Source organism: Marinobacter sp., assembly GCF_965229985.1.
In the GTDB taxonomy this organism is placed as follows: domain Bacteria; phylum Pseudomonadota; class Gammaproteobacteria; order Pseudomonadales; family Oleiphilaceae; genus Marinobacter.
The window spans coordinates 853146-910816 of record NZ_OZ245935.1; the positions used below are offsets into that span (position 1 = coordinate 853146).

Genomic DNA, 57671 nt, shown 5'->3' on the forward strand with positions numbered 1-57671 from the left:
CTTAACAATTCCTCTCACAGCCGTAACGAGAGGTTTCTTGACCCTTTGAAAAGCGGTCCCATAGAATCGTTTCAACTTTGTGAACGTAAACTGTTAAATATGCCGGGCTTTCCGATTCTGAGTCCGGCCTCAACCTGAAACCGGATGTCTATATGTCGGTCAGTCGATTGTCGTTGATGTTTTTCGCCGGAGCCCTCGCGAGCGGCTGCAGTAGCCTGATCAACCAGAGTGAAGAAAACCCGCTGAACACTCAGGAAGTCACCGTTGCCGCTGGCGACGAGGGACTGAAAAAAGCCGTCGAGACCGGAAAAGACGGCGATGCTGCCCGCAATGAGCCACTGGACGAGGCTATTGCGCCTGAGCTGAAGGATGCCGCCAGGGATGCCCGCGAGAAACTCGACAATCCGGTTCAGAAAACCGCTGAAACAGAGGCAGTCGAGCAAGATCTTTGGGGTCGACTGCGCTCGGGATTTGTACTGGACCATGACATCGACAATGAACGCGTCCGGGACCAGCTGAACTGGTATGCCCGTCATCCCGGATACATCGACCGGGTGGTTGAGCGTGGTAGCCGCTACCTCCACTACATAGTCAATGAGACCGAAAAGCGAGGACTGCCGGCCGAGTATGCCCTGCTCCCAATTGTTGAGAGTGCATTTGATCCCTTCGCCTACTCCCATGGCAGGGCCGCAGGCCTCTGGCAGTTCATCCCCTCCACAGGAAAGTACTTCGGTCTGACCCAGAGCTGGTGGCACGATGAGCGTCGGGATGTTATTGCAGCCACCGACGCCGCCCTGACCTATCTTGATCGCCTCGCCAACCGTTTTGATGGCGACCACACCCTTGCTCTGGCCGCCTACAACAGCGGTGGCGGCACGGTCTCAAGCGCCATGCGCCGAAATCGCAACAGCAACAAACCGACCGACTTCTGGTCCTTGCAGCTGCCACGGGAAACGCGCCATTACGTTCCCAAGCTTATTGCACTGGCTAAAATCTTCGACAACCCAGGGGCCTATGGCATCGAACTGCCATCACTGAAAGACGAGCCCTACTTCGAGGTGGTTGAAACCGGCTCCCAGCTGGATCTTGCCCAGGCGGCGGAACTGGCCGGCGTGGATGTTGATGAGATCTACCTGCTTAACCCGTCTTATAACCGTTGGGCCACCTCACCGGACGGCCCCCACCGGTTGCTGGTTCCGGTTCAGAACGCCGAGAACTTCCGCACGGCACTGGCGCAAATTCCTGCCGATCAACGGGTTTCCTGGCGTAACTATGAGGTTAAATCCGGCGACAGCCTTAATTCAATTTCCCGGAAATTCTCCACGACACCGTCGGTACTCCAGCAGGTGAACAACCTGAACGGCGACCTGATACGGATCGGCCAGCGCCTGATGATTCCGTCCGCCTCCAAGGGTAGCGATGCCTACGCCCTGAGTGCCTCCCAGCGGCTTGAGCGCAAACAGGAGCGAAAGCGGGACGGAAACAAGGTTCGCTACACGGTTCGCAAAGGTGACACTTTCTGGGATATTGCCCGCGAGCACCGGGTTTCCGTTCGTGAAGTTGCCGCCTGGAATGGTATGGCACCCGGCGACCCGCTGATGCCTGGCAAGGAACTGGTTATCTGGTCCAAAACCAGTCAGCCCACGGTTATGGCCGCCAACAGTGGCCGTGGTGAGGCGATGGTTCGCAAGGTGGGCTACCGGGTGCGCAAGGGCGACTCTCTGGCCCGTATTGCCAGCCGGTTTTCCGTGAATGTGCGGGATATCGCAAGCTGGAACGATCTGAATACCGCCCGTTATCTGCAACCCGGGCAAAGTCTGGTACTCTACGTTGATATCCGAAACAGTCCCTGACGTGCGAGACTTATGACAAGAACACGGAAAGCCTCATCCCTTACGTCGTTTTTTTCAGCCCTGGCGTTCATTGCCACACCGCTTATTTCTCCGTTTTCTATCGCCGAAGAGGCAATGCCAGCACATGGCATTGCCATGCACGGCGAAACAAAATATCCGGCAGGTTTCAGTCACTTCGATTACGTTAATCCGGACGCCCCGAAAGGCGGCACGCTGAAGATGGCCGTCGTCGCCAACGGCTTCGATTCCTTCAATCCGTTTGATATCCGGGGTGTGGCTGCGGCAGGAATCAGCACCTACCTCTACGACACTTTGCTGGAATCCTCCGACGATGAGCCCTTCTCGGCCTATGGCCTGATTGCCGAATCCCTGGAAACCCCGGAAGACCGCAGCTACGTGGTATTCAACATCCGGGAGCAGGCGCGGTTCCACGATGGCGAAGCCATTACCGCCGAAGACGTGAAATTTTCTTTCGACACTCTCACCACCAGGGGACATCCCTTCTTCCGCAACTACTACGCGGACGTCAGTACCGTCACGGTGGAAGGCCCTCGTCGGATACGTTTTGATTTCAGCGATACCAGCAATCGGGAGCTGCCGCTGATCCTCGGTCAGATGCCGATACTGCCATCGCACTACTGGGCCGATCGTGAGTTTGGCAAAAACGGCCTGAATCCGCCGGTTGGCAGTGGCCCCTATCGGATAGGCGACTTCGAGGCTGGCCGATCCATCACCTATGAGCGGGTTGAGGATTATTGGGCCAAAGATCTGGGGGTCCGTACAGGCCGGTTCAATTTCAATCAGATTACCTACGACTACTACACCGATGACACCGTGGCTCTGGAAGCCTTCAAAGCCGGAAGTTTTGATTTCCGGCTGGAATCGTCCGCCAAGAACTGGGCCACCGCCTACACCGGTGAACGGTTCGAGAATGGCACTATTATCAAAGAGGCCATCGAGCACCACCGGCCCTCGGGCATGCAGGGCTTTGCCTTCAATACCCGGCGCAAGGTGTTTTCAGACCCGCTCGTGCGCGAAGCCCTGGCTTACGGTTTCGATTTCCAGTGGGCCAACAAGAACCTCTTTTTCGACCAATACACCCGTACTGACAGCTACTTCGAGAACAGCGACCTCGCTTCCTCGGGTCTCCCCACCGGCCGTGAACTGGAAATACTCGAACCTTACCGGGATCGGTTACCCGAAGATGTGTTTACCGAGGAGTACCAGCCACCCACAACCGAAGGTCAACAAGGGCTGCGCGAGAATCTGAGAACCGCCATGGAGCTGCTAAAGTCCGCTGGGTATGTCATCCGCGATGGCAAGATGGTACACGCCGAAACAGGCGAACCACTGGCGTTCGAAATCCTGCTGTTCCAGAAAAGCTTCGAGCGGGTGGTTCTACCCTTCAAGAACAATCTCGGCCGGCTCGGAATCGATGTTACCGTCCGCCTTGTAGACAGCAACCAGTATATCCAGCGGCTGCGGGAATTTGATTTCGATATGATCACTCAGGTGTTCGGCCAGTCGGATTCACCGGGTAACGAGCAGCGCGAATACTGGCATTCCTCCACCGTGGATGCCAAAGGCTCACGGAATTACATGGGCGTGAGCGATCCGGTGATTGATGACCTGGTGAGCATGGTGATTCAGGCGCCAGACCGTGAGGAGCTGGTGCATCGGGTTCATGCGCTGGATCGGGTTCTCCTGCACCATCATTATGTGATTCCCCATTGGCACCTGAGAAGCGACCGCGTTGCCTACTGGAACCATCTCCAACGTCCGGCCGAGACGCCCAAGAACGGTATCGACCTGGACAACTGGTGGGCGAAGCCCTGAGGAACACGCCGCTAAATGGGCATCTACATACTCAGGCGTCTGGCGCTGATCATTCCCACGCTGATCGGAATCATGCTGCTCAATTTTGTCATCGTGCAGGCCGCACCAGGCGGCCCCGTTGAGCAGCTTATTGCGGAAATGGAAGGCCACGGCGGCAGTGCTCTGGCCCGCGCCTCCGGCGGCGGCACCGGTGGTGAGGTAGCGGATTCCTCTGGCGATACGCGCGGCTCCCGCGGTATTCCAGATGAGCTCCTGAAGGAAATCGAAGTCATGTATGGCTTCGACAAACCGCCCCACGAACGCTTTTTCAAAATGCTTGGCGATTACGCCACCTTCAACTTCGGCGATTCCTTCTTCCGGGAAAAAAGCGTCATTGACCTGATTCTCGACAAGATGCCCGTATCCATTTCCCTGGGCCTCTGGTCGACACTCATCATTTACTTTATTTCCATCCCCCTGGGCATCCGAAAGGCCGTTACCGATGGCTCCAGATTTGATGTCTGGACCAGTTCCGCCATTGTGGTGGGCTATGCCATACCGGGCTTCCTGTTCGCCATACTGCTGATCGTGCTGTTTGCCGGCGGCAGTTATTTTGACTGGTTCCCGCTTCGGGGCCTGACGTCTTCGAATTTCGACGAACTCACCTGGTATCAGAAAATCGGTGACTACTTCTGGCACCTGGCGCTGCCGGTCACCGCGAATGTGATTGGAGGGTTTGCCACCCTGACCCTGCTCACCAAGAACTCATTCCTGGACGAGATCGGTAAACAATACGTGGTGACTGCCCGGGCCAAGGGGCTGGACCAGAAAGAAGTGCTGTACGGCCACGTGTTCCGGAATGCCATGCTGATTGTGATTGCCAGTCTTCCCGGTGTTCTGGTGGCCCTGTTCTTTACCGGCTCGCTCCTGATTGAAGTGATTTTCTCCCTGGACGGGCTTGGATTACTGGGCTTTGAAGCAGCCCTGAACCGGGACTATCCGGTAATCTTCGGCACGCTGTATATCTTCACCCTGATGGGACTCATCCTGAAGCTGATCAGCGACATCACCTATGTCCTGGTCGACCCGCGGATCGATTTTGAAAGCCGGGAGGGCGCGTGAGCTTCCGGTCCCTGACTCCGATCCAGCAGAGGCGACTCCGTAATTTCCGGAAAAACCGGCGGGGCTTCTGGTCCTTGTGGGTCTTCCTGGCGCTTTTCGGCCTGTCGCTGGTGGCAGAGCTGATCGCCAATGACTCTCCCCTGATTGTTTCCTACAAGGGGGATCTGTATTTCCCGGTGGTTCAGTCGGTGCCGGAAGAGACCTTCGGCGGGTTCCTGCCCACCGAGGCGGATTATCGGGACCCGTTCATCGCCGACGAGATAAGTGCCAACGGCTGGATGGTCTGGCCACCGATCCGCTTCAGCTACAACACCATCAATTACGATCTTGAAGTGCCCTCGCCGGCGCCCCCCAGTGCCGAGAACTGGCTGGGAACTGACGATCAGGGCCGGGATGTTGCCGCCCGAGTCATCTACGGTTTCCGTATTTCAGTGCTGTTTGGTCTGACCCTGACGATTGCCAGCTGCATTGTTGGTGTTATTGTTGGTGCCATCCAGGGGTTTTACGGCGGCAAGATTGACCTGCTGGGCCAGCGCTTTATCGAAATCTGGTCCGGTTTGCCGGTGCTCTACCTGCTGATCATTCTTTCCAGTATTGTCCAGCCCAACTTCTGGTGGCTGCTGGGCATCATGCTGCTGTTCAGCTGGATGGGACTGGTGGATGTGGTCCGTGCCGAATTCCTCAGGGCTCGCAACTTTGAGTATGTCAAAGCTGCCAGAGCGCTCGGCCTGGATAACCGCAAGATCATGTTTCGGCATATCCTGCCCAACGCCATGGTGGCCACGCTCACCTTCCTGCCGTTCATTCTTACGGGCGCAATCACTGGCCTCACATCCCTGGACTTCCTCGGCTTCGGTCTGCCCTCCGGCTCACCCTCCCTCGGTGAGCTGATTGCCCAGGGCAAGGCCAATCTGCATGCGCCCTGGCTGGGCATTTCTGCCTTTGTCTCGTTGTCGCTGATGCTCACCCTGCTGGTGTTTGTCGGCGAAGCCGTTCGCGATGCCTTTGATCCGAGGAAGAGCTGATATGAACCAACTGCTTCAGATCTCCGACCTCTCGATCTGTTTCGATCAGGGCCCCGCAGCGGTTGAGTCCCTGTCACTGGTCATTCGGGAAGGCGAAACCCTGGCTCTGGTGGGTGAAAGCGGTTCTGGGAAATCCATTTCCGCGCTTTCCATTCTTCGTCTTCTGGATCCCCGTCACGCCAGTTATCCCAGCGGGCAGATCCGCTACCGGGATGAGGACCTGCTGGCCGCCACCGAAAAACGTATGCGTCAGATTCGTGGGCGGGAAATCGGGATGATCTTCCAGGAACCGATGACATCCCTGAACCCCTTGCACACAGTAGAAAAGCAGATCGGCGAAACCCTGGAGCTGCACAAGGGAATGCGGGGGCCCCAGGCCAGGCAGCGGTGCCTGGAGCTCCTGCAACTGGTAGGTATACAGAACCCGGAAACCAAGCTGGGCGCTTATCCCCACCAATTGTCAGGTGGGCAAAAGCAACGGGTAATGATCGCCATGGCCCTGGCCAACGAACCAGATCTGTTGATTGCCGACGAACCCACAACCGCGCTGGATGTCACGGTTCAGAAACAGGTTCTGGAGCTGCTGCGGGATTTGCAGAAGAAGCTGGGCATGGCCATCCTGCTCATTACCCACGACCTGACCATCGTGCGACGCTACGCGGACCGGGTGGCGGTGATGGAGCATGGAAAACTCGTGGAAGAAGCCGATACCGGCACCCTGTTCGCAAGCCCGCAACACGCCTATACCCGAAAGCTGCTGGATGCTGAACCTCCGGAAGCACCCCTGGCCCTTGGGAAGCGGGCGGAGCCCTTGCTGGCCGTTGAACGCCTCGATGTACGCTTCCCGATCCGCAAGAGTCTACTGGGCAAGGTCAAGGAATCGTTTCATGCCGTGCAAAGTGCAGATTTCCAACTTAACCGTGGCGAAACGCTCGGTATCGTAGGTGAAAGCGGTAGCGGCAAGACCACTATAGGCCATGCCCTGCTTAAGCTTACCGCCAGCACAGGCAGCATACGCCTGGCCGGAGAAGAGCTGGCATTTCTGAACCAGAGGGAATTCCGGCCCTGGCGGCGGCGTGTCCAGATCGTCTTCCAGGACCCGTTCGGGAGCCTCAGCCCGAGAATGTCCATTGCCGAAATTGTCCGGGAGGGCCTGGAAATTCATGACGCGGATAACGCCGCAGAACATGATCAGAAAGTCATACGTGCGCTGACCGATGTCGGCCTGGATCCGGAGGCGCGGCACAGGTACCCCCATGAATTCTCTGGCGGCCAGCGCCAGCGCATCGCCATCGCCCGGGCGCTGGTGCTGCAGCCGGACCTGATCATACTGGACGAGCCCACCTCGGCCCTGGACCGAACGGTACAGAAACAGGTCATTGAACTGTTGAGAGATATCCAGACCCGTTATGGTCTAAGCTATATTTTTATCAGCCATGATCTGGCCGTTGTCCGCGCCCTGAGCCACAAACTGCTGGTGCTGCAGCATGGCCGGATTGTGGAGTATGGTGACGCGGCCGAGATCTTCCATACACCGCGCGCGGACTACACCCGTGAACTGCTGAACGCCGCGTTCTTTTACCAGAACACAACTACGACTATTTGAGCGTTACCCCTGCCAGAGCACTCAGGGATAATGCACCCAAATCAGGAACACAGGGAGAACGACCCATGGGAATCCTCAGTGGCAAAAAAGCACTGATCGTTGGCGTAGCCAGCAAACTGTCCATTGCTTACGGCATCGCCGAGGCATTCGCCCGCGAAGGCGCCGAACTGGCATTCACCTACCAGAACGAAAAACTCCAGCCACGGGTTGAGAAATTCGCCGAACAGTGGGGCAGCAAGCTGACCTTCCCCTGCGATGTGGCCAGCGACGAAGAAATCGAGAATGTCTTCAAGGAACTGGGCAAGCACTGGGACAACATCGACATTATTGTTCATGCCGTTGGCTATGCTCCGGGTCACGAACTGGACGGAAACTACGTGGACGTCACCACCCGTGAGGGCTTCCGCATTGCCCACGACATCAGCTCCTACAGCTTTGTGGCCCTGGCCAAGGGCGCTCGCAGCATGATGCACGAAGGCAGCTCACTGATTACCCTGAGCTACCTGGGCGCCGAGAAGGTTCTGCAGAACTACAACGTGATGGGCCTGGCCAAGGCCTCGCTGGAAGCCAACGTTCGCTACATGGCTGCCAGCCTGGGCCGTGATGGCATTCGCGTGAACGGCATTTCCGCCGGTCCGATCAAGACCCTGGCCGCCTCCGGCATCAAGAGCTTCCGTAAGATGCTGGCCGAAAACGCCAGGCGTGCACCGCTGCGCCGGAACGTGACCATTGATGAAGTGGGCAATGCCGCCGCGTTCCTGGGTTCCAACCTGTCCAGTGGCATTACCGGCGAGATCATGTACGTGGACGGCGGCTTCAACATCACCGGGATGGGCGAACTGGAAGAGTAAGTTTCCCTCACTCGGAAACGAAAGAGCCGGCTTTATGCCGGCTCTTTTTGTTAAACGGAGTGAAGTTTCATCAATCCTGGTCCATCGCCGACGCCACGGCTTCTACCCACTCAACGTAGGCGGTGTCGTCGGATTCGATGATTCGCGCCCCCACCAGAAAGCTCGACTCGTTGGGTCGGCACCAGACCACTTCTACCATTAGACTGAAAGGCTCCGCATGGTTGCCAAGTAAGACGCTCGCCGGCAGCAGAGCCCCCAGGGAAAGAGGCTCGTCAGCGGTCAGGCAAAGACCACTGGCGGATATATCGCGAATGCCGCAGACAAGCTCCCGCTCCTCGGCCCCGGCTTCTTCCGGCAATCCGGATTCAAGCTCGAGAATCGCCCGGGCTCGGGCAGTCAGGCGGTAATCGGCACGGTTATCCTGATCAACAGGCGGATCATTCCGGGTTCCAAAGCTGTAATCGTTATCTGCCATTGTTGTTTTCCTGCTTCGGCAATATCAGTTTCGGCCTACACGGATTCGGCCAACGACCCTGCTTAGGGTGTCATCAAATTCTGCAGAGGTTCCAAGAACCCGAATCCGGCCTTCCACAATCCCTTCAACCAGGGCGTCCTCGAGAAATTCGCGCCGGTTCAGGCCAAGACGGTCTACAAAAACCAGCTTTCTGGACGCATTGATGCGTACGGCCAGTTTCAGGCGGGCCGGTTCATCGGATGTTTCATCGGGTTCAACGACAATCCAGCCACCAAGCTTGATGGCGTCCACCTGCTTCTCGGCCAGCAGCGTTCTTTCCTTACGGATTCGCTCCTGTTCGGCCTGTTCATCGGCGATACGTTGCTCTTCAGCGGCTTGCCGCTGGCGCTCAAGCTCGGCTTCACGCTCGGCTTCCTCAGCCCTGCGCCTTTCTTCGGCGGCTTCTTTTTCCCGCCGCAGTTCCTCGGCGCGCAGCCTGGCAGCTTCCGCTGCCTGTTCCCTCTGCCGACGTTGTTTCTCACAGACGCGGGCAAGCAGTTCGACGGTTTCTGCCAATACCCTTCCAAAAGGTGTGAGCTTCGGCAATGGCCGGATCTGCTCCTTTTCCAGGGCGGCCTGGAATTCACCCCAGGTCTGCAGCCCCAACTTTACGCCGGCGCCGTTGGTCCAGAGGATTTCTGCCGATTCAGGTAAAAACGCATAGAAATAACGCCGCTGCTCTCCGGTGCCCTCGCCCTCGACAAACCACTGCCCCTCATAAGGTTCAAAGGCTTCTGCGGCGGGCACTTCGAAGGTCAGCCAGTTGCTGTCCCATTGGAAACTCCCCGCCGCCGGCAAAGCCTCCACAAGGTCCGGTGCCTCCCCTCGCAGCCTGGAAACCATGACGGATTCGATCCCCGACAGGGACTGCGCAGGCAGGGATTCGTCAAAAACACGTTTCCAGACGTCCAGGATACGATCGCCGATCTGTTCGCCCACGTGATAGAGCCGGTTACGGTCCTTGTCGGAAAGTGACGGATCACCAATCCAGACCAGCCACTCAAGCAACTTGCTGCCATGCCGAAAATTCTCGCCCTCGAGACCGGAATCCCAGATCGACTGTTTCAGCAAACCCTGCCAGTGATCAAGGATAAACCGGACAATCGGAAGCGGTAACTTGCGCCCCTGGAGAGCACGACCAATCAATGCCCGGGAAGACTGTTCTGCCTTACGCTGTTTGGCAGCACCCTGCTCTGTTTCGAGTAGCCGTTGGCGAAGTTTTCCAACCTGGGCGTTCCTCTTCTCAGCGTCTTCCTGCCAGCGATAACAGAATTCGCTCACAGGTTCCGTCTTGCCGGATTCGAAACTGGCAGAAACGGCTATTACCAGCGAATCAAGCTGATCCAGCAGAACTTTGGAGGAGCGGCCTCCGGAATCGCTCCAGCCGCGCCACTCCTGCAGGCTGTCCAGCCACTCCAGGAGAGCCTTGCTGAAAGCCTTCTTGCCCTCCAGATTCATGCGCCAGGCGAGATAGAAACGCAGCCTTGCCACCCGACGGGCCAGGCTGGGATGCAGACCGCTTGTTTTCAGAAAGACGTCCATAATGCGGTCAGCCACATAGGCCGCGTTCACCTGCCGGGCCGACCACTCCAGATGAACGGAGCGGATAACATGGGTCACCCGCTCATCGCGCTGCTCGGACCAGCAGGAAACCAGCAGCGGACGCCAGTCGCTGACAGCGTCTGGTTCGAGCTTGCCCGCCGGGTATGGCAGGTCAGGAACACGTATGCCGGCCAGGACATCGTCTATCTTGCCTGAAACCGTTGCAACGGAAGGCACATCCTTCAGTCTCTGCCTGTTTTGCGACATCCGTTCCCCATACCTAAGAAGCGTTGAAAAGGCCCTGTAAATGACGCAGTATAACCAACTCGCCGGGGTTTACCGCAACCGCACACCGGCGCTATTCGCGTTAATCTGCAACCCTGTTGGCATATTCTATGGTCCACCAGGGCTGCAACGATCAGAATCGGGGAAGCAGAACAACATGTCGGGCAACAAACTAGAGAATCTGAATGTGGCGAGCCAGGAAGCACTGATCACTCCTGAAGCGCTGAAGAAGGAGATGCCGCTCTCCGACAAGGCCGCAGAAACCGTCTCAAAGGGCCGCCAGGCCATCTATGACATCATGGATGGTAAGGACCACCGCCTGTTTGTCGTGGTGGGCCCCTGCTCCATTCACGATGTTGAGGCCGCCAGGGATTACGCCGCGCGCCTGAAGAAGCTTGCCGATGAAGTCAGCGATACCCTGCTGATCGTTATGCGGGTCTATTTTGAGAAACCTCGCACAACCGTTGGCTGGAAAGGTCTGATCAACGATCCGCACCTGAACGACACCTTTGATATTGAGCAGGGCCTTCACATCGGACGTCGACTGCTGTTGGATATCAACGAACTGGGCCTGCCCGCAGCCACCGAAGCGCTCGATCCGATTTCCCCTCAGTACCTGCAGGACACCATTGCATGGTCCGCCATCGGCGCCCGTACCACCGAGTCACAAACTCACCGGGAAATGAGCAGCGGCCTGTCTATGGCGATCGGTTTCAAGAACGGCACCGACGGCAGCCTGGACGTTGCGGTGAACGCCATGAAATCCGTGTCTCACCCCCACAGCTTCCTGGGCATCGACCAGCAGGGACAGGTGGCGATTATCCGCACCAAGGGCAATAACTACGGCCACGTTGTTCTTCGTGGCGGCGGTGGCAAACCCAACTACGATTCCGTGAGCGTCGCCCTGTGCGAACAGGCGCTGGATAAAGCAGGCTTGCGCAAGTCGATGATGATTGACTGCAGCCATGCCAACTCCAGCAAGGACCCGGCCATTCAGCCGCTGGTCATGCAGGATGTGACCCACCAGATCCTGGAAGGCAACACGTCGATCCAGAGCCTGATGGTTGAGAGCAACATCAACTGGGGCAACCAGTCCATTCCCGAGAATCTGGCAGATCTCAAGTACGGCGTATCGGTGACGGATGCCTGTATCGACTGGCCAACTACGGAAAAAGCCATTCGGGATATGCGCAACAAGCTGAAGGATGTCTTGCCCAAGCGCAAGATCGGCTGATCGAAGCATGATATAAAACGGGGAGCCTCAGCTCCCCGTTGTCATAACCCCACCTATCCAGTCCAGCCTTTCTCTGAGCGCCACCACGTGGCCGATAATAACCAGCGTTGGCGGCTGGACCGCTTCCGCCTCTACTCTCTCAACGATGTTGCAGAGATTCCCTGTAACCACACGCTGATCCCTCGTTGTCCCCTTCGAGACCAACGCCACAGGCATATCCTGGGACATACCATGGGCGACCAACTGCCGGCAGATGATCGGCAGGCCCACCAGCCCCATATAGAACACCAGGGTCTGGTTGTTCTGGACAAAGTCCTTCCAGGGTAGATCGCAGGTATCATTTTTCAGATGGCCAGTCACGAACCGCACAGACTGAGCGTAATCCCGATGAGTCAGAGGAATGCCGGCGTAGGCGGCACAGCCGGAGGCGGCAGTTATACCCGGCACAACCTGAAACCGGACGCCGGCATCGGCGAGGGTTTCAATCTCTTCGCCACCGCGACCGAAGATAAACGGATCACCACCCTTGAGACGAACCACCTTTCGCCCCTGTCTGGCCAGCTCCACCAGTCGCTGATTGATCTGATCCTGAGGCAAGGTGTGGTTGGCCCGCTGCTTGCCAACGTGAACCATCTCGGCGGTGTCCGGGATCATGGCCAGTATTTCCGGGGAAACCAGACGATCGTAGAGCACGACCTCGGCAGAGGTAATCAACCTCCAGGCCTTGAGTGTCAGCAGTTCAGGATCTCCCGGCCCGGCCCCGACGAGGGCAACCTCACCCGCGGATGTGTTCGGGTTCGAAGTAACCGGGTTAACCCTGTACCTTACTGGTGCAGGGGTTGCACCAACGCCCTTCCCTGGTGCGATGTCTGGCTTATCACTCATTGGATTCTGTCGACGCCTCCCATATACGGCTTGAGAACCTCCGGAACCACAATGCTGCCGTCAGCCTGCTGGTAATTCTCCATGACCGCTATCAATGCGCGACCAACGGCAAGACCCGATCCGTTCAGGGTGTGGACGGGCTCGGGCTTTCCGGTTTCCGGATTACGCCAACGGGCATGCATGCGGCGTGCCTGGAAATCACGGGTATTGGAGCAGGAAGAGATTTCACGGAACTTGTCCTGGCCCGGCAACCAGACTTCCAGGTCGTAGGTCTTGGCCGCCGAAAAGCCCATGTCGCCCCCACAGAGAGCAACAACACGGTAAGGCAGCTCCAGCAACTGAAGCACCTTTTCGGCATGGCCGGTCAGGGCTTCCAGCGCGGCGTCTGAATCCTCCGGACGAACCACCTGCACCAGCTCTACCTTGTCAAACTGGTGCTGACGGATCATGCCACGGGTATCCCGACCGTAAGAACCCGCTTCACTGCGGAAGCAAGGCGTATGGCACACCATCTGGAGCGGGAGCTCAGAGGCATCAAGGATCGAATCTGATACCAGGTTAGTGGCGGGTACTTCCGCAGTGGGAATCAGGTACAGTGGATGCTCGCCTTCGGTTTTGAACAGATCTTCCTCGAACTTGGGCAACTGGCCGGTTCCATAAAGGCTATCGGCATTCACCAGGTACGGTACGTAGGTTTCCAGGTAACCATGTTCGCGGGTATGCAGATCCAGCATGAACTGGGCCAGTGCTCGATGAAGCCGAGCCACAGGCCCTCGCATAACGGCAAATCGAGAGTGCGCCAGACGGGTAGCAGTCTCGAAGTCGAGGCCTTTGAGCCCCTCACCCAGGGCCACGTGGTCCCTGGGCTCGAAATCAAAGTTCCTTGGGGTGCCCCAGGTGCGAATCTCGACATTGTCGTCTTCGCTATCGCCTGCCGGAACATCTTCATCCGGTAGATTCGGGATACCGGCCAGGAAGGCGTTGAGTTCTTCCTGCAGGGTACGGAGCTCGTCCTCGGCTTCTGACTTCTGTTTTTTCAGGTCTTCCACCTCGTCCAGCAGCGGCTGGATATCCTCACCGGCAGCCTTGGCCTTACCGATGGACTTCGATCGCTTGTTTTGCTCGCTCTGCAGGGTTTCCGTGCTTACCTGAAGGGCACGACGGCGCTCCTCGAGCTGCTCGAAGGCGGCGGTATCGAATTTGAAATTCTTGATGGTCAGCCGACGGGCGATCTCTTCTGTCTGGGTGCGGACACGTTTGGGATCGAGCATGATTATCCTGAATCTTCCGGTTAGCGATGTTTTGAATGACTGGCCATTATACCTGCACTGGCGCTCGTGGCTACCGCAGCAAAAGACTCAGGTGTAGCGTTTGCGGGGGCTTTCAGCGTTGCGGGAATCCAGACGCTGGCGCTTTTCCGCCAGTTTGATTTCAAGCCCGCGGTTTACCGGCTCATAATACCGGCGCTGATGAATGGCCTCGGGCAGGTAGGACTCCCCGGCGGCGAAGGCTTCGGGTTCATCATGAGCGTACCGATAAGTATCCCCATGGCCCATACTTTTCATCAGCTTGGTGGGTGCATTACGCAGGTGTACCGGCACTTCATAGTCCGGGTCCTGGCGGATGTCGGCCATACACCGATTGAAGGCGTTATAAACAGCGTTGCTCTTGGGCGCCAGGGCCAGGTAGGTCACCGCCTGGGCCAGCGCCAGCTCGCCTTCTGGAGACCCCAGGCGTTCCTGAGCGTCCCAGGCTTCCATGCTTAGCTGCAGGGCCCGGGGATCGGCATTACCGATGTCCTCACTGGCGATCCGCACCAGACGGCGGGCAACGTAGAGCGGATCACAGCCGCCATCGAGCATTCGGCACAACCAATACAGCGAACCGTCCGGATCTGAACCACGAACGGATTTGTGCAGGGCCGATATCTGGTCGTAAAACACATCACCGCCCTTGTCGAAGCGGCGCAGACTGGTCTGCATGACCTGTTCAAGCTGATCGGCCGCGACACGGTCCACTCCGGATTCATCCGGCTCCGCAAGATCGGCCGCCACTTCCAGAATGTTCAGCGCACGGCGAGCATCACCACCAGACGCAGAGGCCATCAGGGTCAACACGTCGTCATCAACCCGCAGGCGCCCACCAAAGCCCTCGTCAGCTGTCAGCGCACGGCGTAACAGCTGGAGAATGTCCTCTTCCTCGAGGTTCTTGAGCACGTAGACCCGGGTCCGGGACAGCAAGGCGCTGTTCAGCTCAAAAGAAGGATTCTCGGTGGTAGCACCAACAAAGATGAAGGTACCGTCCTCAATATGCGGGAGAAACGCGTCCTGCTGACTTTTGTTGAAGCGGTGCACTTCATCCACGAACAGCAGTGTATCCCGGCCATGAGACTGCTTGCGATTGCGGGCCCGCTCCACAACGGCCCGGATTTCTTTCACACCGCTCAACACCGCAGAAACCGTCTCAAAGCTCAGGTCGCTGACGTTCGCCAGAAGTTGGGCAAAGGTGGTTTTACCTACTCCGGGAGGCCCCCAGAGAATCATGGAGTGAAGCTGACCCTGCTCAACCGCTCGTCGCAGCGGTTTGCCGGGCCCAACCAGATGGGCCTGGCCGACATAATCATCCAGGGTTGCGGGCCGCATTCTGGCGGCCAAGGGGCGGAAACCCGAGGATTCCGCGAACAGGCTGTCCTGCATCAGGCCCCGTCCCGGATAATATCCACACCCTCCGGGTAGTCGAGGGTAAACGCGCCGGCTTCAACCGGCTCGTTGAGCCTAATACGGTCAAAGCTCAGCACACTCAGCTGGGCCAGGGAGTCCTGCATGCGCATCTCCTGAAGCTCACCCTTGAAAAAGGTCAGTCTCAGGGACGTGAACAGGGAATCCGGGCTCCGTGGCTCCAGTATGAATTCACGGGTGTTGTCACCAATCTGGCGACCGGACACCTCGTAGGTTTCCTCCAGATTATCCACCTCACCACTGAGCAGGAGAGCCGGGGTGGATTGCACCCGGTCATCGAGATTGTGAATAGTGACCTGCTCCAGATCCGGGTCGTAGACTTCCACCGTCTCTCCGTCACTCACAATAAACTGCGAAAGGGGCGCGCTGGTTTCCCAGTAAAACAATCCCGGGCGCTTGGCTTTTAGCGAACCACGGGTTTCCTGAACCTTGTTGCCATTTTCGTTGACAACGATCTGGATGAAATCCGCCTGGTACGATTCGTAGCCCTTTAGCAACGAGGCCAACTCGTTCGCGCTATCGCTGCCCTCGCTCGCACTCACAGAGCCGGCAATAAGCACCGCCATGATCAGGGTGGCCAGGCATTTCATAAAAGATTGTCCCATTGCTTGTTACTCCTAATCTCTGGGTGGCGGCGGAGCCAGAACTTCACGGGCCCCGTTATGGCCTGCGGCGCTTACCACGCCGGATGCTTCCATGGCATCAACCAGGTTTGCCGCCCGGTTGTACCCGATCTTGAATTTTCGCTGCACCGAGGAAATCGAAACTCGGCGCCCTTCAGTGACGAACGCGACTGCCTCGTCGTAGAGCGCATCGCCTTCGCTGTCTCCACCGCCTTCTGAAAGGTTGGGTACCCCGGGCAGGCTCTCGCCTTCAGCGCCGTTGAGGACATCGTCCACATAGACGGGCTCGCCACGGGCTTTCCAGGCACTGACCACGCGGTGAACCTCATCGTCATCCACAAAAGCTCCATGCACCCGAACGGGCAGGCCCGACCCGGGTGGCAGGTAGAGCATGTCACCGTGCCCCAGAAGCTGCTCGGCACCGCCCTGATCCAGTACCGTGCGCGAATCGATCTTGGACGATACCTGGAACGACATTCGGGTAGGAATGTTGGCCTTGATCAGACCCGTTATCACATCTACAGAGGGCCGCTGCGTGGCAAGGATCAGGTGAATACCGGCCGCACGCGCCTTCTGGGCAATCCGGGCAATCAGTTCCTCAACTTTCTTGCCGACAATCATCATCATGTCGGCGAATTCGTCGATCACCACCACGATGAATGGCAGGGTGTCGAGTTCCGGCCGTTCCTGCTCGTCGTTGGCCAGATACTCGTCCGGCTTCCAGAACGGATCCAGGAGCGGTTCACCAGCGGCCACCGCATCTTTGATCTTGCGGTTGTAGCCCGCCAGGTTACGGACCCCGAGGCTGGCCATCAGCTTGTACCGGCGCTCCATTTCAGCCACACACCAGCGCAATGCATTGGCAGCCTCTTTCATATCCGTGACCACCGGCGCCAGCAGGTGGGGAATGCCATCGTAGATGCTCAGTTCGAGCATCTTCGGGTCCACCATGATGAAGCGGACCTCTTCCGGGCCTGCCTTCAGCAGCATACTCAGGAGCATGGCATTGACGCCGACGGATTTACCGGAACCGGTGGTGCCCGCTACCAGCAGGTGTGGCATCTTGGAGAGATTGGCAACCATCGGGTTGCCGCCAATGTCGTTACCCAGTGCAAGGGTCAGTGGTGAACTGGATTCCTGGAACACCCGCGCGCCAAGCACTTCGCTGAGCCGGACCATTTCCCGTTCTTCGTTGGGAATTTCGATACCGACCACGGACTTGCCGGGAATTACCTCGACCACCCGAACGCTCAGTACCGCCAGAGACCGGGCCAGGTCCTTGGCCAGATTGGAAATCTTGCTGACCTTCACGCCTGGGGCCGGTTTGATCTCGAACCGGGTAATGACAGGGCCGGGATTGACCTCGACAACTTCAACAGATACCCCGAAATCACCAAGCTTTTCCTCAAGCAACCGGGACATATGTTCGAGGGACTCTTCCGAGTAGCCTCTTTCCTTATGCTCCTCGGGCGGATCCAGCAGGGAAATTGGCGGAATCGGGCTTTCAATATCTTCCAGCAACGAAGGCTGCTTGCTGCCCTTGTCTTTTGACTGGGAAGGTTGTTCATCTTTCTTGAAGGGCGAAATCTTCAGCGACCGGCCGGCCGGCTGGGAAGCTGGCTCAGCCTTGGCGGGCTTCCCGTTTGCAGCGGGCACCTCATCACGAGAGCTGAAACTTTCGAGCCTCGCCGGTTCCGGGTCGACCTCGGCAGAGAAACCATCCAGTGCAGGCTCTTTTCGACCGGCTTCCGGCTTTGGAGCAGCCTTCGGGGCTTTCGGCTTCTTCGGTCCGAAACCTGGAATCCGCTGCCACCAGCGCGGTTTGTCGGAATCCGCTTTCTTCCGTGAGTTGTCCACAGCAGGCACACGGTCCTTGACCACCGGTGGCTCAGCCTTGGGTTCTGGTTTCTCAGGCTTCGACTTACCTTTGAACAGGCTCTTGATGGCAAGCCCCGTTCTGAGGGTCAACCCACCCACCTGATCCATCAACCAGAACCAGGACAGGCCGGTGGTGACAGTCAGTGCGAAGAGGAAGATGGCAATCAGCAAAAGCGTCGTGGCCGGCAGATTGAAAAACCGCACCATGGCGTCGGCTACGGCCGTTCCAAGCACGCCGCCCGAGGAGGCCCCGAGACCAAACACCGAATAAAGCGACAACAGGCTGGTTGCCGAGAGGAGGATCAGCAGGAAGCCACCAAACCGCATCATGAAGAGCGGCCAGTGCAGATCCAGGGAATCGTTACGCCGACGGATAAGCATCAACGCGTAACCGGCAATCATGACCGGGAACAAATACGCCACATGGCCAAAGAAGTCCATGAAAAGGCTGGCCAGCCAGGCGCCGGTGCGACCGGCATAATTCTGAACGCTGGTGTCATGGCCAATGCTTGCCCAGCCCGGATCTGAGGGGCTGAAGGTGACCAGTGCCATTGAGAGGTATATAGACAGGGCTATCAGCGCGATAACAGCGCCTTCACGGGCGCCCTGGGCTGCCAGACGGCGAAAGCGCAGCTGCTTCTCTGTCAGTTCCTGTGGTGCTTTCTTCGCTTTTGCAGATTCGGCCATGAATGCTCAGACGTTATCGGTGCTTGCGTTCCGAAGCGCCTGAAAGCCCCTTTCAAGATCGGTTTTCAGGTCTTCAACAGCTTCGATTCCCACGGAAATCCTGATCAGGTTTTCCGTAATCCCGGCCCGCGCCTTATCCTCCGGCGATAAGCGCCCGTGAGTCGTCGTGGCCGGATGTGTAATCGTGGTTTTAACGTCACCCAGGTTTGCCGTGATGGAAATCATTCGGGTGCCATCAATGAAGGCCCAGGCCTCTTCCCGCGCGCCCTTGAGCTGGAACGACAGCACACCACCAAATCCGGTTTGCTGCTTTTTCGCCAACTCATGTTGCGGATGACTCTGGAGCCCGGCATAGAAAACACGTTCAACTGCCGGCTGTTGCTCCAGCCACAGGGCCAACTCTAACGCATTGTCACAGTGGGCGCGCATACGAATTGGTAAGGTTTCCAAGCCCTTCTGAAACACCCAGGCGTTAAAGGGGCTCATGGTGGGGCCGGCCGAACGAAGGAAGCCAAAGACCTCTTCCATCAATTTTTCGGGGCCCACCACAACACCCCCGACGCAGCGGCCCTGGCCATCCAAGTATTTGGTGGCCGAGTGAATCACGATGTCTGCGCCCTGCTCCAACGGACGCTGCAGCACAGGGGTGCAGAAGCAGTTATCCACCACGAACAGAGCATCATTGTCATGGGCAAGCTGTCCCAGAGCCGCCATATCCGCCACTTCACAGAGGGGATTGGACGGAGTTTCAATGAACAGCATCCGGGTTTCAGGACGCACCGACGCCCGCCACTCTTCCATATCGGTCAGACTGACAAACGTGGTTTCCACTCCGAATCGGGCCATGTATTTCTGAAACAAAACGTTGGTGGTGCCGAACACACCCCGGGAGCAGATCACATGATCCCCGCTCTGCAGCAGCGCCATGCAGGTACTCAGGATCGCAGACATGCCGGAGGCGGTAGCAACAGCCCGCTCTCCGCCTTCCATAGCAGCGATTCGACCCTCGAAAGCCTGAACCGTCGGATTGGTGAATCGGGAATAGATGTTGCCGGGCTCATCGCCGCCAAATCGCGCCGCTGCCTGTGCTGCGCTGCCATAAACGAAGCTGGAAGTGGGAAATATCGCATCGCTGTGCTCGAGCTGCCCGGTGCGGATCTGCCCTGCCCTCACGGCCAGGGTGTCCACGGACATCCCGTCCAGGTCGGACTCCGGGATCCAGACAGTTTCTTCGCGGCGAAAAGTCATCTACATCTCCTGCCTGAAAGCGGCGTTCAGTCTTCGTCGTTATGCAAGTCGATAATGCCATTGTCCCCGTCAGCACCACCGGCACTCTCGGATCGTTTTTCGTCATTGCGCAAGCCGTCTATTCGGCTGAGGTAGGCTTCATCAACATCACCGGTCACGTAATCGCCGGTAAATACGGAGCACTCCCAACCCTCAATGTCATCGTTCACTTCACTGACACAGGTTATCAGGTCCTCCAGGTCCTGATAGAGCAGCCAGTCGGCACCAATCAGCTCCCGGATTTGCTCCACGGTGCGGCCATGGGCAATCAGCTCACTGGCGGAGGGCATATCGATCCCATAAACGTTCGGGTAGCGCACGGGCGGCGCCGCAGACGCAAAATAAACCTTGCGAGCACCGGCATCCCGCGCCATCTGCACAATTTCCTTGCAAGTGGTACCGCGAACAATGGAATCATCCACCAGCATTACGTTTTTGCCACGGAACTCCAGATCGATCGGGTTGAGCTTCTGGCGGACCGATTTCTTGCGCATTTTCTGGCCGGGCATGATAAATGTCCGACCGATGTAACGGTTCTTGATGAACCCTTCACGGAACTTCACTCCCAGACGGTGCGCCATCTGCATGGCTGAGGTCCGACTGGTATCGGGAATCGGCATGACCACGTCAATATCGTGATCAGGTGTCTCACGGAGTACTTTCTCTGCCAGGGTTTCGCCCATCCGCAAGCGAGCCTTATAAACAGACACCTTGTCAATAATGGAGTCAGGCCGGGCAAAATACACGTGTTCGAAAATGCACGGGTAAAGATGCGGCTGCTCCGCACACTGACGGGTATACAGGGTGCCGTCCGTTTCGATATAGACCGCCTCCCCTGGCGCAATGTCGCGCACCAAGGTGTAGCCTGCCGCGTTCAGGGCGACGCTTTCTGAGGCAATCATGTATTCCTTGCGGCCGTTTTCGTCCGTGCGCTCGCCGTAGCAGGCCGGCCGGATACCATTCGGATCCCGGAAGCCGACAATGCCATAGCCGGTAATCATGGCAATCACAGCGTAGGCGCCTCGGCAGCGCTTATGCACCGCACTGACCGCCGAGAAAATCTCGTCCTTGGTCGGGTCGAGTTTGCCCAGTTTCTGCAGCTCGTGGGCAAACACATTCAACAGAACTTCCGAGTCGGAGTTGGTGTTGATGTGGCGCAGATCGGTCCGGAACAAGTCCTTGCTCAGGTCATCGGCATTGGTCAGGTTGCCGTTGTGGGCCAGGGTGATGCCGTACGGGCTGTTAACATAAAACGGCTGGGCTTCGGCTGAACTGGAACTGCCCGCTGTCGGATAGCGAACGTGGCCGATGCCTACGTTCCCCACCAGTCGCCGCATGTGCCGGGTGTGGAATACATCCCGCACCAGGCCATTGTCCTTGCGGAGGAAAAACCGCTCATCCTGAAATGTCACAATGCCCGCCGCGTCCTGGCCCCGGTGCTGAAGTACAGTCAGCGCATCATAGAGCGACTGATTGACGTTGGAAGTACTGACGATGCCGACAATGCCACACATGGATAAGACTATCTCCGAGTGTTAAAACTGAATGTTAGCGGGACGCGGACGCGGGTTCCACGCCTTCCTGCTCTGTAACGGGTTCCGGTTCCGGCGCATTTTCCGGCGCAGGTCCCAAAAAGCGTGCAAATTCATCGCCCAGGGTTCGCCTGGACCAGTCTTCCACCACGGCCAGGCGATCAATAATAATTGAGGTTCGCCACCAGGTATCCTGGGCGAGCGGCGTATAGCGGGTGAACGCAATGGCAACAATCACCACCACCACACCGCGTAACAGCCCGAACCCCATGCCAAGCACCCGATCGGTGGCGGACAGTCCAGTGGCCCGAATCAGATGGCCGATCATGTTATTGATGATGGCCCCGACGATGAGGGTTCCAAAAAAGAGGATGGCGAACGCGGCGATGAGCCGGACCAGAGGCGTTTCAACCGTGCTTTCCAGCAGGGACTGCATCTGGGGATGGAAGGTTCGAGCCAGAATGAACGCCCCCACCCATGTCACCAGAGACAGGGCTTCCCGTACAAAGCCCCGCTTCAGACTGATGAGGGTGGAAACTGTAATGAGGGCGATAATGACCCAGTCAATCCAGATCAGCGCTTCCATTGAAAACCCGGTGGAGAAAAGGAAGCGCGAATTCTATCAGGAAACCGCGGCTCGCCAAACCGCAAGACACACATAAACCCGAACCCGATCGCTATTTTTCGCCGGAGGTAACCAGACTGTTCAGACCAAAGGCATCGTCCAATGCCCTCTTGGCGGATTCGGCTTCGGATTTGGATGCAAAAGGCCCACTGAAGACGCGAGTCAGTGTGGTGTCCCCGCGGACAACTTCCTGCAGATGAGAGCCATAACCTTTCTCTCGTACCTGGTCTCTGAGCCGGCGGGCATTATCGGAATTGCCGAAGCTTCCAAGCTGGACCACCCAGGCGCCTTCCAGGGAACGTTCATATTCAGCGGTTTCCGTAGCCGAACTCTCTGAGGCTTTTTCTTCAGTTTCGGCCGGAGCACTGGCCTGTTCCTGAGCAGGGGGCGCCGAGGGCTGCCCGCCGTCGGACGACTGTGTCACCTCGGAGGCTGCTTCGGCGCCGGGAGACTCCTCAAGAATGCGATATCCCGGGGAGTCACCGCCATCGTCTTCAACCGCTGGCGCTGCCACACTGCTATCGCTGGACTCAAGGCCGTAGGACGGCGCGGGCTCCAATTCGGAGTCGGGTGCTTCCACTTCGGGGAACGGTGGCTCCTCCGGAATCTTGATGGTGGTAGAGGTGCGCTCGGAATGAGGCTCATCAAAGAGCATAGGAACAAAGATAACCGCCAGGGAAACAAGGACCAGCGCCCCGATTATTCTCTGTTTCAGTCCATCCACGTTGCTAGGCTCCCAACTGTTGTGACTGCGCCCCGAGAGGCACCTGTCCGCAGATACTAACTGCCCGGAGGGCGGAACTCAAAGTGCTACCCGCCGCCATGGACAAAGTTTAAGGCCGGTTGTCTAGCTTCCGGCCGAATCTTCAGCCCTTAGAATTGCCCGCCCCTCGGCAACTGTGAAGAACGAGCCGAAAACGACGACTAGATCGTTCGGGGCCGCGCTGGAAAGCGACGATTTGAGCGCCTCTCCTACTGATTCAAAGGCCGGAGCATGACCGATGCCCCCATCGACCAGTCTTGACTGCAACTCCTGGCCGGATAGCCCCCTCGGCACTTTCAAGCTCGCCAGGTACCAGGCATCGACGACCCCAGCCATTGCTTTTCCGACACCTTCCACATCCTTGTCCGCCAGAGCACCGTAAACTGCATGGACCCGTCGGCCAGGGGATTTCAGACTACCCAGCTGTTCAGCCAACCATCCGGCCGCATGGGGATTATGACCAACATCCAGAAAAATATCTGGGGAGGACCCAAGGCGCTCGAATCGTCCGGGCACGCAAAGGCCTGAAAGCACCTGTTCGATGACGGAAACCGGGAGCTCCGGTTCAAGCTTGCGAATGGCAACAACTGCCGCTGCCACGCTTGTGACTGGCAAAGGCCCGGCGGGCAAGCGAACAACCTGATCGTGATAGTTCAGCAGCGCTGCCGGAAAACCGGAACCGCCCTGCTCCTCCCTGACCAGTCCATAGTCCCGCTCGAACAGGTCCAGATCGACTCTCTGGGCGACGGCCTGCTGAAGCACCGAGCGGGGCGGATCTGTATCGGCGTAAACCGCTGGGATGCCTGGTCGGAGCACGCCGGCTTTCTCGAATCCGATGACTTCCCGGTTATCACCGAGGAAGGCAACGTGGTCAATGTCCACAGAGGTCAGTATGACGAAATCGGCATCCAGGACATTCACCGCGTCCAGGCGACCACCAAGACCCACCTCCAGAATCCAGTCATCCAGGCCGGCCTCGGCAAAAGCGACAAACGCGGCCAAGGTTCCGAACTCAAAATAGGTGAGCGAGACGGATCCACGGGCTATCTCAACCGCTTCGAACGCCTTTACAAGGGCCTCGTCGGCAATCTCCTCACCATTCAGGCGTACCCGCTCGTTATAACGCTGCAGGTGTGGCGAGGTATAGGCTCCAGTACGGCGCCCTGCAGCTCGCAACAATGCCTCCACCGCCGCAACAGCGCTACCCTTGCCGTTGGTGCCTGCCACCGTGATGATGCGTGCCTGCGGTTTCCGACGGAAAAGCCGGCGCAAAACCACAAGTACCCGGTCGAGGCCAAGGTCAATTTCGGTGGGATGAATTGCTTCAAGATAGGCAAGCCACTGATCGACAGTGGCCCCGGCCCCCGGCGAAGCCGGAGGCTGGTCTGGACGGTTATTCGACGGGGGCATCTGTTTCAGGCTTTTCCGAAACTTCAAATTCAATGGGCTCTTCGGTTCCGGGACGCTCCTGACCGGTGAACTTGGCCAGCACATGAGCAATGCGCGTACGCATCTGGTGACGATGGAGAATCATATCGATGGCACCATGCTCCAGCAGGAATTCACTGCGCTGGAAGCCTTCCGGCAACTTTTCACGAACCGTCTGTTCGATGACCCGCGGACCGGCGAAGCCAATCAAGGCATTCGGCTCGGCAATGTTGAGATCGCCCAACATGGCCAGACTGGCAGAAACACCACCGAACACAGGGTCTGTCATTACCGAAATGTAGGGGATCCCCTCAAGCTTCATCCGCTCAAGCACAGCAGCCGTCTTCGACATCTGCATCAGTGACAGGATGGCTTCCTGCATTCGGGCCCCACCACTGGCGGAGAAACAGACCAGGGGAATCCGATGCTCGAGAGCGACATTGGCAGCCTGGACGAATTTCTCGCCCACCACCTGCCCCATGGAACCACCCAGGAAGCCAAACTCAAAAGAGCAGGCAACCAACGGCACCCCAAGCGTTGTGCCTCTCATGGCCACCAGAGCGTCTTTCTCGCCCGTGCCTTTCTGGGCCTGCGACAGGCGATCCTTGTAGCGTTTACTGTCCTTGAACTTCAGGCGATCCCAGGGCTCAAGCTCAGCGGCAATTTCTTCTCGCCCTTCGGGATCAAGAAAAACGTCCAGGCGACGACGGGCCGTGACCCTCAGGTGGTGGTTGCATTTGGGGCAAACATCGAGGTTTTTCTCAAGTTCCGGCTTGTAGAGAAAGGCGCCACATTTGGGGCACTTCTTCCATAACCCCTCCGGCACTCCAGTTCTCTGCTTGGATTCCGAGCGAATCTTGCTCGGCATGATCTTGTCCAGCCAGTTACTCATGATTTCATCCTGTCCTTTGACGCCTGTTTGCCCTCCTCCCCTTTAATCAGGAGGCGAGACTGTCCAGTGCTTCACGCATCGGGTGGAGCAGATCCGTCAATGCCCGTTTGAGCTGGTCGGTATCTGCCTGATTTCTGGCTATTGTATCGACCAGGACACTGCCAACAATTACACCATCGGATACCCGACCAACCGCTGCGGCGGTTTCCGCATCGCGGATTCCGAAGCCGACACCAACAGGAAGCGCGGTCAGTTCGTGAATGTGGTTAACTTTTTCAGCAACCTCATCCACGTTGATGGTGGCGGATCCTGTCACACCCTTGATAGAAACATAGTACACATAACCGGACGAGTGCTCACTGATTGCACGGATCCGGTCATCGGTAGTTGTCGGTGCCAGCAGGAAGATGGCGTCGAGATTTCGCTGGGTAAACAGCGGCGCAACTTCGTCGGCTTCTTCCGGCGGCAGATCCACGGTCAGGATGCCATCCACGCCGGCATCCTTGGCGGCGTCGGCAAAAGTCTCGTACCCCATGGCTTCCATTGGATTCAGGTAGCCCATCAACACTACCGGGGTAGCGTCATCTGTTTTGCGGAACTCCTTGACCATGGCAATTACCTGCCTCAGGGAGGTGCCATGAACCAATGCACGCTCGCAGGCCAACTGGATAACCGGACCGTCTGCCATCGGATCGGAGAAAGGCACACCCAGTTCGATAATATCGGCACCTGCTTTCACAAGCGTGTGCATCAGATCCACCGTGACATCGGGATGGGGGTCACCGGCGGTAATGTAGGGAATAAGTGCCTTTCGACCTTGTCCTTTCAGGGCCTTGAGGACCCCTTCAATTCGGCTCATGCCTGCTCCTGTCTATTTCAGATCTCGATGCCTTCAAGCTTGGCAACCGTGTTGATGTCCTTGTCGCCACGCCCGGAAACGTTGATAACGACGGTCTGGTCTTTATCCATGGTCGCCGCCAGTTTAATGGCGTAAGCCACTGCGTGCGCGGTTTCCAGAGCGGGCATGATACCTTCAACCCGGGTCAGCTTCCGGAATCCTTCCATGGCCTCATCATCAGTGACCGACACATAGTGCGCCCGCCCGATGTCCTTCAGCCAGCTGTGCTCGGGTCCCACACCCGGATAATCCAGACCGGCACTGACCGAATGGGTGCCCGCAATCTGGCCATTCTCATCTTCCATCAGGTAGGTTCGGTTGCCATGAAGCACACCAGGACGGCCCGCACAAAGCGGTGCTGCGTGTTTGCCGGTATCAATACCGAGGCCGCCAGCTTCGACTCCGTACAGCTCTACCGACTCATCAGCCAGGAACGGGTAGAACATTCCAATGGCGTTGGAGCCACCACCCACACAGGCCACCAGAGCATCCGGCAATTTCCCGGTTTTCTCGAGAGCCTGACGGCGGGTTTCCCGGCCGATCACCGACTGAAAATCCCGGACCAATAGTGGGTAAGGATGCGGGCCGGCAACGGTTCCGATGATGTAGAAGGTGTCATCCACATTCGCCACCCAGTCTCGCATGGCGTCGTTCATGGCATCTTTCAGGGTCTTGGTGCCGCCTTCAACGGCATGCACCGTCGCACCCAGAAGCTTCATACGGAACACATTCAGAGATTGGCGCTGTACATCTTCAGCACCCATAAACACATGACATTCAAGGCCAAGACGAGCACAGACCGTGGCAGTGGCGACACCGTGCTGGCCGGCACCGGTTTCCGCGATGATCCGTTTCTTGCCGAGAAAGCTCGCGAGCAGGGCCTGACCGATGGTGTTATTCACCTTGTGAGCGCCGGTATGACAGAGATCCTCACGCTTCAGCCAGATCTGGGCACCGCCGGTCTCGCGGCTAAGACGCTCGGCGAAGTACAAAGGCGTCGGCCGGCCCACATAGTCCGCCAATTCCTTATCAAACCGCGCCTGGAATTCCGGATCTTTCTTCAGGCGAGCGTACTCTTTCTCGAGCGTCATCAGGGAATCCATCAGAGTCTCGGAAACAAACCGCCCACCAAAGGCCCCGAAGTGACCCCGCGCGTCCGGCAGTGCGCTCAGCATTTCTTCAGTCAGTTTTACAGACACGGTGAACCTCTTTAATGAAATGAGAAATTTTCTGGATGTCCTTGATGCCTTTGTCCTGTTCAACACCGCCACTGACATCCACAGCCCAGGGTTTCACCTGCTTCACAGCGGCAAATACGTTATCAGATGACAACCCACCGGCCAATATGATGGGGAGCGGTCGATGGTCGGGAATCAGATCCCAGTTAAACGACTTCCCGGTACCGCCATACCGCTCCGGATCCCAGGCGTCTACCAACAGGCCGGATGCATTCTGGAACTCCCTGAAGGCCGCCTCTATCTGCCCCGCCTCACGAACGCGAATAGCCTTGATCCAGCGTCGCCCAAAACTGGCACAGAAAGCGGGTGATTCATCACCATGGAACTGGAGCAAGTCCAGGGGCACCTTATCTAAAGCCGCCTCGACGTCCTGTTTCGTCGGATTCACGAACAACCCAACAACCGACACAAACGCCGGGACGCGTATCGCCAGCTCCGCTGCCTGCTGCACGGACACGGAACGGGGACTCGGTTCATAGAACACGAGGCCCAGTGCGTCGGCACCGGATTGAACAGCGCCGTCAATATCCTCGGGACGAGTTAGGCCGCAAATCTTGACCCTGACGCTCATTGGCTCGGAACCCGCTGTTTGACATGAATGTGTGTTGGTGTGACCGGACTGTTCTCGGTCCTGCTGAACCATGGCCGCAGAAAACCCGGACCACATTCGGCTGCAGGTATCCCGAGCTCGTCGGGATAGCCCACGTCGACCAGATACAGACCATGGGGAGGCGCGGTTACACCTGCAACTGTTCGATCCTGCGCGACCAGTATCTCATGAATCCACTCCGGTCGCTGCTTTCCCGAACCAACCGCCATCAAGGCACCGGCAATATTCCGGACCATGTGATGCAAAAACGCATTGGCCTGCACGTCTATTACGACAAAATCCCGCTTCCGGGTTACCGATATACGCTCAAGAAACCGGATCGGGGTACGGGATTGGCAACCAGCGGCCCGAAAGGAGGAAAAGTCATGCTCCCCGGCCAGCACCTGCGCCGCATCATGCATGCGTTCCGCATCCAGCGGGCGGAATGTCCAGCTTACCTGACCTCTTTGAATACCAGGGCGCACAGGATGGTTATAGATTATGTAACGGTAGCGCCGGTAGGTTGCTGAGAATCGGGCGTGGAAATCGCCGATGCCATTCCCGGCCCAATGCACAGAAATGTCTTCAGGTAAGGCAGTATTGATACCCATAACCCAGGATCGGAGATTACGGACAGAAGAGGTATCAAAATGGGCAACCTGATAACTGGCATGAACGCCAGCATCGGTTCGCCCGGCACACACCAGATCAACCGGATGATCCGCCACCTTTGCCACAGCCCGGGTCAGTTCCGCTTCTACCGAACGGACCCCGGATTTCTGCAACTGCCAACCATGAAAACCGCGCCCATCATACTCAAACGCGAGCGCGACGCGCCCTGCCCCGATGGCGTTATCCGTGGTCAGTTGCTGGGTTTCGAGAAACAAGTGTGAATCCGGAAAGAGTGTTGCTGTAAAAACAAAGCGCCGGCATCTTGCCGGGACTTAACCCGGCGGCCGGCGCTTGCTACCTGTCACACCCGATTATAACGGATCAGGACAGATTTTTAAGGAGGTCCTGCGCCTCTGCTTTCTGATCTTCGTTTCCTTCCAGTGCGACTTCTTCAAGGATATCGCGGGCTCCGTCCGCATCACCCATCTCGATGTAAGCCCGCGCAAGATCAAGCTTGGTGGCAGCCTCATCGGTTCCTGAGAGGAAATCAAAGTCGTCTTCATCACCCAGCTCGCTTTCTTCTATATCAGCGACCTGTGACTTACCTGAACCATCGGAAACCGCATCAGAAGCCACTGGCAGATCCAGATCCTCTTCGGGCGCCTCCTCTTCAGTGACGGGCGCTTCGGGTTCTTCCAGTTCTTCAGTGATGCCCTGCTGTTCGAGCTCCTCGGCGCCCTCTACAGCTTGCTCGGGATCAGCCTCTTCCGCATCGCCCTCACCAAGCGTGTCTTCAAGACCAAGCTCCTCGTCAAGAGACGCTTCTTCGGTTTCATCAGGATTCGCTGAATCGGCACTGTCGGAAAACTCCTCCATCAGAGCCAGATCCTCATCAGAGACATCAAGCTCCAGATCGTCCAGAGAGGACTCTTCCATCTCGCTACCACCCAGCTCATCTTCTTCGCCGGCTACCTTGTCCAGTTCAGCATCGAGTTCATCCAGGAAGGATTCATCCAGCGAATCGATGTCTGCTTCGGCATCCGGTTCTGAGAGCTCTTCCGAAGACGTGTCCGACTTGGTGGTTGATTGCTCCTCCGCCAGATCAGCTTCGTCAAGGTCCCCCTCTTCCAGATCAAGGCTCAGGTCGTCTTCAGACTCATCAATTCCTGGCTCTTCACCCGTAGATTTTTCAGAGTCCTGCTCGAACTCGGAAGACAGGTCCCAGTCACCGGACTCTTCCAGTTCCGAGGCGTCTTCGGTGCCAACTTTTTCTTCATCAGATTCAAGTTCGAGACCCGACAGATCATATTCGATCATGTCGTCCCGGCTTTCTTCCTTGTCGTCCTCAGCCGGTTCATCTTCGGAAGACTTCTTGGTCTCGTGCTCCTCAAATTCTTCAAGCTCTAAATCCGACAGGTCGGTCTCTGACAGATCCGAGTCGAAATCTCCGAACTCATTCTCGGCGGGCTCTTCCTGCTCCGAATCGAACTGATCGGCCAGAAGCTCCTCGGATTCAGGCTTATCCTGCTTCTCAGCCGGCTGCTCACCACCGTCTTCGGAGTCGTAAGACGTAGCAAAGGAGTCTGAGCGCAATTGTGATTCAAGATCATCGATGCTGGGCATCGACTCTGCCTCTTCCAACCTTGCGCGCAGCTCATTGGCCGTCGTCAGTGCCTCTTCATCTTCCAGAGCCTCGATTTCACCGAACTGCTTCTCGAAGGATTCGCGATCCTGGGTGTCCGCGTAGACACCCAGCAGTTTCAGGCGCAGATCAGTCCGGCTTGGCTCCCGGGAAATTGCGGTCTCCAGGGTTTGCGCTGCCTGATCGTGGCGTCCGTAGGCAATGTAAGTGTCAGCCTCTTCCAGCGCATTACCGGCTGCTGATTCCTGATCTTCCTCGTCAAGACTCAGATCAAATGAGTCTGTTTCTTCATCGGTTTCACTGTTGAGCTGCTCATAAAACGCCTTTTCCCGGTTGGCATTGCGACGGGCAAGCAGCAGAAGCAACAACAGAAGAACAATCAGGCCGCCACCGAGGGCAATCTGATACATCGGATTTCCGGTAATGGCATCAATGACGTTACCCGGGAAACCCTTATCCGCTGCAGGTGCCTGGGGTGCCGGCTTCGGAGCGGCCTCCTCCGCCTGGACCGGTTCTGAGGCCGCTGGGGCTGCTGCGGCCGTCTCCTCACCAGTTTCGACAGCGTCCGAACCAGCTGACTCTTCCGCATCGGCCATGCCTGTTTCTTCTGGTGCCTCACCGGCGTCAGCAACAACCTGATCATCGGCTGTCTCATCAGACTCGGCCATTCCCTCAGTGTCATCGACCATGGCCTCAGACTCGGCCATATCCGTGGATTCGGCTGAACCTGCGGCCTCTTCCGTCTCTCTGGCCGTCATGTCTGCATCAACAGCTACGGGCCCCTCACCTTCAGCAGCTTCGTCTGCTGCAGCAATGTCTTCCGATGCCGCAGATTCGTCCGTTGCCGCATCGGTAACTTCGCCTTCAACGGGCGCCGCCTGCTCGGTCGGCTCTGCACCACTTGCTTGCTGCATTTCAGCCAGCTGTGTGTTCTTCAGCTCAAGCAGTCGCTGCAGGGTCTGAACCTGGTCCTGGAGATCATCTACGCGACTGTTCAGCTCCTCGTTTTCGCGACGGGCGCTTTCAAGCTCTTCCATAGCGACCGCTGTGCCAGCGTCAACGCCGCCCGGCAACTCACTGTCGCCACCCGCAGAGCCACTCTCGCTGGACTCAGTACCGGTTTCATCAGAGACCACCAGCTTCAGTTCATCGCCACCGGAAACAGCCTCTTGCTGAGTCGCAGGTTCGGGCTGTCGCTCAGCGGTTGCATCCACAGTGCGCTGGGGAGCCTGGAATTCCTGATTCTGCTGGGCAACCAAACGGGTAGCCTCGGCACGAGTGCGGCCCTGGATCTGATCAAGAGACGGAACGCGCAGAACTTCACCGCGCTTCAGTCGGTTAATATTGTTACCAATGAAGGCATCCGGATTAAGGTCCTGGATTGCCAGCATGACCTGCTGCATGGAAACGCTGTTGTCAGGACGCACACGAGAAGCGATGGTCCAAAGAGTGTCCGAAGCTCCCGTAGGCCCGAACGTATCGGCCTGATATCCGGTGCTCAGGGACCGCTCAGCCTGAGCCTGCCGGCGTACGGACTCGGCACTGCGAGTGGTGGCCGGCTGACTGGTAGTCTGGGTCGTGGAGACGGTTGGCGTGCTGACCTGCTCCTGCACACCGGACTCTTCGGCGTAAACAGGCGGATCAACAAGCACGGCGTATTCCCGCATCAACCGGCCACTTGGCCAGGTCAACTCAAGCAGGAAGTTGAGATACGGTTCCCTCAGTGGTTCACGGGAGGACACATTGACAATGAGACTGCCATCATTGCCGGTAACCACCTGGAACCGGAGCTTACTGAGAAACTGGTTGCGATCCAGCCCCACCCGCTCATATGCCTGTTCCGAGGCAATATTGACGAACACGTCCGCTGGATTGACGCCACGGCTTTGGGGCAGAACGATCTCTGCGTCCAGTGGCTCGTTCAGATAGGACTGAAGTTCTATTTCACCCAGCCCCAGGGCCTGTGCGACGCCGGATCCGAGCCCTCCCGCCAGAGCCAGGGCAACCGCAAGCTTGCGTACCTTCATGCTTTTTCCTTTCCAGTCTCCGTTATTCGTTACTGCTCTCTTTCAAACAGAATCGGACGAGGTTGGATGACTTCCGTCTGGATAATTCTCGTTATTATGTGTTCTTTTTAATTTTCAGTCCGGCAAGTATTGTTGATAAAACCTCTTTTATCAATCAATCAGCCGCAATCCTTGTACCATTTTTTTATCAATCGCGCGGAACTACCTAGCGCTCTTGAAAATAACAGGGGCGGAGGCTGAAATCAGCCTCCGCCCCCTCACCGGTTTACCGAAACCGGACACAGTTGGCATTTATTGCCTCTGTGTAACAATTTTTAACGCTCCTGAAGGATCCGGAGCATACGGCGCAGTGGCTCGGCGGCACCCCACAGGAGCTGATCACCCACGGTAAACGCTGAAATGTATTCCGGCCCCATGGTCAACTTGCGGATACGCCCGATCGGCACGCTCAAGGTACCGGTCACCTTCGCCGGAGTCAGTTCCTCAATGGTCGCATCGCGGTCATTGGGGATAACCTTTACCCAGTCATTGGCTTTAGCAAGGATCGACTCGATTTCAGAAACCGGGAGATCCTTCTTCAGCTTGATAGTCAGCGCCTGACTGTGGGAGCGCATTGCGCCAATCCGTACACAGATGCCGTCGATGGGAATCGGGTTATCGGAGCGACCAAGAATCTTGTTGGTCTCGACACCCGCCTTCCACTCTTCCTTGCTCATGCCGTTGTCGAGCTGCTTATCGATGAACGGGATAAGGCTGCCGGCCAGGGGCACCTGGAAGTGCTCGGTGGGGAAGCCATCCGAACGCATGGTCTCGGTCACCTTGCGGTCGATTTCCAGAATTGCGGAGGAAGGATCGTCCAGCTCGGTCTTGACGCTATTGTTCAACTCGCCCATCTGGTTCAACAGCTCTCGCATGTTCTGAGCGCCAGAGCCGGAAGCCGCCTGATAAGTCATGGGCGACACCCACTCGATCAGATCCTGCTCAAGCAGCCCACCCAGGGCCAGCATCATCAGGCTCACGGTGCAGTTACCACCGATGTAGTCCTTGACGCCTTTCTCGAGCGCGGCATCAATCACGTTTCGGTTGACCGGATCCAGAACAATAACGGAGTGGTCGACCATCCGCAGCGTGGAGGCTGCATCAATCCAGTAACCTTCCCAGCCCGCGTCACGGAGCTTCTGATAAACCGCGCCGGTGTAGTCGCCACCCTGACAGGTCACGATGACATCCATGGTTTTCAGAATCTCGACGTCAAACGCGTCCTGCAGAGGCGGAACGTCTTGTTTTCCCACGTCCGGCGCAGGCTTGCCAGCCTGGGACGTGGTGAAAAAGACCGGTTCGATATCGGCGAAATCGTTTTCTTCACGCATGCGTTGCATGAGGACCGAGCCCACCATGCCACGCCAACCTACAAGTCCAACTCGCTTCATGTGCGATCTTCAGACCTCGTTTTATGCCCGCCCCATGCCTTTATCGCTGGCAGGGACAGGATGGATGATCCCGCGGCAACTGCATCGCGTTGCCGTCGGGTCTCAAATACGCCTGTCAGGGCCTGATCTTTACAGCGCAGCCAGAACCGCCTCACCCATTTCCCGGGTGGACACCTTCTTTGCGCCCTCAGACATAATGTCTGCTGTTCGCAGACCCTGATCCAGGACCTTGCTGACCGCCGCTTCAATGGCTTCAGCGGCTTTTTCCTCATTCAGACTGTACCGCAGCATCATGGCAGCACTGAGGATGGTGGCCAGCGGATTGGCAATGCCCTGCCCGGCGATATCCGGCGCGGACCCGTGGCAGGGCTCATACATACCCTGCTTTTCCGAGTTCAGCGACGCCGATGGCAACATGCCAATCGAGCCGGTGAGCATAGCCGCTTCGTCCGAAAGAATATCACCAAACATGTTTCCAGTCACAATCACATCGAACTGCTTGGGTGCCCGGACCAGCTGCATAGCGGCATTGTCCACATACATATGGGACAGCTCCACATCAGGATATTCCCGACGCAGATCATTCATGATTTCCCGCCACAGAACAGTCACTTCCAGCACATTGGCCTTGTCCACGGAGCACAGCTTCTTGCCCCGCTGCTGAGCAGCCTCGAAAGCGACCCGACCAATACGACGAATTTCCGATTCGGTGTAGGCGTAAGTGTTGTAACCCTGGCGTTCGCCGCTTTCAAGCTCACGCACGCCGCGAGGCTGGCCAAAATAGATGCCGCCGGTCAGCTCACGGACAATCATGATATCCAACCCGGAAACAACTTCCGGCTTCAGGGAAGAGGCGGAGGCCAGTTGAGGGTAAAGAATTGCCGGGCGCAGGTTGGCGAACAGCTCGAGGTTGGAGCGCAACCCAAGCAACCCTTTCTCCGGGCGCTTGGCCATTGGCAGGCTGTCCCACTGGGGGCCGCCAACGGCGCCCAGCAGAATAGCATCTGCCTTGGTCGCCTTCTCAAGGGTTTCCTCCGGGAGCGGCGTGTCGGCTTCATCAATTGCCGCGCCACCTACGAGGCCTGACTCGAAATTCAGGTCGAGATTGAACTGATCATTGATCTTGCGAAGTACTTTTTCCGCTTCAGCGACAATTTCCGGGCCGATACCGTCGCCGGGAAGCATCAGGATTGTTCTGGGCATACTGTTTCCTTGTTCATTCCTTGATGTCGGATTACGCCTTTGGCTAATCCGACCTACTTGATTGTATTTCTACCGCGTCTATGTCGGATTACGTCTTCGACTAATCCGACCTACGTTTTGGATATTCCTGCGCGATGACAGGTAGGTCGGATTAGCGCCAGCGTAATCCGACAGCAAAATCAGCCGCCAGCGCCAAACAACCAGGGCGCTGTCTTCCGCCGGCTTTCCTCGTAGGACCTGATCAACTCTGCATCTTCCAGAGTGACCCCGATATCGTCCATGCCGTTCAGCAGGCAATGACGACGGAAATCGTCCACCTCGAACGTGAAGGTTTCTCCCGACGGGGTGGTCACGGTTCTGCCTTCCAGATCCACTGCCAACTGGTAGCCTTCGCTCTGCTCGACTTCCTTAAACAGCTGATCGACAACTTCCTCAGGGAGAACAATAGGTAACAGACCATTCTTAAAGCAATTGTTATAGAAAATATCGGCAAAGCTTGGGGCAATGATCACCCGAAAGCCGAAATCCTCCAGCGCCCAGGGTGCGTGTTCCCGGCTCGAACCACAGCCAAAGTTACGCCGCGCCAACAGTACACTGGCGTTCTTATACCGGTCCTGGTTCAGGACAAAATCCGGATTGATCGGCCGGGTGGAGCAATCCTGGTCCGGTTTACCCTCATCCATATAACGCAGTTCATCAAAAAGATTCGGGCCGAAGCCGGTGCGCTTGATGGACTTCAAAAACTGCTTGGGAATAATCATGTCCGTATCCACGTTGGAACGGTCCATGGGGGCGACAACGCCCTGGTGTTGCGTAAATGCGCGCATGGTTCTCTCCTGTGGATCAGTTCATCAGCTCACGGACATCAACAAAATGGCCTGTTACCGCGGCGGCGGCCGCCATAGCCGGGCTTACCAGATGGGTACGCCCGCCAAAGCCCTGACGGCCTTCGAAATTCCGGTTTGAGGTGGAGGCACAATGCTCACCCTGCCCCAGCTTGTCAGCATTCATGGCCAGACACATGGAGCAACCCGGATCACGCCACTCCAGGCCGGCTTCGATAAAGATCTTGTCCAGACCTTCCTGCTCCGCCTGTGCTTTTACCAAGCCGGAACCCGGGACCACCATGGCCTGCTTCAGGATCGGAGACACCTTACGCCCTTTCACCACGGCAGCGGCCTCGCGCAGATCCTCAATCCGGCTGTTGGTACAGGAGCCAATAAACACCCGGTCCAGCTTGATATCGGTAATCGCCATATTCGGCTGCAAACCCATATACTTCAGGGCGCGAACAATGCCCTCACGCTTGATGGGATCGGCTTCCTGTTCCGGATCCGGCACCTTGCCGTCAATTCCGGCAACCATTTCCGGTGACGTGCCCCAGCTCACCTGCGGCTGGATTTCGGAGCCTTCCAGCTCTACAACTTTATCGAACGTCGCATCGCTATCGCTGTGCAAGGTCCGCCAGTAGTCAACCGCAGCGTCCCACTGATCACCCTTGGGCCCGAACGGACGATTACGGACATACTCGATGGTGGTGTCATCTACCGCCACCATGCCAACCCGCGCACCGGCCTCGATGGACATGTTGCAGATAGTCATCCGGCCTTCCATGCTCAGCCCCTGAATGGCTTCACCACCGAACTCAATGGCGTAACCGGTGCCACCGGCAGTTCCAATCTTGCCAATGATGGCCAGCACAACATCCTTGCCGGTAACGCCCGGGCCCAGCTTGCCGTTCACCTTGACCAGCATGTTTTTCATCTTCTTCTGAACCAGGCACTGGGTGGCCAGCACATGCTCAACTTCACTGGTGCCAATACCATGGGCAAGGCAGCCAAAGGCGCCGTGGGTGGAGGTATGGGAATCCCCACAAACAATGCTCATTCCCGGCAAGGTCGCGCCCTGCTCGGGCCCGATGACATGCACAATCCCCTGGCGCTGGTCCTTGATCTTGAACTCAAGAATCCCGAACTCGTCGCAGTTCTTGTCCAGTGTTTCCACCTGGATCCGGGAAACCGGGTCAACAATGCCTTCAACACCCCGATCGCGGTCCGTGGTGGGCACATTATGGTCCGGTGTCGCGATGTTGGCATCGATCCGCCAGGGCTTACGCCCAGCCAGACGCAGGCCTTCAAATGCCTGGGGTGATGTCACTTCGTGCAGCAATTGGCGATCGATGTAAATCAACGCGGAGCCGTCATCGCGCTGCTTGACGAGATGATCGTCCCACAATTTGTCGTATAAGGTCTTGCCCGCCATTGTTCTCTCTCACTCTCTGGGGGTTTCTGGTTCTAACGTTTGTTAAAGCCATCTTACCGCCTGCGACCGGATAACCTCAATTCATGTTTTTTATCTTTGGCATCCGTTTTGGTTATACTTCAGTGAAGGTCCCGGGTTGGGAGAGCACTTTCAAAACACGCCGGCAAGCACATCCATGTGGGCTCGAATCGGGCCATCCCTGGCCCTCTACGGTTTTGAAAGTGCTCTCCCAACCCGCTCCCCAGACAATTGTGCAGCCCTCAATGCTGCCCGGGGCGCCTGGAGGGGCGGGCCTCACAAAACCGTGGAGCGCCAGGGATGGCGCGACCGAGCCCTACATGGATGTATTCACGGGCGTGTTTTGGGAGGTTTGCCCCTCCAGGCAACTTGCACCCAAGCTTCAGAACAAAGAGGACCATTCTGTGGACTCAAACGCATTAAAAGCTTTTCTGACCATTGTTGATCAGGGCTCCTTTTCAGAAGCCGCGGAAACCCTGCACCTGACACAGCCGGCCATCTCGAAACGCCTTGCCGCACTGGAAAACCAGCTTGGCACCAGTCTCATTGACCGAAGTCACCGTCAGATTCGGCTAACCGACGCTGGAAGCCGGCTATTACCTCATGCCCGCCGGATCCTGGATGAAATCCACAATGCCCGGGTAGCGCTGTCGCCGGACTCCGGGCAGGTTGAAGGCGAGCTGCAGATTATCGCCAGCCACCACATTGGCCTGCACCATTTGCCGAATTGGCTGCGTCGGTTCAAACGGGAATACCCCCAGGTATTGATCAACCTCCAATTCATGGAATCCGATGCCGCCTACGAGCAGATGCGTAAACGGAACGCCGAATTGGCGTTCGTGACGCTCAGCGACAGTATGGAACCGAGTTTTCACGTTTTCGCCCAATGGCCGGACCAGATGGTGTTTGTGGCTGGCGCGGAGCATCCTCTGGCCTCGCTCAGCAAACCAGCGTTGTCGGATCTTGCGGATCACCCTGCACTGCTTCCGGATACCAGTACCGCGACCTATCGGGTTGTAAGCCGGCTGTTTCTGGAGGCGAATCTGCATTTGAATCCACAGATGCCCACCAACTACCTCGAAACCATCAAGATGATGACCAGCGTCGGCCTGGGCTGGAGTGTTCTGCCCCTACGCATGGTTGATGAAAGCCTGAGAGTGCTGGACGTGGGCAAGCCGGTTTCGCGGGTCCTTGGCGGGATCGGGTTGTCCGGGAGACAGCTCAGCAATGCGGCCAAGGCGTTGCTGGATATTGTACAGGACGAGGAGAACGCCTGAGGCTCACCTCACTCCATGTTCAGGGGGTGGTCGCAGGCCCCGCCAGGTGATCACGATTGCAACGGCCATCGCGGCAGCACCACCCCAGAAGGCCGCCGACGTGCTGAAGCCATCCACCAGGAACCCCGATAGCCAGGCACCCAATGCACCGCCGGCGCCAAAAGTGAGTCCGCTGTACAGGGCCTGGCCCTGTCCATGGTGGTGTTTGCCGAAGAACCCCTGAATGTATTGAACCGAAATCGCATGCAATGCCCCGTAAGACGCCGCATGCAGCAGCTGAGCGAAGAGCAGCACTGCAACCACGTCGGTTACCTCGGCAATCAGAACCCAGCGGATCATGGTTAACGTCAGCGCGCCAATCGCAATCTGTCGAACCGTGAAATTTCGCGTTAACCGATGCATCACCAGAAACAGAGCAATCTCCGCTAAAACCCCCAAAGACCACAACAGACCAATCGAAAGCTTGCCGTAACCATGCTGTTCCAGGTGAATACTGAAAAAAGTGTAGTAGGCACCATGCGACACCTGAAGCAGGAAATTCATCAGGAAAAACGTCACCACCGCCGGGTGCGTAACAATTGCCTTCAAGCTGCCTTTCGGCGCCGGCGGCTTCCGTTCTCCCCGCTCTGCAGGAATCAGAAAGGCAGATACGGCAATGCCCGCAAACACTGGCAACAACAACCAAGGCAGATTCTGAATCGGCACCAGCTCCAGCAAGCCGCCCACCAGCGCCACCGCGCCAATGAACCCCACCGACCCCCAGAGCCGAACCCGCCCGTATCTCTCCTTGTGTTCGCCAAGGGTGCGAAGCGTGATCACTTCATAAAGCGGCAGGATCGCATTCCAGAAAAAGGTGAACGCCAGCATCACCAACAGCAGGCCATAGAACCCCGGCTCCATGAACACACCGGCGAAGAACAGCGAACCGGTGATAGCGCCGAACCGGACCAGACGAACCCGCTGGCCGGTTTTGTCACCTAACCAGCCCCAGACGCTTGGAGCAATGATTTTGGTTAGCTGGATCGTCGCCATCAGTGTGGCGATCTGAAGATAGGAAAATCCCTGGCCTTCTAGGTAGAGAGACCAGTACGGAAGGAGCCCGCCTAGAAGAGCGAAGAACCAGAAATAGAGGTTGGAAAGTCGAAAGTAAATAGCGAAACCTCTGTACGACTATCGAAAAGGCTTGGCGGCTTTGGCGGGGGCGGACTCCCAAAAATGTGGAGCGCCAGGGATGGCGCGACCAAGCCCTACACGGACGTATTTACGGGCGTTTTTTGGGAGGCCGCCCCCGCCAAAGCTGCTCCACCAAGGCTAAAAGCACGTATCAGAGCTGGCCAATCACCGGCGTAGAAACAGACACATCCGCATTCTGCCCACGATGCCGCAGGTAATGATCCATCAGCACAATGGCCATCATCGCCTCGGCAATCGGCGTTGCACGAATACCGACACAGGGATCGTGCCGCCCGGTGGTAATCACTTCACAGGGATCACCGTTTACATCAATACTCCGGCCCGGCAATCGCAAACTCGAGGTCGGCTTAAGTGCAATACTGGCAACAATCGGCTGCCCCGATGAAATGCCACCCAGCACACCACCCGCATTGTTTGAAAGGAATCCCTCCGGAGTCATTTCATCACGGTGCTCCGTGCCCTTCTGATCGATGCAGTCAAAGCCGGCGCCAATCTCCACACCCTTCACCGCATTGATACTCATCAGCGCATGGGCAAGATCGGCATCCAGACGGTCGAAGATCGGCTCGCCGAGTCCTGGCGGCACACCCTCGGCAACCACATTAATACGAGCTCCGATCGAATCACCCTCTTTGCGAAGTGCATCCATATAGGCCTCCATCTCGGCGACCTTGTCTGCATCCGGGCAGAAGAACGGGTTCTGGTGAACCTGATCCCAATCCAGCTTTTCCGCCTTGATGGGCCCCAGCTGCGACAGGTAGCCACGAATCCGGATGCCAAGGCGTTGCTCGAGAAACTTCCTTGCAACTGCGCCGGCAGCCACCCGCATGGCAGTCTCGCGCGCGGAAGAACGACCGCCTCCACGGTAGTCACGAACACCGTACTTGTGCATGTAGGTATAGTCGGCATGGGCCGGCCGGAACTGTTCGGAGATCTTGGAATAATCCTTGGAGCGCTGATCGGTATTCTCGATCACCAAACCGATCGGCGTGCCTGTAGTTTTGCCTTCAAAAACACCAGACAGGATTCTCACCTCGTCGGCTTCACGGCGCTGGGTCGTATGCCGGGAGGTGCCCGGTTTACGGCGATCCAGGTCCCGCTGCATGTCCGCTTCCGATAGCTCTAACCCAGGAGGGCAGCCATCAATGATGCACCCCAGCGCAGGCCCGTGGCTCTCGCCGAATGAGGTAACCGTAAACAGTTTTCCGAAAGTGTTTCCCGACATAATTCAGTATCTTGTTCAGCTTTTTTGAGAATTCAGATTAACTCGAAGCCTGCCACTGGCGCAGGTCCGGTTCGGTAATCAGAAAGACACCATCGCCGCCATTTTCGAACTCCAGCCAGGTTAGCGGCAGATCCGGGTAGGCCTCATCCATTGCTACCCAGCTATTACCAACCTCGACAACCAGGAGCCCGCCAGGGGTAAGATGCTCAGCCGCCCTCGCAATGATCCTGTGGGCGATATCCAGCCCATCTTTGCCGGCAGCCAGGCCGAGTTCAGGCTCGTGGCGGTATTCGTCCGGCATACTGGAAAAATCTTCCGCATCCACATAAGGCGGATTGCTCACGATGATATCGTAGCGGCCTTTAATATTTTCAAAGACATCCGATTGTACGGTACGAACTCGTTCGCGGACTCCGTGAAGTTCAATATTCGATTCTGCTACCTCCAGCGCATCTACGGAGATATCCGAGAGGTCAACTTCCGCTTCAGAAAAAACGGACGCCGCGCCAATGCCAATACAACCGCTACCAGTACAGAGATCAAGGATGCGTTCAACCGGCTTATCACCCAGCCAGGGCTGAAAGCCACTCTCGATCAGTTCGCCGATGGGAGAACGCGGCACCAGCACCCGCTCGTCCACATGGAACGGCATGCCCATGAACCAGGCCTCACCCAACAGGTAGGCCAGAGGCACCCGTTCGTTCACACGGCGGCTGATCCTTCCCAGGATCAGCTCTCGCTCTTCGCGGGTTAGCCGGGCTTCCAGGAACACCGTGTTGTTTTCCAGAGGAAGGTGCAGGCTGCGCATGACCAACTGAACCGCCTCATCCCAGACGTTATCCGTTCCGTGGCCGAAAAACAGGGGCGAAGCGGCAAACTGTGAGGAAGCGTAGCGAAGGTAATCCCGAACGCTATGAAGGTCGTCAATGGGGCTGGTCACAAACGTAAATCCTGTGCGAGAGCGTGTCAGCGCCGGATTATACGCTGTTTAGGCGTCCAACTGCAGCCCACCGGAGGCGGCCGCATGCAAATCTCTCAGATCGCCAGCGGGCCGGAGCTGTTCCGGCTTTCCTCAAACCGATCCAGCGCGGCTGCCATCCGTTCCCTGCCCAACTGAATCAATTCCGGGGCCTTGTGGTAATCGTAAGTTCGACAGGCATTTTTGGGAATATTAACCAATAAGTCCGGCGGATACCCGGCGATCTTGTACTGCACAAGCGCACTCTGCATGGTTTCGATGGTAAGGTTCATCACATCGAATTTGCCGATACCGAGCTTGTCCCAGTTGATGGTTTCGTGCTCTTCCTGACTCTTCTTGTCGGTCGGTTTCTTATCATGTTGCTTCTGGTGCTCTTTTTTATGCACAGCGCGGCTGATTTTCTCTTCCGGGCTGTCTCCATTGTCCGGTTTCCGGGCTGTCAGTGATTTCAGGGCGTCCCAGTCGAACCAACGCGATGCTTTCTCGCGGATGGTATCCACCCATTCATCCATGTCCGTGTTTTCGTCCTGTATGGGTGAAAAAGCGGCATCGGGAATACGTCGACGCCGATCATCCTCACCACTGAGGTTAACTGCGACAATCATGTCGGCATGAGAGGAAATGGTCGGGATGATTGGCAACGGATTGAGCAAGGCGCCGTCAACGAGAACCCGGCCATTAAGAACCAGCGGAGTAACAACACTTGGGATCGCCACCGAGGCGCGAATGGCCTGATCCAACGGGCCTTCCTGGAACCAGATTTCCTTATGGGCAAGCAGATCGGTGGCCACAGCGGTAAACGCAATGGGCAGATTTTCGATCCGGGTGTCACCCAGCATTTCCCTGACCACCGAAAAGATCTTCTCGCCGCGAATGGCGCCGACAGAATTGAAGGTAACGTCCAGCAGTTTCAGAACATCGAACTGGCCCAGGCCTGTGACCCAGTCCTTGTAGTCCTGCATCTTGCCGGCGCCGAACATGCCGCCAATCAGTGCTCCCATGGAGCAGCCGGAGATGGCAACGATGTCGTAGCCCCTCTCGACCAGAACCTCAATTGCGCCAATATGGGCATATCCCCTTGCCCCCCCCACTCCCAAGAGTCAGGGCAACGGTTTTTCCCGGCTTTTCAGAAGCACTACCTTTTGCAGGGTTTGCCGGCGCGTGGGTCGCCGAAACGTCAGAGCTTTGCAGCACCTTGGACACATCATCCCCGGCTTGACCCACCGGGGATTTGTCCTTGCGATCCTGGTCGTCGTCCTTTGATGAGCCCATGATCTCTACCTCGAAATGACTACCACTTCTACCCGGTCACCCTGTCGATCCGGACCATTGAAAACTACCGCAGGACCCACGATGATCATCTCTTGCTGGCTTTTGGGTACTCCGGTTTTTGATAACACTTCAGACAGGGACTCGGTGGCCTGGCGCGCACGGTCCATGGCCTCGGAGAAAGTTTCGTTTTCCTCCAACACAGAATAGCCCACCAGAGCGACGACCGCGCCTTCCTCCCGTGCGAGATCCGTTACCAGCCTGCGATCAGTCGCTTGCCAATTGAAACGATACGTGACGCCACCCTGCCAAGGCACGATAATCGGCCCCTCAACGCGCCTGCTCACACTGCCAAAGCCCGGGACAGTCGCACCGGCTTCAACCCGCAGGTGCTCCACCCAGGCGTATTCCCGAAGATTACCCCGTGTAACCGTGTAGATCAGAGTCAACCAACGGCTACCGTCCTCTGCAGCGGTGCCAGCCACCAGATAATCCTGCGTGGCATCCCGCCCCAACAACACAGCCTGGCCAAACACCTGGTTGGCCCAAACGTTGCTTCGCCCGCAACGGATACCTTCGCAGTCAAAAAGAATCTGTGCATTTCTTTGTCGCAGAATCCGCAGGTAATGGTCCCGAGCCTGTTCCCGACTGGAATCCCGCGCAATCTGGTACAGCCTTCCTTCGCCGGCCACAGGCAGTCTGGCCATGGTTTCGGAGCGGATTTCGTTATTAACCTCGCGAAGCGGACTGAACAATATCAAATGGCCCGAAGATTCGATCCTCACGGTATTTTCGAGCGTTGATTGCGGGAACGGCGCCGGCACATCTTCCGGGGCGGACATACCGATGGACGGCAGAACCAGCGAACAGACGGCTACGACAGCAAAACGGCTAAACAGTGATTTCAGCAAGCGATTACTCATTATCCAGAAATTGTCTGATGGCTGTTACAACCGGGCCGGTATCACCATCAAGGTGGCAGTGGTGACCCCCGGGTGCTTTCGCAATCTGGAGGTGCGCAATTGCTTCCGCGCGTTTATCCAGATCTTTTCTGTACGACAGAAGACCCTGATCGGCTCTAACAAAAAGTACCCGGGTTTCTATCGCTGCCAGCGAGGCCAGCACCTGCTCTTCGGTCATCATCAGTGGCGAGGGGTGCCGCAGCCGGGGATCGGTCTGCCAGATGTAGCCGTCTCCCTGGGGTTTCATATTACGTGGAATGAGCGTCAGCGCAGCTTCAGGGCTGAGCGGGCTCAGTCCGCCCTCCCGGGCTTTGGCTGCAGTGGCGATATCCGGGTAGACAACCTGCTTTCCGGATCCGGCAATGCGTTTCTTGATGGCTTTTCGGAGCTGAGGAATGATCTCTTTGACGGGACGACTGAGAGCGCCCAGGCTGTCGATCATCACCAGATTCCGAATCCGTTCAGGAAAAGCTGCCGCGTAGAGAGCGCCGACGATACCACCAAGAGAGTGACCAACAAGGTTGATCCTGCCATCCGGTGTTTCCTGGAAATAGCGCTCAACCAGTTCCGCCAGATCTGCCACATAGTCCATCAGCAGGTAACTCTGGCCTTCCGGGCGGTGTCCGGAATGGCCATGTCCGGCGAAGTCCAGGGCGTAAACAGGCCCGAGAGCAGTCAGTTCCGGTGCCAGCTTGACAAAGGTAAGGCTGTTGTCGAGCCAACCGTGCAGCATGATGATCGGAGTATTGTTGTTGGCTTCAGGTGTCGAAGGCCAACTGAGGCCGGCCAGGGTGATGTGCCGGAGCTTCCATTCGGACTCCCGGAATGCCGGGGCGGTTTCCCGGATGCCGCTGCCCTGCGGTTGGCTGCCGGAAGCCTCCGTGGGAATCGCCATATCGTTCATCCAGTTCCCGCCTTTACATTGTGTGGGTTGGGCGATCGGAACTCAGCGAGCCTGCCAGATAGGATTCAATCTTGGTGCGGGCGGTTTCGTCATCCCCGTTGAACTGGACGCCGATCCCCGCCGCCCGATTACCCTGGGCACCCTTGGGAGTTATCCATATCACCTTACCGGCAACCGGTATCTTCTCCGGTTCGTCCATCAGGTTAAGAAGCAGGAAAACCTCGTCGCCCAGTTGGTACTGTTTCTGCGTCGGGATGAACAGGCCACCCTGGCGGATATAAGGCATGTATGCAGCGTAGAGCACTGCTTTGTCCTTGATTGTCAGGGTGAGTATGCCACTGCGCGCACCAAATCCTGGCCCCATAACTGACACCTTTCTTGTAGATCGTTTTGAACGTTTTTCGGGATACAAAAATCCCTTTCATTCCGGAATCATAGCAGCTGTTGGCACCAAAGGCGCAATCCCGCGGGCAACGACCACCTATGCCGCCGGGCGTTTGACTGGCATCAGCTTTTGCCAGGCGATAAGAAGCCGACTCGCCTCCAGCTCTGGACTGGCGTTATAAACGCCCGCCGCCCTCGAATCCTTTACCATATCGAGCAGTTCATGGGCTCGCCAGGCAGGTGTGGTCCTGGCCAGGAAACCGAGCATATCCGACGCTTCGGTGTCCCGGGCACTGCCGCCAACAATCAGGCGGGCCAGATCTGCAGCCCAGGTTTCAAACAACCAAAGGGTATCTTCCAAGCCTATCGCCTTGAACGCCTTGGCGGCGTCACCCACCGGAATCCGGGATTTCATGAATTCCTTGAAGCGCTCCAGAGCCGTATCCCGCAGACTGATAAAGTCGCCGGTTGCATAGTCCAGAGCCAGCCTCGGCGCGTTTCCTGCCAACATCAGGGCTTTGGCCAGAACATCTGCAGACGGTTGCGCGTCTTCAGGAAGAGCGCGAACCCGACTCGCGAGCCACTGATTGGCCTCGTTGTTGGCGGGGACCGGAACAGTCAATGTCTGGCAGCGAGACCGAATGGTAGGCAGGACCGGACGCCCGCTTTCCTGTAACAGAATCAGGGTCACATCGGCCAGGGGCTCTTCCAGAGTCTTGAGCAACGCATTCGCCGCATTGATATTCAATTGATCCGCACGGTCAATGATCGCCACCTTGTGGTGTGCCACCTGCGGAGAAGCCACAGCGAAAGACGATAGCGCCCTCACCTGATCAACCTTGACCATACGGGATTTTTCCGGCGCATAAACCCGGATATCGGGGTGGCTGGCAGCCGCCAGGAGTTCGCACTGCTTACAGCGATCACAGGCAATCGGCTGACCGGACTCCCTGTTTAAAGGCTTTTCACACAACAACAGCCCGCCAACAGCCTCTGCCCAGGCCCGCTTGCCCACGCCGCGCTCACCCGCAAGGATAAGGGCGTGTGGGAGTCTGTCTTCAGCTACCCGGCTCTGGACGGTTTGCCAGGCGCGGCTGAGCCAGGGCATATCTTGGGCAATATCAGTCACGAGGTCTTCCTGTCCGGGTCCTGGATCTGCGCAATTGGCGCTTCCGTAGTTGGCGCTTCATAGTGGCGAGCAGGCGACGCATTCGCTTCAACTGTTCACCGCCTTCTTCGTCTTGACCAGCGCTATAGTAATGGCTGTTGACCATACGGGCAAAAAGCCTGGCCGAATCTGCAGCAGCCGGTTCCGCTTTCGCCAGGCGTGACGCCAGCACCGAAGGCGTTTCACCATGACGCACAGGCACCCCGGCACTGGCACACAGCCGGTGCCAGGTATCCACCACCCTCCGGAACGCATCACGCCTTTCTCCGCGCCGCATCTGGAAGGCTGAAATCAACCCGGCAATCAGCAAGCCGGCTCCAACAATACCGGCTGTCATGTACCCCAGCTCGCGCATCCCGAAACCACCAGGCAGCCTGGACATCAGGTCCATCTGGCTCTGCCCCTGGTAACCCACAACCCAGCGCTGCCACTGGTAGTTGATACGATCAAGCTGAAGGCTTGCCCATTGCACCAGGGCGACATCGGCGTAACGCTGGGGCGAGGCCCAGTTGTCCTCCAGAAAGGACCCTTCTTCGGCGACGGCGTCTCTCAGGCCGGACTCGATCCTGTCCGGCGCGATAGCCGCCGTGGGATCGATCCTTACCCACCCTCGCCCATCAATAAAGGCTTCTACCCACGCATGGGCATCATACTGGCGCACAATCAGGTAATCGCCCCCCGCGCCGCTTTCCCCACCCTGGTAGCCCACCACGACCCGCGAGGGAATGCCGGCAGCCCGTAAAACGAACGTGGTTGCACCCGCGTAGTGGGCGCAGAAACCGCGTTTTTCATCGAACAACAGGGAATCAATGCCGTCATCGGGCATGGCGGGTGGCCTGAGGGTGTAGAAATATTCTTGCTCGCGGAATCGCTCCAATAGAGTGCGAATAATCTGCTCGTCGCCCATTGCGCGACGCAGGTCCCGGGCAAGGTCGCGCGCCCTCGGGTTGCCATCCTGGGGCAACTGCAAATAGCGTCGCAGTTCTGCAGGATTCTGTGTTTCGGCATCAGAAACCTCGTTCTCCAATGCCAGCCGATAACGCACCGGGCTGTCAGCCGGTCGGCGAAACCGGAAAAGGTCGGCACTGTCTTCGAATACGTTGTCCGAGACAGCCCTGGAGTTCTCAAGCGCGAACGCCCAGCGCTGATCGGTTGGCTCCAGAAGAACGTCATACTGGTTCGGTTCGAGTTCTCCTATGCCGCCGTCAACCGCAACCCGGCCAAGAGGGCGAAAACCCTCTGGCTGCCCCTGGCGCCAGGTTTCGCCATCCAGATAGTCGAGAATCAGGCCTCGCCAGTACCGGTCGCGGTAGGCAGGCATTTCGCCTCCGAACGTTACCCGGAAGGCCCGCTCGCTACTCTGGGCAAGATTGGAAATATCGCCGGGTCGCATCGTATCGCTGATGCCCGTGCGAGCCTCACCCGAAACAAGCGGCACGCTCCACAAAGGCGACATCCGCGGGAAGAATACAAAAAGCAGGACCACAATCGGCAATGTCTTCAGACACATCCCACCGAGTCTGCGCCAGCCAGACGTCATTCCCCCGGGTAAATCCGGCGCATTCAACACCTGCAACCCCACTAGCAGTAGAGCTATGCCGGTGAAGTTGACCAGTGCCCAGAGAATCTCCTGATGGAACAGGAAATTCACAGAGGCCAGGTAGACGAGGATAAAGAAAAGCACATAAAAATCCCTGACTGACCGGGTTTCCAGCCATTTGAGGCCTACCGCCAGCACAAAAAAGGATGCGGCAGTATCCACTGTAAACCGCCCCTGAACCGTCGCAACATAAACACCGATCAGTACCAGCATGATCCCGGTGAGTAACAAGCGACCGGGAAGCCTTACCCGCCCGTATTGCGCCAGCCATCGCCATGCGGCCAATACTGCACAGGCGGCGATCAGCCACAGGGGCAGACGGTCCCACTGGGGCGACAGCAACAGGGCAAAACTGGCAATCAGCCAGAGCAAGGCCCTGGAAGGCAAATTGGTCGTTGCCCCTTCGTCCGACTCATTGCCTCTCAGGCGATCGATTAGACTCAAGCCTGCCCCTCCGCAACCCGCTGGGAGGTTGTTTCTCTTTGTTTCTTTCGCGTTCCATGGGGCTCAGCCATCGCATCCCGCGGCCGTTCCTCTCCCCAGGTTGCCAATACCCGGAGGCATCGGGCCGTATGGGCCGGTCCGGAATCAGGCTCAATGATCTGTCCGGGAAGATTCAATCCAAACCGTACACCGCTGCGGCCGCGTTCGTTCACCAGATACGCCAGGTAACTCAAGCGCAATTCATGGTCCGCTCCCGGGTAGGCGTTAAAATCCAGCCAGTAGGGACTGCCCTGTTCACCCTCCCAGTCGGCAACCACCATCTGCCCGGTTCGTGCATACCGCTTCCAAAGCACCCTCTGGCTCAGATCGCCCTCCCGCCAGGGCCGGATATCGGCGTGATCGTTACCTTCAACAGACCGTGCCTCTGCAGACTCCTCACCATCCTCGACGGTGCTGAAAGCCTCTGGCGCAGGAACCGGCCGTGGGAACACAACACCGGCTGACACCGGCCGAAGCCAGGACCAGGCCTTCAAAAGACCGAACGGAAAACGGGTTTCAATACGAACCCGGTCGGGCCGCAAATAGCCCCGATGAGCAGAATGAACCGGTAAAGTAACATCCTGGGACTGCCCTGAATGGACGTGCACCGGAGCAAGACCGGATTCCTCGCAAGAGAGCAGGATGGCGATGGCGTCATCACGTCCCGCCTTCAAACGAAAGCGGAAGGGGATATCATCGCCGGCGAAGCCCTCCCCCGGTTGAACCAGTGTAAGCTCCAGGCCAGACAGGTTTCGATGGGTTTGGTGCATGGCTCCAACAAATACCGCGCCCAGCAAGAACGTGCTCAGATAGATAAGGCTATTCTGATAGTTGATGCCAGTTAGTAGCATAATGACCAGCAACAGCCCGAATACCACGCCGGCGCCAGTCGGCAGAATAAAGATATTTTTCTGACTGAACGTCTGTAGATCGGACCGCGGAATCCGTCGGTTAATCCAGCGACTGAATCGGTTTCTGAACGGATTTTTCATAGTGTCACTGAGGCCCTGCGATGCCAAAAAAGTTCATGGTATTCGACCATGATTTTGCTGTGATTAGTAACAGTACCGAAAAATCAAAGATTCTGATCACAATCCCGGATCTTCCAGCTTGAATTCCTGTCCTACACACCGAATACTCGGCTCAGGGAGCGTATTTTTTAAACAAAAAGGGCCAGATTATGAAACGCCGACACCTGCTCACCACCGCCATCAGCGGTCTGGTTGTTGCTTTACCTGCCTTTGGTGGCGTTCAGACCATGACCTCGGACGAAATGGTGGAAACCTATGTGAAGGATTCCGCCGTTATTGTTGTGCCCAAAGAGCGGAAGAAATCCGACGCAGACCGGCAACGCATCCTGCGCTCCCTGACCATTTCCCCCGGCGAACCGGTGCTGACTGAAGCGGAAGAGGAAGCCTACCGGGACGCCCTGCAACGATACGTTGATGAAGGCAAGACCGATGCCCTGGAAAACGCCGAAGAGGAATTTCTACGGCGCGCCCTGCTCCTGCCCCAGGAAGAAATCGCCCGGGCACAGCCGCCGGCTGAGTTTACGCCAACGATTCCACCGATAATCTTCGGACAGCAGGCACAGATTCCGGAAGAGCCTTTTACACAGACGTTTCTTAACGATCAACTGGGAATTGGGTTTGATGGGCAAAATCTGAATTTCAGCATTGGTAACCCGCCGGGGATTGACCAGATCCAGGTTCCACAAGCTATCAATGAAGGGCCGGTTACGCTGACGCCGAGGCCCGGTGGTGGGTTTGATCTTTCTATTGCGGTGCCGGATCAATAACGCAGAATGCACTGATTCGATTGGAAAGCGGCAGCCAGGGTTGGCTGCCGTTTTTTATTGGCTTAAATTTTTATCTGGCCAATAAAAACGCCCCGCAGAGCGGGGCGTTTCACCAACTTTGGCTTTAGGTCAGATTAGTGACCGTATACAGCCAGCTTGGTGTCAGAGATGTGGAGGTTATCGATACCGATAGTACCGATGTTAGTTCCACCAACACGGGTCTCTTGGATGTTCACATCCATCAGCACATCGTCAACGTCTACGCGCAGGACATCCGCACGTGATCCATCAAGATTGTCACCTTTGTATACATCAAGGCGGGCAACCGCGAAGGATTTGTTGGCGCCGTTATTGCCGGAAGCAAGCGCAGCGAGGGTGCCTTCAAGTACCGGGTCTTCACCGTTTGCATCGTTCAGAAGCGCAGCAATCTCTGCGTCAGTGTATGTCTGACCGCCAGCGTTTGCACCTTGGATGCTCAGGCCGGTAATGCCAACCGCCAGGAAGTCTACCTCAAAGTCCATTTGCTCGACAGTGAAGGCAACATCCAGGTTCAGAGTGCCAGTGTTAGCACCAGCTGCGACGTCCGTGGTGTCAACGCGAATATCCAGAGCACCCAACAGACCCCAAGCTTTCATGTCGGAAATGAGGGTGGTGTTCTCGGAGTTATCCGCAGCGCGCAGGGACATCTCGCCAACCTGCATACCCCAGTCGATGGGCGCGCCAGTGTTTGAACCAACATGGATAACTGCGTCGCCATCTGCCGCAACATCAATATCGATCTTCAGGTCGTCCAGCAGATTGCTTTGAGTAGCCAAACCAGGAACAGCAACGGGGTCACCCGTGTTTGGGTCTGTAGGAATCAGACCACTCGCATTGGCACCGCCGATTTCGATGTCAGATACCGCGAACGTACCTTCATCGGTGTAGGTGAACTCGCCGATGGAAACGCGGGTTTCCAATTCGATAGTTACACCCGCCTGACCAGTTACGTTCCCCATTGCGCTATCATCCAACGCCTTGAGGTCTGCATTTGCTGCGAAAGGGGCAGCAGCGACTGCTGTAGCAAGAGCAAGTTTCTTCAGGCCTTTCATTATTATCTCCTTGAGTAAACTCTTTTTGATTGTTTTCCGAGTTTTATTTTTGTGAAGTTCTGTAACCTCACACCTCCATTTAAGATTGTTTTACAGTCCGAGTCCGTGAATGAACGCACAGTTCAGGAACCCTAAGCTACGGCTTGCGCCTGACACTCAGACACCCTTTTTCTTCTGGTCATAAAAGATCTGAAACGACTTTTCCTGCGACATAGCAGCTCCGAATGAGACATCCCCTTGGTCTAACTCAAGAGGAATCAATTTCAAGCCTGAGATGCCCAGTCGATGTTCATGCTCTACTACTACAACCCTCTGCTTCTCACCTTCTTTGGTTATGGTGCCTGGATAAACAATTAACGCGGCATCAATTTTATTGTGCCGGGCCAAAGACCGCAGGCTAGCCCTGAAAACTTGCAGCTTCGCTGAAGGAGGTGCATTTTCAGACTTCTCGTCCAACGTAACTTTTTTGAGTTTACGATCTTTAAGAACCATCCATGCCCCGGGCCCAAAAATCGCAGAGCTCTCTAACTCCTGCTCTAGATCAGACATGGATGCTTTTAGCATGGACGTAAGGTCCTTCTCTGCTGTTAACATTGCTGCCGCTAACTCCTCCCTCGTGAGCTTGCCGTCCGACAAAATGCCAGAATCGTTCGCTAGGTTTTCCTGGGAACTTGCTGTTACCGAAAACCAAGTTAGAAAAAGAAACACGAGAAAAACGCATTTAGTCGGAATTCTGTACATCGTCATATTTACTCCATATGGCGTGGAATGCTCTGACTTCCCATCCGGGAGAAGGCTTCCAATTTAGTTTTTATACTGGGGAGACTCTTCCAACTCGGCTAGAATGCCCATCAATTGGTAGACCGACACTAGTCGCAAAGAGCATTTTCATTAGATCAGCGAGTCCCCAAAACCTACAACGCCCGTTTTGTGTTCCATTTATCATTTCTCAAAGAATCCGGAGGGACCTTGAACCCGGCAACCATGCGTGAACTCACCCAGGAGGCCTACCATCGCCTGCTCAGCCATGCCTGCCGGGAAGCGGATTTCGCCTATATCGGGAGTGTCGGTAACGGCCCGGCCCGAGGAGTTTTCAGCGGTTTCTCTGCCGGGGCTCTCGCCTCAAAAGTGCTCCAATACCCTGTGCCTTCAGATTTCTGCTCCGATCACCTTGCCCAGAGCATGGAAACCCTCGTCCGCCAGTTCCAGATCGAACAGGAACCCAGCCCGGAATGTTTGTCCGGTGGCTGGATTGGCTTCCTCGGCTATGAACTTGGATATGTGCGGGAAGGTCGTCTCAGAGTGCTGTGTCCACCTGTGTGTGCTCCCCTCATTTCCGCAGGGTTCTACCTTTGGACTGCCAGCCACAATCGCAAGACAGATCAATATTGGCTCTGGATTCATCCGGGCTGCCCGGATGAGACGAGAAATTTACTTGAGCAGTGGTTAGACGCAGACGAACCAGCCGCAACCGCCGGTTGGGCGATGAATTCCCCGTTTCAGCCCAGGCAAACACCGGATGCCTTCAGGGCGAGCGTAGAAAGGGTTCGCCAATACATTGAAGCCGGAGATTGTTATCAGGCGAACCTCTCCCAGGAATTTTCTGGCCATTTCACAGGGGATCCCTGGCAAGCCTTTCAGGCGCTCTCGGATGCTAATCCTACGCCCTACAGCGGCTTCATTCGCGCCGGCGAGGCATCCATCCTGTCAGTTTCCCCCGAGCGATTTTTAGAGATACACGACCGAACCGTCACCACCAGTCCGATCAAAGGCACACGGCCGAGGGGCGACACTCCAGAGAGTGATTCCGCCTATGCCACTGAACTGGAAGGCTCCGAAAAGGACCTGGCCGAAAACCTGATGATCGTCGACTTACTTCGCAACGATCTGAGTGTGAACGCAAAACCGGGCAGCGTGAAAGTCGACAAACTGTTTGCCCTGGAGTCCTACCGCAACGTCCATCATCTGGTCAGCCACATCCGCGCCGAACTGGCCGAGGGTGTCACGCCCATGAAAGCCCTGTTTGACGCTTTTCCGGGCGGATCAATCACTGGCGCGCCCAAGATCAGGGCGATGGAAATCATCCGCGAGCTTGAACCCCATTGGCGTGGCCCTTACTGCGGCTCGATTTTCTATCGCGGACTGGATGGCACGCTGGACAGCAATATTGCGATACGAACCATGCTTTGTGATGGCCAGGGTACCATTCGTTGCTGGGGTGGTGGCGGTATTGTTGCGGATTCACATCCCGAAGCTGAGTATCAGGAGACGCTCGCGAAAGTCGGGCCTTTGATGCGGTTTCTGGAAGAGTTGGTTATTGAGTGACGCGAACACGGGGTCAGATGAATTTTTCATCTGACCCCGATTTAACCTGCTCAGGCGCTGTGGATCGCGCTGGCCTTAAGGAACTCCTGCTTGAGATCGTCAAAGTTATGTACCGCTGGGAAATGCGGAAACTCGTCAATCACATTCTGCGGAGCATGGAACAGGATGCCAGCTTCGGCCTGCCCCAGCATGGTGGTGTCGTTATATGAATCACCGGCAGCAATCACGCGGTAATTCAGCAGCTGGAATGCCCTTACGGACTGGCGCTTGGGGTCGCGTTGACGCAGCAGGTAGTTGGTGATCTGGCCGTCGTCTGCCACTTCCAGCTTATGACAAAGCAACGCCGGGTAACCCAGTTTCTTCATCAGGGGCATGGCGAATTCGTAGAAGGTGTCAGACAGAATCACCACCTGAAAACGCTCACGCAGCCAATCCAGAAACTCCCGGGCGCCGGGCAGCGGGTCCAGCTCCCCGATTACTTCCTGGATCTGGGGCAACCCGTAGCCGTGCTGGTCCAGCAGCTTCAGACGCTGCTTCATCAGCACGTCGTAATCCGGAATATCGCGGGTGGTTGCCTTGAGCTCTTCAATGCCGGTCTTTTCGGCGAACGCGATCCAGATTTCCGGGATCAATACTCCTTCAAGGTCAAGGCATGCCAGTTCCACAACGATCTCCTGCTTCAATTGGTTAAGGGCAACGTCGGTTTGTCCGTGTGCCGCTATTCGGAGCGTATGATAAGAAAAACCGGGCGGGATTGCATCGTAGAAGTGTAAACCCGGGCTCTTAAGCGCGGAATAACCATATAGATTGTCATTCCTTCAGGGTATGAGGCATTTAATGGTAGCCTTTTCGATCAGTTAGATCCTCTTGCACTCTCAGATAAGGCAATGCCGGGCCATGACCGATATTCAGACCCTGCGGGAAGAGCTCGAAGACCAGAGCCCCCGCTCGATTCTCAAAGCCGCCCTCAAACAGTACGACAACATAGCCATCTCCTTCAGTGGCGCGGAGGATGTAGTGCTGATTGAAATGGCACACAAACTGACCGACAACCTGAAGGTTTTTACCCTGGATACAGCCCGTCTTCACCCGGAAACCTACGAGTTTGTGGAGCGGGTGCGCAAGCGCTACGGCATCGAGATCGAGGTTCTGTTTCCGGATGCTCAGGAAGTTCAGGATCTGGTGAACAAGAAAGGTCTGTTCAGCTTCTACGAGGATGGACACAGTGAATGCTGCGGCATTCGCAAGGTCAATCCCCTGCGCCGCAAGCTGGCGACGGTTGACGCCTGGATTACCGGGCAGCGCAAGGACCAGAGCCCGGGCACCCGCAACGACGTGCCGGTTGTTCAGGAGGACACTGCCTTCTCAACCGATGATAAAACACTGATTAAGTTCAATCCGCTGGCTAACTGGACGTCAAAAGAGGTGTGGGATTACATCCGGATGTCCGAGGCGCCCTATAACGAGCTGCACGAGAAAGGCTTCGTAAGCATCGGCTGCCAGCCCTGCACCCGTCCTGTATTGCCCGGGCAGCACGAGCGGGAGGGACGCTGGTGGTGGGAAGAAGCTACCCAGAAAGAATGTGGTCTTCACGCCGGCAATCTGATCGCCCGGGACTAACCCGGGCACATACTACCCGCTCAGTTTCTAGTGAGTGGGTAGCTCGACATCCCTGAACAGTTCCTCGATTTCAGACCGGCTACCCTGATGGGAAACGGCTTCGTCCACCTTTTCTTTGGTAAGGTGGGGCGCAAAGCGGTGAATGAAGTCATACATATAGCCCCTCAGGAAAGTCCCCTTCCGGAAGCCGATTCGCGTGACACTGGGACGGAACAGCTTGCGGGCATCAAGCGCGACCAGATCCGTGTCGGTTTTGGGATCGAATGCCATACTGGCAACAATTCCGACGCCAAGACCCAGCCTTACGTAGGTTTTGATGACGTCCGCATCCGCTGCGGTGAATACCACCTTGGGTGTGAGCCCCTGGGACTGGAACGCCTCATCAAGCTTGGATCGGCCGGTGAAACCGAACACATAGGTCACCAGTGGGTACTCTGCCAGCTCTGGTAGCGTCAATTCCGGTAATTTGGCCAGAGGATGATCCTTGGGCACGATGACGCTCCGGTTCCATTTGTAACAGGGCATCATGATCAGATCGTTAAACAGCTCCATGCCTTCGGTCGCGATAGCAAAGTCCACCGCTCCGCTGGCCGCCATCTCGGAGATCTGCATGGGCGTACCCTGGTGCATATGCAGGGATACGTCCGGGTATTCTTCAATGAAACCGCTGATAATCGGTGGCAACGCATACCGCGCCTGAGTATGAGTCGTGGCGATACTCAGATCGCCCTTGCGCTGGTTGCTGAATTCCTGGGCGATTTTCTTGATGCCCTCAACCCGCCGCAGGATCTCTCCCGCCTCCCGGATAATGATTTCACCGCCCGGTGTAATGCGGGTGAGATGCTTGCCGCTGCGGGCAAACACTTCCAGCCCCAGTTCGTCCTCCAACAGGCGGATCTGTTTGGAGATACCGGGCTGGGAGGTAAACAGGCTTTGAGCGGTTGCTGACACATTCAGATCGTGATGCGCAACTTCCCAGATATAGCGCAACTGTTGTAGTTTCATTGAATCTGCTGCTCCCTGGAGATCGAAGGACCTTGTCGAAGAATACGCATAAAAATACAGGTTTTCATTCTTTTTTAATATAGGCAACTACTTTCACACAGTTTAGACCAAAATTGCATTTACGCAGCCTCTGATAAAACCCTGGCGTGGTTAAAGTGCCTTCATAGCCCTTGACTTGGTGATTACAAAGGACACAATCCTTTATGCCCTGTCTGGGCAATTCAACAATCCAGTTTTCAGGGAATCCATGCTGCTTACCACCAAGTTTCTCCGGCCAACGTCAGACTCGCGCGCGGTCAAGCGTGACCGGTTGAGCGCCCTGCTTGAGCCCCAAAGCCCCAAACGGCTGAATCTGGTGATTGCGCCGGCCGGCTTTGGAAAGACCACACTGGTGGCCCAGTGGTGCTCGCGGGTTGCCTCACCTACGGCCTGGCTTTCCCTGGATGAACACGATGATGAACCCCGGCGATTCTGGCAGTACGTCATCGGCGCCTTCGAACAGGCCGGACTGGCCGGTGCAGCCGAGTTGCGTAAACAGCTCACCCATCAAACCGATGAAACGTTCACCGAGACCATTACTGGCCTGATCAACACTCTGGCTCAGGATGGCAGCACCTGGTCGCTGGTGCTGGACGATTTCCACTTTATCGGAAACCCGGCCATCCACAGGCAGTTCGGCTATTTCACCGACTATTTGCCGCCGGAAATCCTGATTACCCTGGCGTCCCGAACGGAGCCACCATTGCCACTGGCACGCTGGCGCGTTCGCCGATGGATCCAGGACATACACCCTGGCCTGTTGGCCTTTTCTGAAGACGAATGCCGGCAGTTTTTTCGCGATACCATGGGGCTTGATATCACTGACGAGGATGTCCATGCCATTGTACGCAAAACCGAAGGCTGGGTGGCCGCCATGCAGCTATCCGCGCTTTCTTCGACATTTTCCGGGAAGGACGCAGCCAAATCCGGAAACCAGATCAATCTGGATGAGCGCTATATAAGCGATTATGTCCTGAGCGAAGTGCTGGAACAGCAACCCCGGGATATTGCGGATTTCCTGCTTGAAACCGCCTGCTGCCCCAGGCTCTGTGCGTCCCTGTGTGACTCAATCCGTGAGTCGGACGACAGCCAGGAGATGCTCGAAAAGCTCCTGAGCCAGAACCTGTTTCTGATTCCGCTGGATACCCGGAACGAGTGGTTCCGATACCACGACCTGTTCCGGGATGCGCTGTTGCTGAGGATCAGTCACACAGAGCCGGAGAAGGCAACGCGCCTCTGGCAAC

The 57671-nt window shown here is 56.8% G+C and carries 47 protein-coding genes and 1 pseudogene (1 of these 48 only partly in view); 12 read left to right on the plus strand and 36 right to left on the minus strand.

The features are described 5' to 3' along the window. Positions 1-152 precede the first annotated feature (152 nt). The 6 genes from ACO06L_RS03930 (at position 153) to ACO06L_RS03955 (ending at position 8272) form a co-directional block, all read left to right on the plus strand. Positions 153-1853, plus strand: a complete 1701-nt coding sequence (locus ACO06L_RS03930) for a LysM peptidoglycan-binding domain-containing protein (RefSeq protein ID WP_064230472.1) — start codon at positions 153-155, stop codon at positions 1851-1853. Positions 1854-1865: 12 nt separating this feature from the next. Next, a complete protein-coding gene (locus ACO06L_RS03935; protein ID WP_202347616.1) occupies positions 1866-3689 on the plus strand; it encodes an extracellular solute-binding protein in 1824 nt (607 codons plus the stop codon). 15 nt (positions 3690-3704) lie between these two features. After that, the gene (locus ACO06L_RS03940) at positions 3705-4790 is read left to right on the plus strand and encodes a microcin C ABC transporter permease YejB (protein ID WP_064230474.1); all 1086 of its coding nucleotides are present in this window, start codon (positions 3705-3707) and stop codon (positions 4788-4790) included. Further along, on the plus strand, positions 4787-5815 hold the full coding sequence (locus tag ACO06L_RS03945) for an ABC transporter permease (RefSeq protein ID WP_104323045.1): 1029 nt from the start codon (positions 4787-4789) through the stop codon (positions 5813-5815). Before ACO06L_RS03940 ends, ACO06L_RS03945 begins: the two co-directional genes overlap by 4 nt. Position 5816: 1 nt before the next feature. Next, the gene (locus tag ACO06L_RS03950) at positions 5817-7421 is read left to right on the plus strand and encodes an ABC transporter ATP-binding protein (protein WP_202347617.1); all 1605 of its coding nucleotides are present in this window, start codon (positions 5817-5819) and stop codon (positions 7419-7421) included. A 65-nt stretch (positions 7422-7486) separates the two neighbouring features. Beyond that, positions 7487-8272, plus strand: a complete 786-nt coding sequence (locus tag ACO06L_RS03955; RefSeq protein ID WP_064230477.1) for an enoyl-ACP reductase FabI — start codon at positions 7487-7489, stop codon at positions 8270-8272. 70 nt (positions 8273-8342) lie between these two features. On the opposite strand, the gene ACO06L_RS03960 is transcribed toward ACO06L_RS03955, so the two are convergent. After that, positions 8343-8747, minus strand: a complete 405-nt coding sequence (locus tag ACO06L_RS03960; RefSeq protein ID WP_064230478.1) for a PilZ domain-containing protein — start codon at positions 8745-8747, stop codon at positions 8343-8345. Positions 8748-8771: 24 nt separating this feature from the next. Next, on the minus strand, positions 8772-10595 hold the full coding sequence (locus ACO06L_RS03965; protein WP_064230479.1) for a DUF1631 family protein: 1824 nt from the start codon (positions 10593-10595) through the stop codon (positions 8772-8774). A 175-nt stretch (positions 10596-10770) separates the two neighbouring features. Here ACO06L_RS03965 and ACO06L_RS03970 point away from each other — a divergent pair, with 175 nt between their 5' ends. Further along, positions 10771-11847, plus strand: a complete 1077-nt coding sequence (locus ACO06L_RS03970; RefSeq protein ID WP_064230480.1) for a 3-deoxy-7-phosphoheptulonate synthase — start codon at positions 10771-10773, stop codon at positions 11845-11847. Positions 11848-11874: 27 nt separating this feature from the next. Here ACO06L_RS03970 and cobA read toward each other — a convergent pair whose 3' ends face one another. The 20 genes from cobA to leuC all read right to left on the minus strand — a co-directional run bounded on the left by cobA (position 11875) and on the right by leuC (position 37086). Continuing rightward, on the minus strand, positions 11875-12732 hold the full coding sequence (cobA, locus tag ACO06L_RS03975; protein ID WP_064230481.1) for a uroporphyrinogen-III C-methyltransferase: 858 nt from the start codon (positions 12730-12732) through the stop codon (positions 11875-11877). Continuing rightward, positions 12729-14003, minus strand: coding sequence for a serine--tRNA ligase (serS, locus tag ACO06L_RS03980; RefSeq protein ID WP_064230482.1), 1275 nt, complete (start codon positions 14001-14003; stop codon positions 12729-12731). The genes cobA and serS overlap by 4 nt, the downstream gene beginning before the upstream one ends. An 87-nt stretch (positions 14004-14090) precedes the next feature. Beyond that, positions 14091-15428 carry a replication-associated recombination protein A gene (locus ACO06L_RS03985; protein ID WP_202347618.1) on the minus strand — a complete coding sequence of 446 codons (1338 nt, stop codon included), beginning with the start codon at positions 15426-15428 and terminating at the stop codon, positions 14091-14093. Continuing rightward, positions 15428-16075: an outer membrane lipoprotein chaperone LolA gene (lolA, locus tag ACO06L_RS03990; RefSeq protein ID WP_202347619.1), complete on the minus strand. Its 648-nt coding sequence runs from the start codon at positions 16073-16075 to the stop codon at positions 15428-15430. Before lolA ends, ACO06L_RS03985 begins: the two co-directional genes overlap by 1 nt. Before the next feature lie 12 nt (positions 16076-16087). Continuing rightward, positions 16088-18658: a DNA translocase FtsK gene (locus ACO06L_RS03995; RefSeq protein WP_202347620.1), complete on the minus strand. Its 2571-nt coding sequence runs from the start codon at positions 18656-18658 to the stop codon at positions 16088-16090. 6 nt (positions 18659-18664) lie between these two features. Beyond that, the gene (locus ACO06L_RS04000; protein ID WP_202347621.1) at positions 18665-19906 is read right to left on the minus strand and encodes an O-succinylhomoserine sulfhydrylase; all 1242 of its coding nucleotides are present in this window, start codon (positions 19904-19906) and stop codon (positions 18665-18667) included. Between the two features lie 26 nt (positions 19907-19932). Next, on the minus strand, positions 19933-21459 hold the full coding sequence (purF, locus tag ACO06L_RS04005) for an amidophosphoribosyltransferase (RefSeq protein WP_014577182.1): 1527 nt from the start codon (positions 21457-21459) through the stop codon (positions 19933-19935). Between the two features lie 34 nt (positions 21460-21493). Continuing rightward, a complete protein-coding gene (locus tag ACO06L_RS04010) occupies positions 21494-22063 on the minus strand; it encodes a CvpA family protein (protein WP_064230488.1) in 570 nt (189 codons plus the stop codon). Between the two features lie 91 nt (positions 22064-22154). Continuing rightward, positions 22155-22826 (minus strand): SPOR domain-containing protein, encoded by a 672-nt coding sequence (locus ACO06L_RS04015; RefSeq protein WP_064230489.1) that lies wholly within the window; start codon positions 22824-22826, stop codon positions 22155-22157. A gap of 123 nt (positions 22827-22949) precedes the next feature. Next, positions 22950-24275, minus strand: coding sequence for a bifunctional tetrahydrofolate synthase/dihydrofolate synthase (folC, locus tag ACO06L_RS04020; protein ID WP_202347622.1), 1326 nt, complete (start codon positions 24273-24275; stop codon positions 22950-22952). Then, the gene (gene accD, locus ACO06L_RS04025) at positions 24259-25185 is read right to left on the minus strand and encodes an acetyl-CoA carboxylase, carboxyltransferase subunit beta (protein ID WP_064230490.1); all 927 of its coding nucleotides are present in this window, start codon (positions 25183-25185) and stop codon (positions 24259-24261) included. Before accD ends, folC begins: the two co-directional genes overlap by 17 nt. 46 nt (positions 25186-25231) lie before the next feature. Continuing rightward, positions 25232-26044: a tryptophan synthase subunit alpha gene (gene trpA / locus ACO06L_RS04030; RefSeq protein ID WP_064230491.1), complete on the minus strand. Its 813-nt coding sequence runs from the start codon at positions 26042-26044 to the stop codon at positions 25232-25234. Positions 26045-26061: 17 nt separating this feature from the next. Continuing rightward, positions 26062-27270 carry a tryptophan synthase subunit beta gene (gene trpB / locus ACO06L_RS04035; RefSeq protein WP_413772198.1) on the minus strand — a complete coding sequence of 403 codons (1209 nt, stop codon included), beginning with the start codon at positions 27268-27270 and terminating at the stop codon, positions 26062-26064. Continuing rightward, a complete protein-coding gene (locus tag ACO06L_RS04040) occupies positions 27263-27892 on the minus strand; it encodes a phosphoribosylanthranilate isomerase (protein WP_064230492.1) in 630 nt (209 codons plus the stop codon). Before ACO06L_RS04040 ends, trpB begins: the two co-directional genes overlap by 8 nt. Continuing rightward, positions 27889-28797 (minus strand): tRNA pseudouridine(38-40) synthase TruA, encoded by a 909-nt coding sequence (gene truA, locus ACO06L_RS04045; RefSeq protein ID WP_202347623.1) that lies wholly within the window; start codon positions 28795-28797, stop codon positions 27889-27891. Before truA ends, ACO06L_RS04040 begins: the two co-directional genes overlap by 4 nt. A gap of 106 nt (positions 28798-28903) precedes the next feature. Continuing rightward, complete coding sequence (locus ACO06L_RS04050; RefSeq protein WP_202347624.1) at positions 28904-32191, minus strand: FimV/HubP family polar landmark protein; 3288 nt, start codon at positions 32189-32191, stop codon at positions 28904-28906. Between the two features lie 314 nt (positions 32192-32505). Further along, on the minus strand, positions 32506-33621 hold the full coding sequence (gene asd / locus ACO06L_RS04055) for an aspartate-semialdehyde dehydrogenase (protein WP_064230495.1): 1116 nt from the start codon (positions 33619-33621) through the stop codon (positions 32506-32508). Positions 33622-33750: 129 nt separating this feature from the next. Beyond that, positions 33751-34824 carry a 3-isopropylmalate dehydrogenase gene (leuB, locus tag ACO06L_RS04060; RefSeq protein ID WP_064230496.1) on the minus strand — a complete coding sequence of 358 codons (1074 nt, stop codon included), beginning with the start codon at positions 34822-34824 and terminating at the stop codon, positions 33751-33753. Between the two features lie 179 nt (positions 34825-35003). Further along, entirely contained in the window at positions 35004-35651 is a 648-nt protein-coding gene (gene leuD, locus ACO06L_RS04065; RefSeq protein WP_202347625.1) for a 3-isopropylmalate dehydratase small subunit, read from the minus strand. Between the two features lie 16 nt (positions 35652-35667). After that, positions 35668-37086, minus strand: a complete 1419-nt coding sequence (gene leuC / locus ACO06L_RS04070; RefSeq protein ID WP_064230498.1) for a 3-isopropylmalate dehydratase large subunit — start codon at positions 37084-37086, stop codon at positions 35668-35670. A 422-nt stretch (positions 37087-37508) separates the two neighbouring features. Here leuC and ACO06L_RS04075 point away from each other — a divergent pair, with 422 nt between their 5' ends. Then, positions 37509-38381, plus strand: a complete 873-nt coding sequence (locus ACO06L_RS04075; RefSeq protein WP_202347626.1) for a LysR family transcriptional regulator — start codon at positions 37509-37511, stop codon at positions 38379-38381. Positions 38382-38384: 3 nt separating this feature from the next. Here ACO06L_RS04075 and ACO06L_RS04080 read toward each other — a convergent pair whose 3' ends face one another. The 10 genes and pseudogenes from ACO06L_RS04080 to ACO06L_RS04125 form a co-directional block, all read right to left on the minus strand. Continuing rightward, positions 38385-39533, minus strand: a complete 1149-nt coding sequence (locus tag ACO06L_RS04080; RefSeq protein ID WP_202347671.1) for an MFS transporter — start codon at positions 39531-39533, stop codon at positions 38385-38387. A 172-nt stretch (positions 39534-39705) separates the two neighbouring features. Beyond that, entirely contained in the window at positions 39706-40800 is a 1095-nt protein-coding gene (aroC, locus tag ACO06L_RS04085; RefSeq protein WP_202347627.1) for a chorismate synthase, read from the minus strand. A gap of 37 nt (positions 40801-40837) precedes the next feature. Further along, complete coding sequence (gene prmB, locus ACO06L_RS04090; protein ID WP_202347628.1) at positions 40838-41740, minus strand: 50S ribosomal protein L3 N(5)-glutamine methyltransferase; 903 nt, start codon at positions 41738-41740, stop codon at positions 40838-40840. Between the two features lie 95 nt (positions 41741-41835). Then, a pseudogene (locus ACO06L_RS04095) lies at positions 41836-43051 on the minus strand (patatin-like phospholipase family protein). 5 nt (positions 43052-43056) lie between these two features. After that, a complete protein-coding gene (locus ACO06L_RS04100; RefSeq protein ID WP_202347629.1) occupies positions 43057-43971 on the minus strand; it encodes a DUF4892 domain-containing protein in 915 nt (304 codons plus the stop codon). After that, the gene (locus ACO06L_RS04105; protein ID WP_202347630.1) at positions 43964-44914 is read right to left on the minus strand and encodes an alpha/beta fold hydrolase; all 951 of its coding nucleotides are present in this window, start codon (positions 44912-44914) and stop codon (positions 43964-43966) included. Before ACO06L_RS04105 ends, ACO06L_RS04100 begins: the two co-directional genes overlap by 8 nt. A 13-nt stretch (positions 44915-44927) precedes the next feature. Continuing rightward, positions 44928-45278, minus strand: coding sequence for a PilZ domain-containing protein (locus tag ACO06L_RS04110; RefSeq protein ID WP_008171779.1), 351 nt, complete (start codon positions 45276-45278; stop codon positions 44928-44930). A 117-nt stretch (positions 45279-45395) separates the two neighbouring features. Beyond that, positions 45396-46427, minus strand: coding sequence for a DNA polymerase III subunit delta' (locus ACO06L_RS04115; protein WP_202347631.1), 1032 nt, complete (start codon positions 46425-46427; stop codon positions 45396-45398). Continuing rightward, positions 46420-48501 (minus strand): DUF3488 and DUF4129 domain-containing transglutaminase family protein, encoded by a 2082-nt coding sequence (locus tag ACO06L_RS04120; RefSeq protein ID WP_320407643.1) that lies wholly within the window; start codon positions 48499-48501, stop codon positions 46420-46422. Before ACO06L_RS04120 ends, ACO06L_RS04115 begins: the two co-directional genes overlap by 8 nt. Before the next feature lie 5 nt (positions 48502-48506). Beyond that, on the minus strand, positions 48507-49541 hold the full coding sequence (locus ACO06L_RS04125) for a DUF58 domain-containing protein (RefSeq protein ID WP_202347633.1): 1035 nt from the start codon (positions 49539-49541) through the stop codon (positions 48507-48509). A 188-nt stretch (positions 49542-49729) separates the two neighbouring features. Between ACO06L_RS04125 and ACO06L_RS04130 the strand changes: the two genes are divergently transcribed. Continuing rightward, positions 49730-50347 (plus strand): hypothetical protein, encoded by a 618-nt coding sequence (locus ACO06L_RS04130; protein WP_202347634.1) that lies wholly within the window; start codon positions 49730-49732, stop codon positions 50345-50347. A gap of 134 nt (positions 50348-50481) precedes the next feature. Here ACO06L_RS04130 and ACO06L_RS04135 read toward each other — a convergent pair whose 3' ends face one another. Both ACO06L_RS04135 and ACO06L_RS04140 read right to left on the minus strand, forming a co-directional pair. Continuing rightward, entirely contained in the window at positions 50482-51438 is a 957-nt protein-coding gene (locus ACO06L_RS04135; protein WP_202347635.1) for a DUF6160 family protein, read from the minus strand. 156 nt (positions 51439-51594) lie between these two features. Continuing rightward, positions 51595-52185 (minus strand): hypothetical protein, encoded by a 591-nt coding sequence (locus tag ACO06L_RS04140; RefSeq protein WP_202347636.1) that lies wholly within the window; start codon positions 52183-52185, stop codon positions 51595-51597. A 237-nt stretch (positions 52186-52422) separates the two neighbouring features. Here ACO06L_RS04140 and pabB point away from each other — a divergent pair, with 237 nt between their 5' ends. Next, on the plus strand, positions 52423-53763 hold the full coding sequence (pabB, locus tag ACO06L_RS04145) for an aminodeoxychorismate synthase component I (RefSeq protein ID WP_202347672.1): 1341 nt from the start codon (positions 52423-52425) through the stop codon (positions 53761-53763). A 50-nt stretch (positions 53764-53813) separates the two neighbouring features. Here the strand turns inward: pabB and thrH are convergent, their stop codons facing one another. Then, complete coding sequence (gene thrH / locus ACO06L_RS04150) at positions 53814-54428, minus strand: bifunctional phosphoserine phosphatase/homoserine phosphotransferase ThrH (RefSeq protein WP_064226943.1); 615 nt, start codon at positions 54426-54428, stop codon at positions 53814-53816. A 214-nt stretch (positions 54429-54642) separates the two neighbouring features. On the opposite strand from thrH, the gene ACO06L_RS04155 reads away from it, so the two are divergent. Continuing rightward, positions 54643-55383: a phosphoadenylyl-sulfate reductase gene (locus ACO06L_RS04155; protein WP_320407642.1), complete on the plus strand. Its 741-nt coding sequence runs from the start codon at positions 54643-54645 to the stop codon at positions 55381-55383. Between the two features lie 27 nt (positions 55384-55410). Here ACO06L_RS04155 and cysB read toward each other — a convergent pair whose 3' ends face one another. Further along, positions 55411-56388 (minus strand): HTH-type transcriptional regulator CysB, encoded by a 978-nt coding sequence (gene cysB, locus ACO06L_RS04160; protein ID WP_064226945.1) that lies wholly within the window; start codon positions 56386-56388, stop codon positions 55411-55413. Between the two features lie 247 nt (positions 56389-56635). Here cysB and ACO06L_RS04165 point away from each other — a divergent pair, with 247 nt between their 5' ends. Further along, on the plus strand, positions 56636-57671 hold the start of the coding sequence (locus ACO06L_RS04165) for a LuxR C-terminal-related transcriptional regulator (RefSeq protein ID WP_202347638.1). The gene runs 1697 nt beyond the window's last position; 1036 of the gene's 2733 nt are visible here — the first part of the coding sequence; the start codon lies at positions 56636-56638; its stop codon lies beyond the right edge, outside the window.

Bases quoted from the DNA above. Each gene is read 5' to 3' on its own strand.
- pabB (WP_202347672.1), top strand. From the start codon at position 52,423: ATGCGTGAACTCACCCAGGAGGCCTACCATCGCCTGCTCAGCCATGCC.
- cysB (WP_064226945.1), bottom strand. From the start codon at position 56,388: ATGAAACTACAACAGTTGCGCTATATCTGGGAAGTTGCGCATCACGAT.
- ACO06L_RS04000 (WP_202347621.1), bottom strand. From the start codon at position 19,906: ATGACTTTTCGCCGCGAAGAAACTGTCTGGATCCCGGAGTCCGACCTG.
- purF (WP_014577182.1), bottom strand. From the start codon at position 21,459: ATGTGTGGCATTGTCGGCATCGTCAGTACTTCCAACGTCAATCAGTCG.
- ACO06L_RS03955 (WP_064230477.1), top strand. From the start codon at position 7,487: ATGGGAATCCTCAGTGGCAAAAAAGCACTGATCGTTGGCGTAGCCAGC.
- accD (WP_064230490.1), bottom strand. From the start codon at position 25,185: ATGAGTAACTGGCTGGACAAGATCATGCCGAGCAAGATTCGCTCGGAA.
- ACO06L_RS03935 (WP_202347616.1), top strand. From the start codon at position 1,866: ATGACAAGAACACGGAAAGCCTCATCCCTTACGTCGTTTTTTTCAGCC.
- ACO06L_RS04050 (WP_202347624.1), bottom strand. From the start codon at position 32,191: ATGAAGGTACGCAAGCTTGCGGTTGCCCTGGCTCTGGCGGGAGGGCTC.
- ACO06L_RS04130 (WP_202347634.1), top strand. From the start codon at position 49,730: ATGAAACGCCGACACCTGCTCACCACCGCCATCAGCGGTCTGGTTGTT.
- ACO06L_RS04140 (WP_202347636.1), bottom strand. From the start codon at position 52,185: ATGACGATGTACAGAATTCCGACTAAATGCGTTTTTCTCGTGTTTCTT.
- ACO06L_RS04135 (WP_202347635.1), bottom strand. From the start codon at position 51,438: ATGAAAGGCCTGAAGAAACTTGCTCTTGCTACAGCAGTCGCTGCTGCC.
- ACO06L_RS03970 (WP_064230480.1), top strand. From the start codon at position 10,771: ATGTCGGGCAACAAACTAGAGAATCTGAATGTGGCGAGCCAGGAAGCA.
- lolA (WP_202347619.1), bottom strand. From the start codon at position 16,075: ATGGGACAATCTTTTATGAAATGCCTGGCCACCCTGATCATGGCGGTG.
- ACO06L_RS03965 (WP_064230479.1), bottom strand. From the start codon at position 10,595: ATGTCGCAAAACAGGCAGAGACTGAAGGATGTGCCTTCCGTTGCAACG.
- trpA (WP_064230491.1), bottom strand. From the start codon at position 26,044: ATGAGCCGAATTGAAGGGGTCCTCAAGGCCCTGAAAGGACAAGGTCGA.
- ACO06L_RS04110 (WP_008171779.1), bottom strand. From the start codon at position 45,278: ATGGGGCCAGGATTTGGTGCGCGCAGTGGCATACTCACCCTGACAATC.
- serS (WP_064230482.1), bottom strand. From the start codon at position 14,003: ATGCTCGATCCCAAACGTGTCCGCACCCAGACAGAAGAGATCGCCCGT.
- ACO06L_RS04105 (WP_202347630.1), bottom strand. From the start codon at position 44,914: ATGAACGATATGGCGATTCCCACGGAGGCTTCCGGCAGCCAACCGCAG.
- ACO06L_RS04040 (WP_064230492.1), bottom strand. From the start codon at position 27,892: ATGAGCGTCAGGGTCAAGATTTGCGGCCTAACTCGTCCCGAGGATATT.
- asd (WP_064230495.1), bottom strand. From the start codon at position 33,621: ATGAAGCGAGTTGGACTTGTAGGTTGGCGTGGCATGGTGGGCTCGGTC.
- aroC (WP_202347627.1), bottom strand. From the start codon at position 40,800: ATGTCGGGAAACACTTTCGGAAAACTGTTTACGGTTACCTCATTCGGC.
- leuD (WP_202347625.1), bottom strand. From the start codon at position 35,651: ATGCGCGCATTTACGCAACACCAGGGCGTTGTCGCCCCCATGGACCGT.
- ACO06L_RS03950 (WP_202347617.1), top strand. From the start codon at position 5,817: ATGAACCAACTGCTTCAGATCTCCGACCTCTCGATCTGTTTCGATCAG.
- ACO06L_RS04010 (WP_064230488.1), bottom strand. From the start codon at position 22,063: ATGGAAGCGCTGATCTGGATTGACTGGGTCATTATCGCCCTCATTACA.
- ACO06L_RS03940 (WP_064230474.1), top strand. From the start codon at position 3,705: ATGGGCATCTACATACTCAGGCGTCTGGCGCTGATCATTCCCACGCTG.
- cobA (WP_064230481.1), bottom strand. From the start codon at position 12,732: ATGAGTGATAAGCCAGACATCGCACCAGGGAAGGGCGTTGGTGCAACC.
- folC (WP_202347622.1), bottom strand. From the start codon at position 24,275: ATGCCCCCGTCGAATAACCGTCCAGACCAGCCTCCGGCTTCGCCGGGG.
- ACO06L_RS03960 (WP_064230478.1), bottom strand. From the start codon at position 8,747: ATGGCAGATAACGATTACAGCTTTGGAACCCGGAATGATCCGCCTGTT.
- ACO06L_RS04125 (WP_202347633.1), bottom strand. From the start codon at position 49,541: ATGAAAAATCCGTTCAGAAACCGATTCAGTCGCTGGATTAACCGACGG.
- leuB (WP_064230496.1), bottom strand. From the start codon at position 34,824: ATGCCCAGAACAATCCTGATGCTTCCCGGCGACGGTATCGGCCCGGAA.
- leuC (WP_064230498.1), bottom strand. From the start codon at position 37,086: ATGGCGGGCAAGACCTTATACGACAAATTGTGGGACGATCATCTCGTC.
- ACO06L_RS03930 (WP_064230472.1), top strand. From the start codon at position 153: ATGTCGGTCAGTCGATTGTCGTTGATGTTTTTCGCCGGAGCCCTCGCG.
- ACO06L_RS03985 (WP_202347618.1), bottom strand. From the start codon at position 15,428: ATGCAGGACAGCCTGTTCGCGGAATCCTCGGGTTTCCGCCCCTTGGCC.
- ACO06L_RS03995 (WP_202347620.1), bottom strand. From the start codon at position 18,658: ATGGCCGAATCTGCAAAAGCGAAGAAAGCACCACAGGAACTGACAGAG.
- ACO06L_RS04100 (WP_202347629.1), bottom strand. From the start codon at position 43,971: ATGAGTAATCGCTTGCTGAAATCACTGTTTAGCCGTTTTGCTGTCGTA.